The organism is Burkholderia sp. 567, assembly GCF_040545115.1.
Taxonomy (GTDB): Bacteria; Pseudomonadota; Gammaproteobacteria; order Burkholderiales; family Burkholderiaceae; genus Burkholderia; species Burkholderia ambifaria.
Genome location: NZ_JBEPLG010000003.1, coordinates 518,736 through 574,856, shown reverse-complemented (window position 1 = coordinate 574,856; position 56,121 = coordinate 518,736). Strand labels below are relative to the sequence as shown.

Here is a 56,121-nt window from a genome sequence, read left to right as displayed (position 1 = left end):
TGTTCAGTTGTCCTGGCCGCCCGTTGATCGTGACGCTGCGCACGCGGTCCAGCCGGTCGATGCGGCGGGTTTGCGCGAATTCGCTCATCAGTTCGTCGAGCTCGGCGCGCGTCGCGGGCCGGTAGTCCCACATGACGAGGCCGGCGCTGTTTTCCGCATCCTGGACCGACAGGAAGAGCGAGATCTGATCGTAGCCTTCGTCGTAACCGTCCTTGATCGGCCAGTTCAGCGGTTCGCGGCCGAAGTGGATCGCATCGCAATGCGGCGGGACGCTGTAGAGCCCGTTGGGCACCGGCTGGTATTCCCGTTTGGACACGAGCGGGAGTTCGCCCCAGTCGCCGACCCGGACCGAACCGGCGCCGAGTTCGCGGACACACAGTTTGACGAATTCCGTGTCGCGCAGCGCCGCATTCGTGCGGCCTGCATAGGAGAAGTAGTCGATCAGACCGGGGATCAACTGCTCTTTCACCAGCCGCTGGGTCGGCCCGATCGCGAGCCCCGACTTGCCGGCGCCGGCGAAGCTCTGATGCTGCGTGACCGGCGGGAAGGCCGGATCGTCCCACCATCGGTCGAGCGCGCTCGGATCGACCAGATCGACAAGGACGGCGGCGGCCTTGCGATCGCGAATCAGCAATGCGGCATCGGCGAGCGTGAGATCCGCGCGCTCGACCTGCTTGTCGAAATCGTAGATTTCGGCGCGATAGTGCTTGTTCAAAGCGAATTCCTCCGGAGAGAAGGCGATTCAGGACAGTGATCTCGGGACTACCGTGCGGCCACGCTCATGGATTCGAGCAGTTTTTCGCTGAAGACGCGAAGACACGGATATTCGAACAGCAGGCGCACCGGCACGTCGTGGCCGAGCTGCCGCTCGAGCTGGGTGCTCACCAGCGCGGCGGAAATCGACGAGCCGCCGATCGTGAAGAAGTCGTCGTCGGGCGTCACGGCGTCGCGGCCGAGGACGCTCGCCACGACGGACGCGACGACGTGGTCGACGCGCCGGACATGAGGAATCTCGATAGGCTGGATCATGGGTTGGCACCGGTCGAATGACGAACGGCGCGCCGCGCCGTTCGCCGGTTTCATGGCCGCGGGTGCGGTCGGTCAGGCGTAGGACGGTTGCTGCGCGAAGCTGACGCCGCGTGCGTTGCGCTCGACTCGGCGGTTATGCCCGAATCGATCCTCGCCGGAGACGAGCACGACGCCGAACTTGTCGAGCGAGATCTTGCTGCCGTATTCGTCGACGGTGTCGGTGTCCGGATAGACCTTGACCGCGGCCGGCACGTAGCGGCTCGCGTAGCCGAGCCGGGTCTGGTCGACCGTCGAATTCGGAAACGACGAGTGCATCAGCGTCGACCAGAAGATCACGAATTGACCGGGCTTCATCACGATCGATACCGCCTTGCTCTCGTCCGGCTTCCAGTCCGGATCCTTCTGCAGGCTGCGATAGTCGTAGCCGAAGAAGCCGCGCTTGATGCCGTCCTTCTCGAGGGCATTGATGTTGGACGGATCGAATTGCATCTTCCGCGACTCGTCGTAGAACATCTCTTCATGCGTGCCCGGCACGAAGCGCAGACAGCCGTTTTGCTCGGTCGCGTCGGTCAGCGCCGTCCATACCGTGATCGCGCCGCCGAAACGCTGGTCGCCCGGCCACACGATCTGCGGCTGGCCCGACGCATGCGCGAACGTGTCGGCCTGATGCCAGTCGGTCCCTTCGTCGCCCGGATACTTCGGGAACATCTCCGAACGCCAGCAGATGACGTCGGGCCCGAGAATCGAGTTCAGCCGCTGGACGATTTCCTGCCGGCCGATATGCTCGCTCAGCAGATTGACGTCGAGGTGGCGATCGTAATTGGCGATCGGGCTCGTCGGCGGCAGGTCGTACACCGCGTATTCACGATCGAACAGCTGCGCGCGGATCGTCCTATAGCGCTCGCGCGCTTCCTCGGGCGAATACAGCGTGAACGGGCCGATGTAGCCTTGCGCGCGAAACGTGGCGATTTCCTCGGGCGTCAGTCGAAAGTTCTGCATGGAGGTGCTCCTGGTCGAATCGATTAAATGCATCCGCTTCGAACGGACGAAGCGGTGTTCGGGAAATGACGCACGCGCTTACGCGAGTTCGGCGGCCGCTGCTTCGTAGATGCCGGCCCAGCCGTCGATCGTGGGCGCAGCCATCAGCTTGCTGGTCGGCACCCGCACCTGCAGCCGGTTTTCGACCTGAATCTGCAGTTCGACGATCGTCAGCGAGCTGGCGCCCCGGTCGAAGAAATCCTCGTCGCCGCGCAAGTCGGCGAAGCCGAGCGTGTCCCGGCAGGTCGAGGCGATCATGTCGGGGATGGCAACCGTTTTTTCAGTCATTACGTTCTCCGGATTTTCAGATGGGACTTGCGAGTCGAACCCGATCGACCTTGCCGTTCGCGTTGACCGGTAGTTCGGCGCACACGGCGATGGCGTCGGGAATCATGAAACCAGGCACCAGCTTGCGCAGTTCGGCGCGAATGAACGCGGGCATGTTGTCGCGCTGTTCGTTGGTCTGGACCGTGGCGACCAGCAACTTTTCGCCGTTCGGGTCTTCGCGAACCTGCACGACGCATTCCTCCACGCACGGCAAGCGCGCGACGAGTTGCTGCACCTCGTCGAGGCTGACGCGGTAGCCGCGGATCTTCGTGAGCCGGTCGCGCCGACCGACGAATTCGAGCGCGCCGTCCGCACGGCGCCGGACGATGTCGCCGGTGCGGTAGAGCCGGCCAGGCCCGGACGGATCCGGCACGAAGGCCGCACGGGTCGCGTCGGGGTTGTTCAGATAGCCGAGCGCGACGCCGTCGCCGCCGGCGTAGAGCTCACCTTCCTGCCCGTCCGGAACGGACGCGAGATCGCCGTCGCCGCGCACGACATGCACCGACGTGCCGGTCACGGGCGTGCCGATCGGTACGACGCCGTCGGGCCGGTTGTCGCGCGTCATCACGTGGCAGCACGTAAACGTGGTGTTTTCGGTCGGGCCGTATCCGTTGACGACGGTGATGTCGGGGAACGCATCGAGCGCGGCATTGACCGCGTCCGGGTGCAGCGCGTCACCGCCCGCCAGCAGTACACGCACGCCGGTCAGCATGGCCGGATAGCGGCGCACGACGAGATGAAACAGCGCGGCGGTCAGCCACATCACGCTCACGCGCTGTTCGCGAATCAGCTGCGAAACCGCATTGGGGTCGAAGACGGCGCCGTCGTACACCACGAGGCGAGCGCCGTTCAGCAACGCGCCCCAGATCTCGAACGTCGACGCATCGAAGGTGATCGGGGACAGCAGCAGGAACGCATCGTCCGGTTGGATCGCGATGTAGTTCGGCCGATCGACGAGCCGCACGACGCCGCGATGCGGCACCACGACGCCTTTCGGCTTGCCGGTGCTTCCCGACGTAAACATCACGTAGGCCGGTGCGTCGGCTCCGTGCGACGCGGTGGGCGGCGGAGCGTCGGCCGATCCGTCGTTCGCGAGATCGGCGACGTGGATGACCGACAGACCCGATTCGCGCAGCGTGTCGTCGCCGGCGGCCGCGATCGCGTGCTGCGCCGCACTGTCACGTGCATACGCGTGCTTGACCGCAGCGGGGTAGTTCGGATCGAGCGGGACGAAGATCGCGCCGAGCTTGACGATCGCCAGCATCGCGATCACGGCGTTCGAGCAGCGCGGCAGCATCAGCAGCACGGGCGCGCCCTGCGTGACGCCGTGCCGCGCAAGCACCGCGGCAAGCCGGTTCGCGCAGCGGTCGAGTTCGCGGTAGGTGAGCGGCGGCACGTGCGCCGTTCCCTCCAGTGCGATGCGCTCCGGCGTGCGGCGCACCTGCTCGGCGAAGCGGCCGTCGATGGTCGAATGGTTCATTGAACAGGTTCCGATCGGTTGGCTTGCGTTCCGAAGAATTGCAGCAGCGTGTCGGTCATGGCCGGCTGCGCGCGACACAGCTCGTAATGGTCGCCGTCGAATTCGTGCACGCCGGTCGCGTCAGGCAGGTGCGCCACGATGATGTGTGCGCTTTCCGGCAGCACCTGTCGATCGCTTCGCGTCGCGATCACGAGCGTCGGCTGCGTGACGGTGGCGGCTTCGTCGAGGAAGTCGGTGCGCCGGTACGCGACGTAGTTCAGTCCGTAGCGGTGCAGGTGCGCCGCGCTCGAGAACGGCACCGAGATGAACGAATGAAATTCGGATTGGGGTGCGCTGCGGCCGGACGAGATCTTGTCGAACAGCATGCCGGCCATTTCCTTGCTCGTCGCCGCGACCGGCAGGAGCACGTCCACTTCGCGCTGGAAGCTGCTCGGCGGACAGACCGACGGCTTCAGCATGAATTCGCCGCACACCAGCGCGAGCCGGCGGACGCTGTCGGGGTAGCGGGCGGCGGCCAGCAGGCCGACGCCGGCGCCGGAGCAATAGCCGATCACATCGATCGGGCCGTCGTGACCGACGCGGTCGTTCGCATGCGCGGCAACCGTCACGAGATCGCGCACGTGGTATTCGACGTCGAATGCGTCGTCGGTCGCATCATCCTGCAGGTCGAGCACGAACCGCGATTCCCACGTGATCACATTGAAGTGCGGCTTGAGCGCGTTGCACAGTCGTTCGACCATCGCATGACGCACGCCGAACGGCAAAACGAGCATCAGGTTGCGGCGGCCGGTCGAGCGTTCCGTATGAAACACTCGCAGGGGCCGACCGTCGAAGGCCGGAATGGTCTCTCGCTGCATGGGGCGAATATCGTAGGGAAGGAAGGGCGTCGCCGCGTCGCGCGGGACGGCATGCGTTGGGACCGCAGCCGGCCCGATTTCAGCTCGGCGTCGGCGTGCGCGGACAGTCGATACCCAGCGACGCGCACGTGATTTCATCGATCTCGATCCAGCACGCGAACACCGGCTTTCCGTCGATGATCTGCGGCGGCGCGGCACGGTGCGCGTGAACGTTCAGGCGCATCAGCAGCCGTTCGACGCCGAGCGGCGACACCGTGATGAGCCGTCGAACGCCGTTCGAGCGCGCGAATTCCACGACGTCCGCCAGCAATCTCCGCGTGTTTGCATGCGCGCGCTTGAGGCCGCCGGAATCGGCGCCGAGGATGTAGGACGAAAAGCGCGAGAGTTCCCAGATATCCGGCGCATTCGGCACGGGTGCCGCGCCCATCAGCCCGGGAAAAACCTCGCTCAGCAGGTACGGCCGGGTCGTCGGCAGCAGTCGGGCGCACGAGCAGATCGCGCCGCTTTCCTCGCGACCGAAGATATGGATAGTGTCCGGTCGATCGAATTGATCGAACTCCTGCTGATTGACTACCGGAAGCTGCCAGCCCAGCTTCTCGATGAAGATTGCGTGTCGATACGACGCGAGTGCCGCGAGGTTCGATGCGGACAGTTGCGACGCGTTTCCGATAGTGGTTTGGTGCATGTGCGAACTCCAATGGACGTACGCATTAAATGCGAAATGGAGGACGCGTCGAAACTGCAACTTTTTACAGGACCGGCAGGGCGAGATGCGCGCGGACACTAACGGTCCACGGCAGCGTATTGATCCAGTCCGCGAGCAGCGATCGGGTGTGGTCGGGCCCGACGTCGTAGCCTCGTGCGCATACGATCATCACGTTGGAGGTCACGCTGTTCGGAAACATTCGGCAAGTGCGATCGCGATCCGTCAACCAGGCCCAGCCGAAGGTCATCGGCGGGCGCCAATTGGTATCGATCCATTCGCAATGGCCGGCGTGGCACGCGGGAAGGCCGAGATCCCATGCGTCGCTCAGTACGCGTTCGTCGCACGCTGCATAGAGCAGCGCGAGCGTGATCGATGCGAGCTGCGTCGCGGACACGCGGACGTATCCGTCGTGCGAACACGTGTCGAAGTAAGCCGGCATCGCATGTCCGTCCGGTTTCAGATCCAAGAGCAACCTCCTTGTTTGGCGTGTGTCCCGGCCGCTGCGCGCATCGCGCGCGAATGACGACCGTTACCTTCAAACATGGGCGGACGACTGGCCGCGCGGCGTCGCCACGGCAGGCCGGAAGCGGAACAACATCGATGCGGAACGGATCGGATCGCGCGGCGGGAAGTAGCCGTTGGCGCGACGATGTGCGGTGTGATGCCGGAGGTGATCCGGCTGAATCGCGGTGATCCGGACGGGATTGGTTCGGATACCAAAAAGGCCATGAGGCCGCGCCATCCGCCGTGATGCAACTCTGCGGACTCGATGCCATGAATGGCTGGATTTGGAGGACATTCTGCGACTAACCGTGGCGACGCGCAATTCCTTTGATCCTGCAAAAAACTACAGCTGACGGTCGGTGCCGGATATCTGCATCATCGCGACAGACGGATTGGCCGGCCGCTTCACGGCATGGCCCGACGCGGGCACGCAACGCCCGGTCGACCGCGGCGAAGCGACAAATGGAGCGTGGCGTGATCGACGTAGCGGATATTGAGGTACGAAATTTTGACAGCACCGACATCGACGGCTTCATCGCGTACTGGTACGACAGCGGCGACAGCCATCTGATCGAAATGGGCGTCGATCCGGCGCGGCTGCCCGGCCGCCGTCAGATGCGCGACATGCTCGCGCTCAACATCGAGCGGGACGCGCGCGCCGACATTCCGCGCAACGCGATCCTGAGCGTCGCGCTGAAAGGACAGACCGTAGGCGTGCACGAACTCACGCATCTCGAACCGCGCGTCGGCGGGGTGCCGGGACAGTACGTCAGCGGCGTCATGCACGCGCATATCTGGAGCCCGGAACATCGGCGACTCGGCATCGGCATCGTGTCGTACGTGAAGGCGATGGCGGCATTCTTCGCGCGCTTCTCGCTCGATTCGATCCGGTTCGAGTCGCCGGCCGACAACGTGGGCGCCAATCGGGTCAAGGCGCGGCTCGGCATCGACGCGCAAGGAGAGGGCGTGTTCGATCTGCCGATCCTGCGCACGCCGCTGCGTACGGTCAGGTATTGCGTGACGCGGGATCAGCTGCCGGCCATTACCGCACGCATGGAAGCGCTGTGGGAAGCGAGGCGGCATACCGGCTCGCCTGCTTGACGTACGCGTCCGGCGCGTGGCCGGCGCGTGCTCGACCGATGAACCCGACCTCCCGACCCTCACACTCATGACCCCGACCGCTGCGTTGAAAGTCTTCATGCCGGTCCGCGCGCCGCGTATCCGGCTCGTGTGCTGCTCGTACGCCGGCGGCAACGCGTCCGCGTACGCCCATTGGCATGCCGGGTTGCCGGACGACGTCGAAGTGTGCGCGGTCGAACTGCCCGGGCGCGGCGCGCGCTTTCGCGAACCACCGTTGCGCACGATGGGCGCGCTCGCCGACCACGTCATGGCAAGCCTGCTTTCCCTTGCCGACGCGCGCATCGTGCTGTTCGGACACAGCATGGGCGGCGCGCTGGCGCTCGAGCTGGCGAGCCGGCTCGTCGACCTCGGCATGCCCCCGTCGGCCCTTGCCGTGTCCGGATGCGCGGCGCCGCATCTGCCGTCGCGACGCCGGCGCCGGCTGCACGATTTGCCCCGCGACGAGCTGGTGCAGGAACTGAATCTGCTGGAAGGACTGCCTGCGGGGATGCTGGATGCGGATGCCTTCATCGATCTGTTCCTGCCGACGATCCGTGCGGACCTCGAGTGCCGGGAAACCTGGCGTGCGGCGATTCGCGCGGTGCCGGTGCCGGTCCATGTGCTCGCCGGTGCCGACGACGCGCTGGTCGCACTCGATGATCTGGGCGAATGGCAACGGTATTCGTCGTTGCCGATCCGAATGCGCGTGTTCGGCGGCGAGCACTTTTTCATCGACTCGCATCGCGCGGAGGTGCTTGCGCATCTGCGTGAAATCCTCGGCGAGCCGCCGACGCCGGCCGGCGGTGGTGCGGTGAAGCGGGCATCGACATCAACCGCCGAACGGATCGCCTAGAAGACAACCGAGGAGACGACACGTGGAGACCCTGCAAGCGGCATCCCCGGTAATCGGAAAAAATGCAGTGAGGACACCGGAGGATTTCCGAAACATGCCCGACGAATACCGGACGCTCGCCACGCATCTGATGATGGTGCATACGGAGGGGGAGCTGACCGGCGCGGACGACTACACGCAGGTGTTCTACAACCTTGCGCCGAATGCCTACGAGAAATTCGTTTGCTGCGAGCGTGCGGCCGAGGAGGTGCGGCACTACGAACTGAGCGCCGAGGTGCTGGCAGGCCTGAACGTCGATACGAGCGCGATGCTGACGCAGCATTTCCAGGCGCGTCCGTATTACGCGAACGAATTGGTGCGCGGCGTACGAAACTGGATGGAACGGGGCATCTTCTCGTTCCTGGGCGAGGCGGTCGTGCTCGAGCATCTGCTCGAGTTTCAGGAGTCGAGCTACGCGCCGTTCAGCGAGATTTTCGTGAAGCAGATCATCAAGGACGAACACGTCCATGTCGCGCACGGGTTCCGCATCATTCGCGACGCATGCGCATCCGACGCGGGACGGCAGCAGGCCCAACAGGCGCTCGACCGTCTGTGGCCGCATATGCTCGGGCTGTTCGGGCGGGACGAATCGAAGCGGTCCGCGTTGTACGTCAAGTGGGGGCTGCGAAAGACGACGAACGGCGAGCTGCGACGCCATTTCGTCCGCAAGATCCTGCCGAAACTCGCCGCGCTCGGGCTTGTGGTGCCGGAGATGGCATCCCGCGACGGGGCGCTGTCATGATCGACGCTCGCGACATCAAGGCGCGGCGCAAGGAGTTGATCGCCGACCGGCTGCCGGCGCTGCTCGAACAGGATCCGGCACTGGCCGCGCGCTTCAACGAGGTCCGGCGATTTTCGTCGCTGGTCCGCGCATCGGAGTATCACCTGACCAATGCATGCAATATCCGGTGCAAGGGCTGTTGGTTCTTCGAGTTCGGTCATGACCAGCAGTCGCACGAAGTGAAGTCGATCGGGCAGTGGCGAGCATTCGTCGCCGCCGAACGCAAGCGGCGCGTGAACTGCGCGCTGTTGATCGGCGGCGAGCCGACGCTATTTCGCGACCGGATCGAGGCTTTCGTCGACGAAATGCGCTACGTGTCGATCTCGACGAACGGCTTGAAGCCGCTGCCGAACATCGCACCGTTCGAGCGCGTGACGGTGTTCATCTCGTTGTTCGGCGGCGGCCCGCTCGACGACGCGCTTCGCGCGATTCGGCCGGGCGGCAGCCGCTTCGAAGGCTTGTTCGAAACCGCGCTCGACAACTATCGGGACGATCCGCGCGCCACGTTCGTATTCGCGGTGACGGAAGACGGCATCGGCCATATCGAGCCGACGGTGCGGCGCATTCGCGACAACGGCAACGTCGTCACGTTCAACTTTTACAGCAAGTACGACACGGGCCACCCGTTGCGGATGGAAAACGGTCGACGTGTGCTGGCCGAAATGTTGCGCGTCGCACGCGCCTATCCGGACACCGTGCTGAACCATCCCGCGCATATCGAGGCAATCGTCACCGGCCGCGCATGGTGCGGCGAGTTCGGCTACGACGTGTGCCCGAGCGTGAGTCAGGACCATCCGGGCAATGTGGAACGATTGACGAACGGCCACGCTGCGCTGCCGATGTTCAACACGTGGAAGCCGGATCTGCAGACCGTCGAATTGTGCTGCACGTCGGGGCATTGCGGCGATTGCCGCGACAGCCAGGCCGTCTACAGCTGGCTGATGGTGAGCCTCGACAAGTCGCTCGATAGCATCGAGTCGCTGCGGACCTGGGTCGGCGTGGCCGAGTGTTACTGGAAGCAGTTCATCTGGTCGCCGTTTCGCGAGGCGCCGCGGGCCGATGTTCCGGACGATACCGTGCCGCTAGCCGTAATGCCGGCCCGGCAGCCCGAGGCAGTGCAATGACGGCGTCCCATGCCGGCTGGGCCGCCGAGGCGCTCGACATTCCCGGGCCGGCCGACGCGCGCGCGCAATGGCAGGCGTGCCTCGGGGCGATGCCGATCATTGACCATCTGGGCGCATCGCTCGACCTGTCGGACCCGCGGATCGTTCGACTGGCGCTGGTGGCGCGTACGCAAGCGCACGAGGGCGGACTCGGCACGGACGCGCTCAACGGCGCGATCATCGCAGGCCTGCTCGATTGCGCGATGTCGGTGACCGGCGTGCTGCACATGCGGGGCCGTACGTGCGGCACCGTCCAGATGTCGATCCAGTTCATGAAGCCGGTCCGGACGGCCTACCCGGTCGTCGAATGCGTGGCGATGCGACGCTCGGCCAGCGTCGTGTTCGTCGAGGCGCGGCTGACCGAAGGGCGGGGCCGCTGCAGCGTGCTGGCCACCGGCGTGGTCGGAGCGGCTACGCTGGCGCAGCGCGCGTCCGGCCGCGACGGCCGCAGTAATTGGTCGGAACGGGCAGCGCTGGCTGCGCTGCTCGAGAAGGATCAGACCGCTGCGTGACGGGGACGCATTGTGATGCGGGCCGCGCGCGACGCGCAAACATGGAGCGCCGTTCACTTGCCCCAGGCCGCGCCGGATGTCGCGGCGTCGATCGAGCGCGCCGCTGTCAGGCCCGGCCGATCACGACGCGCCGCGATTCTTTTTCCCGGCCGGCGTGCTGCCCGCCGCCGGAAACGCGCCGAAGCCGCGCGGGCGTTTCGGTTCGATCGCCGTGTTGCCGATCACGTGCCGGAAATCGATCTCGTGCGCGGCGAGCGCGCCGATGAGGGTCGCGATGACCGCGAGGTGGGAGGGGACGGTGCCCTTGCTCGAATAGTTCGTGATGGAGCTTTCGTTCATCCGGATCAGACGGGCGAATTCCCGCGCCGTCAACTGCGCTTTCTTCAACTCCTGTTGAAATTCCGTATACGCCATTGCACACATGTCGCTTCATCTCCGCAAAACGCGAATCGACCCGGGCGGCGCCGGCGCCGACGGGTGGCGTGCCCGTCGTGCCGGCGTCGCCGCGGGTTACATCTTCACCTGGTCGAGGAAGGTCTTCTTGCCGCTCTTGTAGCCATAGATCGAGATGATCCCGTGCGTCAGGTCGCCCTTCGCGTCGAACGTCGTCGTGCCGATCACGCCTTCGTACTTCGTCGACGGCATCGCGGCGAGCACCTTCGCCGGGTCGGTCGAGTTCGCGCGCTTCATCGCGTCGACCGCGATGTAGACCGCGTCGTACGCGAACGGCGCATCGAACTTGATGCCCTGGTTGAAGCGCTTCTGGTACTTCGCGAGGAATGCCGCGCCGCCCGGCATCTTCTCGAGCGCGGCGCCCGCCTGCGAGCACAGCACGTTGTCGGCGGCCGGGCCGGCCAGCTCGGCCAGCGAGTCGGTGCACACGCCGTCGCCGGACAGGATCTTCGCGCGCAGGCCGAGCTGCCTTGCCTGCTTCGCGAGCGGGCCGCCGGTGGCGTCCATGCCGCCGTACATGATCGCGTCCGGGTTCTCGCCCTTGACCTTCGTGAGAATCGCGCGGAAGTCGACGGCCTTGTCGTTGGTCGCGTCGTGCGACAGCACCTTCAGGCCGAGCGCCTTCGCCTTCTTCTCGAATTCGTTCGCGAGGCCCTGGCCGTACGCGGTCGAATCGTCGATCACCGCGACGCTCTTCACACCCTTCGACTGCGCGTAGCTCGCGAGCGCCGGACCTTGCTGCGCGTCGGTCGCGACCACGCGGTAGGTCGTTTTGAAGCCCTGCTGCGTATAGGTCGGATTCGTGGCCGACGGCGAGATCTGCACGATGCCCGCGTCGCTGTAGATCTTCGACGCCGGGATCGACGTGCCCGAGTTCAGGTGGCCGATGACGGCGACGACCTTGTCGTCGACGAGCTTCTGCGCGACCTGCGTGGCCTGGCGCGGGTCGGCCGCGTCATCCTGCGCGTCGAGCTGCAGCGTGATCTTCTTGCCGCCGATCGTCAGGCCCTTCGCATTGATTTCCTCGACCGCGAGGCGCGCACCGTTCTCGTTGTCCTTGCCCAGGTGCGAAATGCCGCCCGTCGTCGGTTCGACGCTGCCGATCTTCACGACCTGATCGGCCATCGCGCCCGACGCGGCCGCGAATGCGGCGGCTGCCAGCGCGACGGTGATCAGGGGTTTGCAGCGCATGCCGACAGTGCTTCGTTCCATCTGCCATCTCCGTTGATTGATATTTCTAGCGCCGTCCGGCCGCTTGCGCGCCCTTGTGAGGCGATCGACGTGCCGGACGAATTTCTATGACCCGTGAGGGGGCCGGCTTGCATGCCGCCGGCTCTCGACGTCGACGGAAAACGCCGGCGCCGAGCGGTTCCCGAGCGAGCGGGATGCTTTCGTCAGACGACACGCAATTGGTATGAATATATCCGAACGCGTATGCGCCCGCTGCGCCGAATTGCGTAGCCTTGCGCAAATGTGAGGCGATCGCGCCATTGTTGCGCCGGCCCGTCGTGCAGGTTGGTGGCCGTTTCGCGCCGCTGTCGATTGCTCCGATTATTCGACCGGGCCGATGCCGATGGCCATGGACAGTGCGATGCAATCAATCGCGAACTGTTCGGTCGGTTTGTCTGCACACTTTCATCGCCTTCTTTTTGATGCAACTAACGGTCGAGCCCGGCCGCGTCGGCGAATTGGTGCGGGTCGATATGAGCGGCGTGTGCGTTCGGCTTTGCAGACAACCGGGTTCGACATGGTCGGATCGTTCTTCGGATCGGTCTTTGCCGTGCGAAGAATCCGCGAGCCTACGTCCGTCCGCGCAACGCGACGAATATCACGCCCGCAATCGCCAGCAGCCCGCCGCACACCGTCTCGATGCCGGGCCGCTCGCCCGTCAGCGCGATCGACAACGCCGTCGCGACCGCCGGCGTCAGATAGAGAAAATTGGCGGCGCGCGCCGCGCCGAAGTAACCGAGCGCGACAGTCCAGGTTGCGTAACCCAGCGCGGCGGGAAAGACGCCGAGCACCAGCACCGCCAGCATCGTGTCGTGCGACGCGTCGCCGAGCGACACGACCGCGCCGGGCAACCATGGCGTGAGCAGCAGCGCGCCGGCCAGCAGCGTATACGCGGCGCAGGGCAGCGCGCCGTACACGGGAATCAGCCGCCGCTGCAGCACGAAATAACTGGCCGAACACAGCGCCGCGCCGACGATCAGCGTGCTCCCCGAGCCGAGCACGAGCCCGCCGGGTTGTCCGTGCGCGATCACCGCGATGCCGGCCAGGCTAATCAGCGAACCGAGCCATCCCCAGCGATTGAAGCGTTCGTGCAGAAACACCGCGGCCAGCAGCGCCGTGAAGATCGGCAGCGTGTTCACGATGAAGCTCGCCGCGCCGGCCGACACGGTTTGCTCGCCGGTATTGAGCAGCGCGTTGTAGAGCGCGATGCCGAGAAACCCGCAGACGAGAAAGCGCAACGCGTCGCGTGTCGACGGCTTCGCAGGCCGCCGCCACGCCAGCCATGCGATCACCAGCACGGCCGCGGTCGCGAAGCGCGCGGCCGCGAGTTGCAGCGGCGCCAGCCCGTGCAGGCCGATCCGGATGAACGGGAAAGCGGAGGCCCACGAGACGATCGTGAACGCCACCGCGCCGGCCGCGACGAGCGGCTGTCGCGCGCTGCGCGACGAGGAGGAAAGGGTGTTCATGCGACAATGGTGCGGTGTAGCGAGATGTTAAGCTAGCGCACAGATCAACATCCGAATATGAATATGGCTCACAGCTCGGTGCGGCGCCGGGCCGACGGCTCGGCGCGCACGTCTCGGCGTGTGGCGGACGCGCTGCCGGCCGTCACGCCGGCACCCGGCTCGCGGCCGCCGCTGGCGAGCCTGGAGACAGTCTGCATGGTGGCGCGCCACGGTTCGTTTCTGGCGGCCGCCGACGTGTCCGGCGTCACGCACGGCGCGATCAGCCGGCGCGTGGCCGCCGTCGAGAACTGGCTGGGCATGGCGTTGTTCGAACGCCATGCGCGCGGCGTGCGCCTCACGCCGGACGGCCAGCGCTTCGTCGGCCGGATCGAACAGGCGTTCACGATCATCGACGGCGCGGCCGACCAGTGGCGCTCGCCGCGTACGCCGCGCCTCGTCAAGCTGAGTGTGGTGCCGGCATTCGCGCAGCTCTGGCTGTTCGAGCGGCAGCATGCACTCGAGAGCGAAGCGCCCGCGTTACGCATCGAGCTCGGCATCGACGTGCGCAACGTGGATATCGCCGCCGGCGAGGCGGATCTGTCGATCCGCTACGGGCGCGGCAACTGGCGTCAGCTCGAAACCCGCGAGTTCATGCCGGAGACGCTCCATCCGGTCGCGCATCCGCGGCTCGCCGCGCAACTGGCCGCGCTGCGCCGTCGAAGCGGCGACGCCGCGCTGCTCGAGATGCCGCTGCTGCACGATTCCGACGTGACCGGCTGGCGTACCTGGTTCGACGCGCTCGGCATTGCGTTCAAGCCGCGCGCGCAGGATCGCCGCTTCGAGGATTACAACCTGGTGCTCGCGGCGGCCGAAGCGGGGCTCGGCGTGGCGCTCGCGCGGATGCCGCTCGCGGATGCGTATCTCGAGCGCAGCGCGCTCGTCCGCGTGAGCCGGCACGAGGTCGAGTCGCCGCTCAAGTATCACTTCGTGCATGCGAAAGGCGAGAATCGTCCGGAGGTGCTCGCGCTGATGGAGCGGATGCGGGCGGCGCTGGGGCAGGCGGTACAGCCGCCGGCACGTGCGTCGAAGGGCGCCTGACGTCGCGGCGGCTCGACCCGGGATGCCGGATGATTGACAATGCGATCGCGGAAAAACGCGAAATCCGATAATGAATGAGAATCGACAGTTTCTGCAGACGTACGGATGCAGAGGGAGAGAGTGAGTAATGAATAGACCAGACAAGTCGTCGAAAGCGCGTGCGGCGCTCGACCAGCTGTTTTCGGGCATGGCGCCCGCGGACGCGCAGCAGCGCGCGTCGCGTCCGGGCAACCCGTTCGAAGCGGCAGGCGACCCCGCTGGCCCCGACGGCCGGGTCGAAGTCACGTTGTCGACGCGGATCCAGCTGCGCGGCTATCCGGGCGCGGATGCGTTCATGAAGCGCATGGCCGAAGCGTGGGGCCTCACGTGGGGTGCGTACGACGCGGTCCGCGCGACGGCGACGCTGCCGGCCGGCTGGCGTTCGCGCCGGCTTCCGGACGTCACGCAGATCGTCGACGAGCGCGACGTGCTGCGCGCGGAAAGCAGCCTGCAGGGCGGCGAGATGTCGTATCTGAAAGTGCATCCGCGCTACTACATCGATGCGCGCAAGGGGTTCGGCTGGGGCAAGTCGTCGAAGGCGTCTGACGATCCGGATGGTGACGGCCCGGACTGGAACTGCTACGTGATGGATCGGGAAAAGTCCGTCGAAGTGCACGAGCTGACGACGTCGTCGTCGAAGGCCGACATGGACAACGCGCGTGCGACGTTGCTGAAATGGCTCGACGAGCACTATCCGAAGCATCGCGATCCGTTCGCGTACTGGACGGACTGCGAACGTCCGTTGTAGGCCCTGCCTTGCGGCGGGTGGCCATCGCGGAGGGCGCTTGAAGCGGAACGGTCCGGTGCCGATTCTCTGGGCCGCGTTCGGCGCGGCGGTCGGCTCGACCGTCATCGAGCTGATGCTCTGGCCGATCGCCGGCGAGGATGCGATGCACAACCTGCTCCGCGATGCGCGCCTGACGGCCGCCATCGTGATGGGGCGAGCCGTGCTCGGCGCGTCCTCGGGGTTCGATCCGCTGATCATGGGCGTCGCGACGCTGGTGCACGCCGCGCTGTCGCTTGCGTATGCGGCCGTGCTGGCGAAGCTGGTCCGCAACCTGTCGCTCGGCGCCGCGCTGCTCGCGGGCGGCGTGTTCGGACTCGTTCTCTACGGCGTCAACCTGCACGCGTTCACCGCGATCTTTCCGTGGTTCGTTCCCGTGCGCGGCGCGATCACGCTAATCGCCCATCTTGCCTTCGGCGTGACCGCCGCGGGCGTCTACTGCATCGTGCGGCGCTCGCCGCGCGCCTGATCTGCGGCGGTTGCCGCGTCGCGCTTTCGCATCACGACCCCTGGAATAATCCGCCGTGCCCGGTCGTTCAATCGTCGGGTGACTCTATACGAAGCCGGCGCCGTGCGTGACGCCAAGGGTCGAATGGTCGGGGCACATCGCAACGTTCATCCGCCGCGCTCGGCATGATGCGACGTGCGCCGTCAGAACTTGTGGCGGATGCCGACGATCGCGAGTTCCTGCGTATCGGTGCCGGAGTTCACGCCATACGAGCCGACCGATGCCGCGGCCTTCACGATCGCGCCGCTCGCATTCAGCGTATTGCCGCTCGCCTTCTGGTAGCCGAACAGCGCATACAGGTCGGTGCGCTTCGACAGTGCGTAGTCCGCGCCGAGGTTCACCTGGTTGTAGTGCGCGGAGGCCGGGCCCGTCAGCGACGTGTAGTTGTAGCCGACACCCGCGCGCAGCGCCGGCGAGAACTGCCAGTTGAAGAACGCCGAGCCGTTGTTGAACTTCGCGTTCTGCGTGAAGGCCGACAGCGTGTCCGCGCCGTACTGCGTGTTCGAATACGCGAGGCCGAAGGTCGCCGGCCCGGCCACGTACTGGCCGGCCACGCGCACGATCTGGATCGACTTCGCGCTCGAGAAGCCCTGGTTGATCACGGTGTTGAACAGCGTGTCCGAACTGCTCGACCACGTGCGCACGCCGCTCGCGACCGTCGAGCCGCCGTTCGCGAAGAAGTAGCCGGCGCCGAGCGACAGCGGGCCGTTCGCATAGCTCAGGCCGAAGCTGTAGGTGCGGCCGCTGCCGGTCGCGCCCGCGACGCCGCCGAAGCCGTACAGCGCGGCGAACTGGAAGCCGGAGATCAACGGGCTCGTGTATTTCACCGAGTTGCTGACGCGCAGGCTGTTGTCGTAGTTGTCGAGATCGCCCGGCGTCGAGAACACGCCGCCGAAGTAGTTGTCCTCGGTGAGGCCCTGCACGAGATCGACGACCGGATCGTACTGGCGGCCGAGCGTCACGGTGCCGTAGGTGTTGCTCGCGAGGCCGACGACGGCCTTGCGGCCGAATTCGCGCCCGCCCTGGCCGAGCGCGCCGGTGCCGAGGTTGAAGCCGTTCTCGAGCTGGAACAGCGCGGACAGCCCGCCGCCGAGATCCTCGATGCCACGCAGCCCCCAGCGGCTGCCGGACAGGTTGCCGCTGCTGAACCTGACGAGGTTCGACGCATTGCTGCCGTTCGCGTTCCGCACGTTGTGCACGTAGGCGATGCCCGCATCGGCGATGCCGTACAGCGTGACGCTGCTTTGCGCGTGCGCGCCGGCGGCATGGAGCGAGGCCGGCAGGGCGAGCAGCGCGAATGTCCGGATTCGTTTCATGATTGGATTCCCCCGTTGGTCGATAGGTCTGACGAGTCGGTGAACGATACGGACGGCGCATCGTCAAGGGAACCAATAAATTGTCGGATCGTTATGAGGCGGGGCGGCGTATCGCGGTATCGTTGCGTGCGCAACGAGTGTGGGGAGAAGCGGCTTCGTGCATCCGCGCTCGCCGCCTATGCGGTCCAGCATCATGCGTTCGCAGTGAACGGCGATGCGGCGTGAAATATCTGCGTTGACTATCATGCTCGGATCACGCGCCGCGATGGCGGGTCCAACTGAGCGGAGCCGGTCACGGCTGCGCGTTGGATGCGGGCGTCGCGTTACGATCGCGCGTATCGTCCACGCCGGCGTCGTTCACAGCCGGCTCATCGGCCGCGCGGCTACACCGTAGCGCAGTAGCGCGGCCACGTTCGGGAGAAGCGGTTCATGCTGCAGGCGTTCGCGGTCTTGCTGACCTTCCAGTGTCTCGGGGAAGGCGTGTCCTATTTGTTCGGCCTGCCGGTGCCGGGCCCCGTGATCGGCATGCTGCTGCTGTTCGGCTTCGTGATGCTGCGCCCGCAGGCGGCCGACGCGATCGAACCGACCGCGCTCGAACTGCTGCGCCATCTGTCGCTGCTGTTCGTGCCGGCCGGCGTCGGCATCATGGTGTCGGCCGACCGCGTGCGCGGCGATGCGCTCGCGGTCGTCGTCGCGCTGGCGGTCAGCACGTCGCTCGCGATCGCCGTGACGGCGCTCGTCACGCGCGCATTGCTGCGCCGCCAGCGGCGCGGGCACGGCGCGGCGGAGGGCACGCCATGACGGCCTTCCCGAAACTCGGCGCGATCTGGGTTTACCTCGCCGCGACCCCGCTGCTCGGCCTGACGATCACGCTGATCGCCTACCTGATTGCCCAGGCCGTCTATGCACGCGCACGCTTCAACCCGCTCGCGAACCCGGTGCTGATCGCGGTCGCGCTGATCGTCGTGCTGCTGACGATCACGCACACGCCGTATCCGACGTATTTCGAGGGCGCGCAGTTCGTCCACTTCCTGCTCGGCCCGGCGACCGTCGCGCTGGCGCTGCCGCTGTACCGCCAGTGGTCGAAGCTGCGGCGCGCCGCGGTGCCGCTGCTCGTCGGGCTGCTGGCGGGCTCGCTGACCGCGATCGTGTCGGCGGTCGGCATCGCCGCATTGTTCGGCGCGTCGCACCAGACGATCGCGTCGCTCGCGCCGAAATCCGCGACCACGCCGATCGCGATGGCCGTCGCTCAGGCGATCGGCGGGATTCCGTCGCTGACCGCGGTGCTGGTGATCTCGACGGGGATTTTCGGCGCCGTGTGCGCACGCGGGATCCTGAACGCGCTGCGTATCGAGGAGCCGGCCGTGCGCGGTTTCGCGCTCGGCGTCGCGTCGCACGGGATCGGCACCGCGCGCGCGTTCCAGGTCAGCGAGGAGGCCGGCGCGTTCGCGGGGCTCGGGATGGGGCTGAACGGCGTGCTGACCGCGTTCGTCGTGCCGATCCTGCTGCCGGTGTTGTCGCGCTGGATCTGAGCGGTGGCGCGCGCCGGCCGCGCGCGAGACTATCGGTTTCCCTGATGGCCGCGTGCGCCGCGCCGGCCGGCCGGGCCCCTGCCGCGCACGTATCGCTGCCGTTATCAGGAGAATTCAGGAACCGGCACGGACATTCGTGCGACGATCGGCTAACGTTGCATCGGCGCCGTCGTCGCACGCCGACACCCGTCGCGTGCGTGCCGGCGTTCGACCCACATCCAACAATCGACAAGGAGAACCGGCGATGACGAAGTTTCGCGTGGTTTCGGTGGCAGTGGCAGTAACGGCGTCGTTCGGTCTGCTGTTGACCGCGGCGCCGGCGGCATACGCGCAGGATCCGGCGTCCGTGCCGACGCAGAAGCAGCTCGACAAGGCGCAGAAGAAGGCCGCCCGCAAGGCAGCCCGCGCGCGCCATGCGAAGGACCTGAATGCGATCGGCACGGGCAGCGGCTACCGGCTGACCAACGACCAGAGCAACTACCCGCAGAACGCGGTGGAAAAGGCGCCCGCGACGAAGGCGGCGCCGGCTCCCGCTCCGGCTCCTGCAGCGCCCGCATCGGGCCAGTAACGGCCCGCGTTCGCGGCCGGTGTTCGCGCAATGACGAACGGCGCCGGTTCGAGCGGCGCCGTTCGTTCGTGTGCGTGCCGCGCGGGCGACACACGCCGCGGTCCGGGCGTGCCGGGGCCGGCGGCACCCGCGTTACGACGCGAGCTTCACGGCCAGTTCCGCGACGTGCTTGCCCTGGTAGCGCGCGATGTCGAGCTCGTTCGCGCTCGGCTGACGGCTGCCGTCCGCGCCCGCGAGCGTGGTCGCGCCGTACGGCGTGCCGCCCGTGATCTCGCTCATGTTGACGAGCCCGCTGCATGCGTAGGGCACGCCCACGATCACCATCCCCTGGTGCAGCAGCGTCGTGTGGAACGACGTGATGGTCGTTTCCTGGCCGCCGTGCTGCGTGCCGGTCGACGCGAACACGCTGCCGATCTTGCCGACGAGCGCGCCCTTCATCCACAGGCCGCCGGTCTGGTCGAGGAACGTGCGCATCTGGCCGGCCATGTTGCCGAAGCGGGTCGGCGTGCCGAAGATGATCGCGTCGTAGTTCGGGAGCTCGTCCACGGTGGCGACGGGCGCGGCCTGGTCGACCTTCACGCCGATGGCCTTCGCCTGGTCGACGGGGATGGTTTCCGGCACGCGCTTGAGCGTGACCTCGACGCCGGGCACCGATTTCGCGCCTTCCGCGACGTGCTGCGCCATCGTTTCGACGTGCCCGTAGGACGAGTAGTAAAGAACGAGTACCTTGGCCATGATGCGAATCTCCGATTGATAAGGTAAGGCCCCGCGGTCAGCGGGGCCTGGTTTTCCGAACGGGCGTCACGCCCACTCGGCCGTCACTTCGACCGGGCGCAGGTCGAATACCAGCACCTCGGCATCCTTGCCGTCGGCGAACGTGAGCGCCTGTTCGTCGCGGATACGTGCGCCGTCACCTTCGCCGAGCGTCACGCCGTTGACCGTCACGCTGCCACGTGCGACATGCACGTAGGCGAAGCGGCCCGGTGCCAGTTCGAGCGTGGCGCGCTCGTCGCCGTCGAACAGGCCCGCGTAGATCCGCGTGTCCTGGCGGATCTTCAGCGAACCGCCGTTACCGTCGGGCGACACGATCGGCGTGAGCCTGCCGCGCTTGTCGGCCTCCGCGACATTCGTCTGCTGATAGCGCGGCTCGGCACCCTTCTCGGACGGTCCGACCCAGATCTGCAGGAAGTGGACGGGCGTCTCGTGCGAGTGGTTGAACTCGCTGTGACGCACGCCGGTACCCGCGCTCATCAACTGGACGTCGCCCGGCACGATCACCGACCCGGTGCCCATCGAATCCTTGTGCTCCAGCGCACCGTCGAGCACGTACGACAGGATTTCCATGTCGCGGTGCGGGTGCGTGCCGAAGCCGCGGCCCGGTGCGACGCGGTCGTCGTTGATCACCAGCAGGTCGGAGAAGCCGACTTGCTTCGGATCGTAGTAGTTCGCGAACGAAAACGTGTGACGGGAGCTGAGCCAGCCATGTTCGGCGTGGCCACGTTGGTTTGCTGCACGAGTCTCGATCATGATTTTGTCCTGGAAGTCGCCGGACCTCGAAAGTGGGCCCGGCCGTTCGTTGAGATGAATCTTAGGTCAATCGATTTGACAAATAAATGGTTGTAGAGATAATGACTGTCACTTTCAGGTGGACAATATGGAACTCAACGACCTCAGGATCTTCGTGTCGACCGTCGATGCGGGCAGCTTCACGGCGGCGGCCGATCAACTGATGCTGTCCAAGCAATTCGTGAGCCGGCGCACGATGGCGCTGGAGGCGTCGCTCGGCGTGCGCCTCCTGCATCGCAATACGCGCAATCTCGCGGTCACGGAATCGGGGCAGGAGTTCTATGCGCGCGCGCAGCGGATCCTCGCCGAGGTCGCCGACGCCGAGCAGGCGATGTCGGTGCGCAGCACCGAACTGCATGGCTCGTTGAAGATCAGCGCGCCGCTGTCGTTCGGGATCACGCACGTGTCGCCGCTGATCGCCGAATTCCTGGCCGCGCATCCGGCCGTGCGGCTGAACCTCGACCTGACCGACCGGCGCGTCGATCTCATCGGCGAGGGCTTCGACCTCGTGCTGCGGATCGGCGCGCTCGAGGATTCGACGCTGATCGCCCGCCCGCTCGGTGCGTGGAAGATGATCGCGTGCGCGAGCCCCGCTTACCTGAAGCGGCAGGGCACGCCCGACACGCCGGCCGATCTCGCCGCGCACACGTGCCTGCTGTACGGCCGCGAGCGGCGCGTCGGCTGGGAATTCCGGATCGACGGCGCGGCGCGCACGTTCGACGTGCAGGGGCCGCTCGTCGCGAACAACGGCGAAGTCGTGCGCGACGCGGCGATCGCGGGGCTCGGCATCGCGCTGCTGCCGCATTTCATCGTCGGCGCGGCGCTCGACAGCGGCGCGCTCGTGCCGGTGCTCGACGCGTACGCGCCGTCGCCGATCACGCTGAACGCGGTGTTTCCGCAGCATCGGGAAGGGTTCGTCACGCTGCGCACGTTCATCGGGTTTCTGGCGGAGCGGCTGGGCGTGCGGAGGTAGAGGGCGGGGGGCGCGATTGATCGGCGGCGCGCATTCGCGTTAGGCTTCGACGGGGCCGACGGTCCGCAGGGCATGCCGGGCCGGGCGTTTTTACCTCGAATCGCAGCGAGCACGTAGCTTCTACTCGCTGCGATCCACGACGAGTCCAATGACAATGAAAAACCGATCGAATGCTCGCGCCGGCGAGCGAGGGCAAACCGTGATGCACGGCCGGCATGCGCGGCGCGCGAACCTGCGATCCGCGATGATATTGGCAGTACTGACGATCCCGCCGATGGCCGCGCACGCGGCCGGCTTCGACTGCACGAAAGCCGCTTCGCCGACCGAGAAGGCGATCTGCGCGGATCCTGCGCTGTCGTCGCTCGACGGCCAGCTGGCCGCGGCGTGGAAGAAGGCGCTTGCGAAAGGCGGCGATACGGCCGCGCTGAAGGCCGCGCAGTTGCAATGGCTGAAGCAACGCGACCGCTGCGGCGCCGGCGTGTTGTGCGTCGGCGATCGCTATCGCGAGCGGCTTGCGAGCCTGAACGGTGCGCCGCTTGCAGCCGACCGGTGGCAGCAGACGTGGTATCGCGACAGCGACACCCCGTCGTTCGGCGGCGTGCTGACGTTCACCGGCACGGCGCCGCGCCTGCACTTCGAACTGAGCGGCAACAACGGTGCGAATACCGGCGGGCTCAGCGGCGATATCGAACTGCACGGCGACCGCGGCACGTTTCGCCAGGATCAATGCCGGCTCGATTTCAGCCGCAAGGGTGGACGCATGCAGGTCGCACAGCAGGGCAGCGATGTCGATTGCGGCGCCGGTTCGGGCGTCACGTATTCGGGCGATTACGTGACGGCATCGAAGGCGCAGGCGCGTCCGCCGGCGGATCTCGTGACCCTGAAGGTGCTGACCGACGCGCGGCAGAACGCGGTCGCGCACAAGCTGCTCGGCGCCGACTATCAGACGCTCGTCGACATGATCAACGTCAGCGCGGACGAGAAGGATCTCGACGGCCTGAACGCCAGCGTGACGTCGTACTGGGTGCGTGGCATCGCGACGACGAACGCCGGGATCGTGATGCAACGGGGTACCGACCTGTGGATCGGGCTGCTCGTGTTCGATGCGCATGACAAGGTGCGGATGCGCTACTACTCGAACGTGCCGGCGTGGAAAAAGACGGTGCCGAAGACCATTCGCGCGTGGCACGACAAGCTCGACAAGACGCTGCCGATCGACGTGATGTGATTCGGCTGGACGGCGGCCCGATACACGTGTTGGCTGACTGTTGGTAAATCGAGCTTTTTATGGCTTTTCTTGCCCGTTCAGTTTTTTTGAGTGGCAATTGAATTTGTCCCGCGAAACATGTCATCGGCACCGGCAGAGGCATCCTGATCGGACGGCGGCGGATGGTGGCGGCAATATGACGGTGCGTCCGAAATCGTCATACTATTGCGCTCGAAATCCTTCTCCGGAGCTTTCTGCAATGTCCTCGCCCATCGACGTTCACTTCTTCCGCGTCCTTGCGGACAGCTACCAGCGACTGCTCGACAAGTCGCTCGTTCCCGCCGGGATGAGCACGTCCGAAGCCGCGACATGGCTGTACGAGGAAGCGCCTTTCGGGATACTCGCGCACGATGTAGCGGCAGATCCCGTGTTCGTCTATGGCAACAAGCGCGCGCAGGCCATTTTTGGATATGACTGGGAGGAGCTGACCGCACTACCTTCACGGTTCTCCGCGGAGCCGATGGAGCGGAGTGAACGCCAGTCGTTTCTCGAGCACGTCGCGCGAGACGGTTTCGTGTCGGGATATCGCGGGATACGCATCACCAAGTCCGGCACACGCTTCTGGATCGATCATGCGACGGTGTGGCAACTCACAGATTCCGCTGGGAATCACTGCGGTCAGGCAGCGATGATTCCGGAAGTGCGCGCCATTGGGTAGTTTCCGCGACGCTGAGGCGAGTGCCGAACCTTCGCCAGTGTGACGCCTGGATCCACGTGGGACACGGCCTTGCGCATTAACGTAACTAAGCAAGCTGAAGACACGGTTTTCGTCATATGAATTCGCGCCGAATCATCTATATTGAGCGTTCGGCAATCGAGGGCCGAGTCTTCTCCGCGCTCGCATTGGAAAAGAGCCCACGTCCGCGGCGGAGCGTGTTGCGGATCACTGATCATTACGAGGAGTGGCAAGCATGGGATCGTCTCTGCAGGGCATTGCGTTCAGGTCGGTGTACAACAAAAAGTGGATATCGCTGGTTACTAGCTTCTACGGTCGAGATTGTTACGTGGCGTGCAAGGACACACCGGATGCGTTCTGCATGTTCACCATGAATCCGACGATGGGGGTATTTAGCGATGTGAAGGGCAACTGGATCATGCAAAGCCCGGACGATCCGACGAAATTGATCCCATATTCAGCCGTTGAGCCGCCGGATGACAATACCCTCAATCACGCGCGCTTCTTGTTTACCAAGACCGCGCTTGGCCAGGGCACCCAGGTATCGATTGTTACGCTGGATAAGGCCAGGACGTGGGTGGTCGACGACAACGGCACCGACCAAGGCGTGCTGAGCCTGGCCACCGCTTATACGTTGGATTACGTCGGTGACGAAGTCGCCGGCAAACTGACGTTCGAGTACTGGGACAGCGTGCTTTCGCCGTGGCCGCCCGCCTGAGGGCGATCGGGCCGCCAGACTGCCGCTCGCCCACACTGCCGGAGTGACGCAGTCGCGGCGCGCGGAGCCGGCCGGCTAGCGGCCAGCACCGTAGTGCTAGCGTCGCGAAGCCGTGCTGCGAAATAGCCCGTACCACCTACGGTCACGTATCTCACAACCCGGCTTCCGCCGGGTTTTTCATGGTCGACGCCGGCTGGCACTCAGGGGGCCCGGAAATGCTGCATGTGATAACGCCTCTTGGCAGATCCATCGATGCCGTGGGACCCGTGGGCGATACCAAAATTTGGTATATGGTGATGCCACCATGAGGAGGTGCACGATGGCACGGAACACTTCAATCTCGCTGGGAGACCACCTCACGCAGTTTGTCGACATGCAGGTCGCGTCCGGTCGCTATGGCTCGGCCAGCGACGTGGTGCGGGCGGGGCTGCGCCTGCTCGAAACGCAGGAAACCGAGTTGCGGGCCCTCCAGGAGGCCTTGAAGGCCGGCGAGGCCTCGGGCGAGCCGACTGCCTTTGACAGCCAGGCGTTCTTGGAGCGGATGCGGAAAAAGCATGCCGATTGAGGCGCGTCTGGTGTGGCTGACGCCGCTGGCGAGGCCAATCTCGAGGACATCTGGGCCCACACCTTCGAACGCTGGTCGCTCGAGCAGGCTGAGCACTATGTGGGCGAGCTGGCCCTCGGCGTTCGAGCGTCTCGCGCGGCGCGAGTGGAGAGGCCGACCGAGTCGTGCGGGCAACGGCTATTGGCGCTACATGGTCGGTTCCCACGTGGTGTTCTATCGGGAAACGGCCGACAGCCTGGACGTGATTCGTGTATTGCATCAACGCATGGATGTGGACCGGCACCTGTAGAGGACGCCAACCTGCCACGGGCCGTGTCTTTTCAGCAAAACTCCCGTGCAGTCGTCGGCAGCGCCCCGAGGAGTTCGGTCCGATCGACGAGCTTGCCAGCAATCAGATGCCGCACTTTACCTTCGGCCTGCCATACGCCATAGACGGCGAGCGGCGCAGCGCCGAGCGCTTCCTTCCGAAACTTCTCCAGCAGACCGGGCCAGAATCACGTTGACCCTGCCCGTCTTGTCCTCGAGCGTCATCAACAGCACGCCGTTCGCCGTGCCCGGCCGCTGCCATACCGCGACCAGTCCGCAAACGCGCGAGCTGGCCGCTCCGCAACGGCTGCAGCTGCTCGGCCGACTGTAGGCGATCAAGAGCCAGCCGATCGCGCAGCGCGCCAGCGGATGCCGGTCGAGGGTAAAGCCCATCGCGCGACAGTCGGTGACAATCTCCTTGCCCTCCGATGCTTGCCGGCAGCGCCGGCACCGCGTCGTCGCGCTCGGTGCCGCGCAGCAGATTTGCCATGCCCCCGCGGTGGGCGTTTGGAAACAAAATATGATCTTGACTTGTTCGTAACTATTTGATTTTGTTGGGTTGGATAGGGTGTTGGACGACTTGCGACGTAATTGAATTTGTTCCGACAAGCATTCGGTTGAACGAAAAATTGCAAACAAAATCTGTTCCACGGGCCGTGGGGCCTTGCCGGATCCTAGTCTCGAACCAACGCTCTTCGCTATCGATGGCAGGTCGTGGATATTCTGCAGGTTGAAGATTCGAGGGTTAGGTTGGTAGCATCGGAATCTCTGCAGGAGTGCCAAAGCCGCAGCTATCTTGTGCGAGAACCGAGAATCTGTGGGACGGGATGCCTATATAGACACTCCGAGGATTTAAGTGATCGGTTCAGAACCGGAAGCCCAAGTTTGGGGACCGGTACTTTTGATGGGCAGCTCTACGTTGGGGCACTTGTTGCCGTCTCAGGCATGTCCATTGGAAGTGACTGCGGACGTGTTAGCACTGATGTCCGCCCACCCGAAAAGCGTCGTGTGCGGATCGCGTCGATTGTCCCGCTGGCCTATCTACGAATCGATCAAACTGCGTTGGGTAGGAGGGACTAGCACTTGCTTTTCTTGGGCAACCGTGTCAGGAGTTCTAGTGCCGCAAATGAAATGCCGCGTAAGCTCCGTCTGCGATCGAAACGTGACCAGCGACTCTGTTGCAGACGCGGCATGTATGGTTATCTTGGCGACGGCATTCAATCTCGGCCTAGCATGTATGATGTAGAGCAAGTGATGGGCAAAAGGTGACGATAAGTGACCCCGTATACATCAACGTGTTGTCTCGCGAGTACGGACGTACAATCTTAAGCGATGTACTGTCAGGAAAAGTTGTCCGTAAGCGACGTGCGTGTGCGAATACTGATTAGGGCACTTTCGAATTTTTGCCAGGTTCCATTTCGGTTCCTCTTGTAATAGAAATTTGAGGCGCCATTTATTGTTCCCGACAAGAAATCGACTTCATCCCAGCTACATCCAGTACCGAGCTTTTCAAGAATAGCATCTATGAATTTCCGAAATATCTGATCACGATAACGTGTGCTTGAGCTGGTACAAAACATCTCGACGGCGACTCGCCACTCTTCATCCGAGAGTGCCCAACCCATTTCACCTTTGGGAATATTTGTGCGTTTGAGTCGCGCTGTAGATTTGGGGGCATAGAGTTTCGGCGAATATTGAAAGATCAGTGGCTGTCGTCCGGCCCAGTCGAAAGGCTTCTCAAGTGCTTCAATCTCATGGAGCGAGATACTAACCGCGAACAATGTCGAGCCATATAGATTCCCGTGTATGTAAGTTATCGCTCGAATGTTCGGTAGGGTCAATGCGATCAACCCTTTGGTTGCAAGGGTATATACTGAATCCCACGCTACGCGAGCGCTCGGAAAGCAATATATCCATTGAAGAATCATCTTTTCAAAATCGAATTTTGAAGCCGGATTTAAAGATTTTGGTTGCGAAAATGTCTCGATGGTCACGCCATTGTCGCCAAATATCGGCGCGCAAATTGTTTCGAGCCCGGACGGACGAAACAGGAATCTAAATGATGACGAGGCTTGGCCAAAGATTTCTTTTATAACAACCAGGGCCGGAATCATTACTGTTATTCCGTTGATTTCGAAAGAGTAGATATGGTGATTTTCATTGTAATGTGATGGATTTTCTAGGGTTGATAGGTATGGAGTGCTATCGGCGCGCTTCCATTCTCTTAAATGTGTATTGACATTTATGCGGCATCGTTTATTGACAGGATGGGTGAGTTTCCAGGAGTCAGTCATATCTATGTTTGTGCGTAAGCCCGCTTCATCGATTATTTCGCCAAGAAGTTGATGGTTAATGCAGTGAACTTGGTTGAGCCACATTGATCTAATTCTCCCGTTGAAGGACTGATGTTGGTGGGTCGATGCAATAGTTGGAGATATAAAAAAGGCAATATCTTATTTTCACGGGGCCATCGCTTTTATCGTATCTTATGTGGGAGGTAAGACTGGTTGGGCGTAGGATTGTAGAAGCAGTCTCAAATATTAAAGTGGTTGGCTGTTCGATCAAGTCAATTGAGGTGGGTTTGAGATTTGGGAGATGTGGTGTGAACAGAACAATGAGGTGAGGCGACGATGCTGTGTTGCTCTTGAGGGGGCGCCGCAAATTAGTTCTTTACTATTTGCGTATATCGGGTTGAGGTTCTATTTCGCATTAGTGCTAATTGGCGCGACTATTTAAAAATATTCGTAGGAGGATGTGTTTTAATTGAGTTTGCGGTGCTGAGGTGTCGCCGCCAAGTAATATTAGTGGCCAAGCGGCGTCGGTTTCCCACCTGATGGGTGCGCCTATTTCATCTAGAAGCTGATTGCCGAAGAAGAATTTCATATCTCGAATAAAGCGCTGTCGATCGATAATGTGTCGACAAATATCGTAACCAAGTGCGTTGACAGTGTAATAATATTTGGAGCGATCTGAAAGGCATTCGTCGAAGCTCTTTTTTAGAGTGCGATCGGATTGTATCGAAATTTCTAAAAGTATTGACTGGCTCGCATGAAGTATTGCTATTTCGCTGACACGTATTTCTTGAGGTAAGAGATTCGACTGTGCGATTGTGTTGGATAAGAGTCGGATGGGGCAAACTTGAAGTGCTACGTGATGAATTGGGCAAATCGTAACGGCTGGGAGTGCATGAGAGACGTGCCAATAGCTTTCGCCAAATCTTCGCAATTCATCGATCTTGCAGCGTTCGCAGTAACGTCGAAGCTGCGATAGACTCGAACTTGGTGGGTAGAGACTCCGAAGCAGATTGATATGATTGGCGGGCGCCATCGTGCTGTAATGATTCTCCCATTTGTCCGTCTGTTGAAGGTCGAATGAAATGCGTGCATAGGGATAGATAGTGTGCCTCATCAGCAAGTCATAAGGCAGTGCCCCAATATACTCGGCGATGCCGGTAAGTATCGACGGAAGCAGGAATGAATACCTGCTTTCACCTTTATGGCAGCCCAAAATCAGATAGGTCAATTCGCGTAGGGTTAGGCCGAGATGGTGCGAGGCCCTAATCAATAGACTGCCAGTCAGCTCGTCGGGATAGAGGGTAGGGAAGTACATCATCAGTCGAGTTCGAGGATCCGATCCAATTCGCAGACGGCTCCCATAGCCTGGAGGTGACTGAATACTGTGCCACCATGCGTTGCCGCGTTTTGAAGCGCGTTTCGATAATCGTCAGGTGCAAGATTCGATTGCTCGTTGGTGCTGGCTGTGCGGCTTCTGCGGCGGGAGTTGACTGGTTGTGCGAGTTTGAGTGCAGCCTCCACTCCAGCGATGACGCCGGTCACTTTTCCTTCCAGTTCGACCGCCTTGGCAAGTGATAGTGCTCGATTTTCCTCGATTCCCGCCTCCATCAGGACGGTGACGATTCGGGGCACAAAGGAGGCGTCCCCAGGACGTGTCTCAGCGCCACGTTGGCGGACCCCCGCGTACGCCCTGAGCGTATCTTCCCGCAGAGATTCGTAAGTCGGGGCGCGGAGGTCGTGGTATTGATCAAGGGCTCGATCGTCGCCTCGACGCATTGCATCAAGCATCGGTTCGATCAGATTCAGTTCGCTGTCCATGATCGACGCGAATGTCTGCATACTGAATGTCTCGGTTCCATCGATCATGGCATGCCATTGAGCGCACACGAACAGCTTGATAGCAATGTCGGCGATACCCTGACTATAGTCGTAGAATAGTTCCGACCACTGGTCATTGAATGGGACGACGACGCGATTCCATTGAAACCGCCAGAGGCAAGTGGCGAATATTTCCCATTCCCCAGGGTCTTTGAGGCTACCACTGCGCACAAGTGGTCCCCACGCCGGAAAGCCGTGGCCAACGCTACGGCGGCCCTGCCGAAAATCGAGACCGAGAACTTGGATGGCTTGGCTAGTGCCAACGAAAACGATCGGTACACCTAGCTCGTTCGATGCTGAAACGAGAAGCGACATCAACGTGTTCTGGTTTGTTCCTGCATTCTTAAGGTTCTGAATTTCGTCGACTACAAGAACTCCGACAAAATTCATGTGCATAATGCGTGCACAATGATTGAGAAGGGTTTCGACGGACTGGCTTGTCCGGCGAAGATAAATTTCATAATATCGGCCGGATGGTACGAGTCGGTCGATTTTTCGCAGAATGGACATTGCCAGTCCTTTGGGGGAAATGCCATCATGAGGCGCTTGGATATGGACATAAGGAATTTGTGTAATGTTGTATTCGGGGTGATAAATTGACTCTGGGTATCGTGAAAATATTCGCTGAATCGTGGTGGTCTTTCCAGTGCCGGAAATGCCAATAATTGCCGACGATAACTGGGACTCCATGGGGAGTAACGTCGTCCTGGTAAACGCTTCCCCACGTTGTTGAGCTTCGTATAGTTTCTGGAACACTTTCGTGTGACCGACGGATCGAGGTACTCGCCCTACGTATCCGTTGCGAATCAACGCGTCAAACGCACGTGCAGTCTGGATATCGCGTTCGAATGGCATCTTGAAAGCGCTGAGACTTTCCACCATGAAAATTCGGTCGTAAGTTGGCCAATCACGTTGGAGTGGATCGAAATCCGGTAAATCAGTTAGTTGTTCTGATAGAATTTCGTCGTCACATGGAAGTGAAAGAGCACTGATTAGCGGATTGCCCTTGAATCGCGGGATATGCTGTTCCACGTATCGTGCTTCGACGGTGAGCGCGTTACTGTTTTGGGATTCCATCGATTTTCTCCTGAGCTCGCGCCAAGAGCATTTCTCGCAGTGATATATGTTGCTGAGGAGCTACCTCAGTTGCGGTGGCGTTGGTTGTACTGGGTTGATCGTTCTTCAAGGATTCTGTTGCGGAAGTCACGCGAGTTGCAATATTGACAACGTTCGAGGGAAGCTGATCAGCCGAAGGTGCAAGGTGGAGCATCGACGCCTCAGTACCCCGACGCGAAGTCTTTTCGGCATTTCTGGCCGCTGCGGCGTCTGCCTTTCGCCCAGATCGAGACATGCCATTTGATACAGCGCGAGTCGCTTCAACGGCGGGCTTGACGACTGAGTCTAGATGCTCAGCGAGTGCAAGTTCGGCTTGATCGGATGCGAACTTAAACGAAAAATTCAATCGATCCTTTGCGCTGAGAATGAACTTTACCTCGTCGAATGAATACCCTTGAAACATCTTGCTTGCACTGGCCAGCCGGCAGACAAATGACTGTTGCAAGTCGCTTGGGTTGTACACAATGATGTGATCGATCAGGCGTGGGTCGAACGAACACTGAACACGCATGGGTCCCTTGCGTTTGCGATTTAATGTGGAGACGAACCATTCGAGACGCCTTGCTTCATCGCAAACGTAGACACAATTTTGGAAGTGGATACCATTTTGATGAACGACAGCCTCGCCCCTGGGGAGCAGCTGCAGATGCAGGTAATCGAAGTCATAGCGTGACAATGTACCCATGTGCTTGATGACGTCGTCGTTCCAGATTTCGACAGGGATGGACGGGACGCCTCTGGTGACCATATCGGGCGTTGAGTTGTACCCTTTCATGACGCATCGATTGTGTTTGATGATGGCTGCAATAATCGCTGATGTAAACTCATCGAGCGTCAATGAAGCATCTTGAAAATATCGTTTGGCCCGTCGTTTTTTCGCGTTCAAGGGAGGCTCGTAGCCAGGGACACTTTCCTTGATGGAGGCATGCGTCAACATGAAGCCGCATTCAACAGTGCCTTTTCGGTGAGGAAGAAGACTTTGCGTGTTGGCGACGGTCGCGTGCATCCCGTCACATATCCGGTTGCTGTTGCGTGAGGCCATTTCACCAAGATCAGCCAGAAATTGTTGTGGAAATGCTTTGTCCGCAGGCCAATCCTCAGGATCGTAGTGGACACCGTATCGCGTGCAGAGCGCATTCTTGTCGGCTGAAATGGACAGGATGGCCATCATTGCGCCTGGCCACGACGCATTTTCGAGACCAACGTAGAAGCCAACGCATAACCGGCTTTTGCGATCATAGATGAGGTAAAGGGTGGGTTTGCCAATGATGAATCTGCGATCGCTCATTGCAACCAGAAATACGTCGGCAATCGTGGCGTCGATCTCGTACATGTGGCCTACACCAACACATTCTTCAAGGTGAGTTCCGAGAAGTGGTCCATGCTCTCGTTCATACTCCTTGTCTCCGAGCTTCTTCCTGATGATGGCTTCCTGCGTAAGCATTGCGTGCGCAATTCGCCGGAATTGGTGAATCGATGGACATTCGCCGTCCGGAAGCAGGAAGCGGTCGCCATTACCGTCGACAAACGTGTAGTGGTCTCGACGCATCCTCAAATAAGCGCCCGCGAGCGTCGTAACCTCCCCTTTCAAGTAGTGCTTCTTGACCGCATTGCGTACATAATCGATGTCTTTGGCAGTAACTTGATACACGACGTACTTGTTGTTCTTCGGTTTGCGCCCCCGTTTTGACGTACAGCCGGATTGGTTTCGGCCGATTTTTCCAAACTCAGGCACGAGCGCGAGAATGCTTTGACCTCCTACCCAGTAAGTTCGCAAGTACTTGCAGAGTGTTGTCTTTGAGTTCCCGAGTTCCTTGGCGCGGGTTTCGATGAGTGGTCCGCGTTCCTGCGGGTAGAAAATTTCCGGCTTGGAAAGCAGGGGGGCGATTGCGTCGAGGGATTCCTTGGCACGCTGTTTGGCCGCGTCTGAGTATTGCGAGAACGCTGGTTGCATGACCGTTCGCGCTGCTTTGCCTGATTTGTGTACCGGGCTGGTTGCTTCACCGAACTGCCGATAGCTTGGCCAAGCGAGGTCATCATCAAGCGCGATAACCCAACCTTCTCCAGGGGTGGAGCCTACGCTGATCACCCGATACTGCCGGCCATTCTTGTCGACGTAGATATCATTCGGAAGTAACAATTCTTTCTCCTTCTACGGATGAAAGTTGACTCGAAATTTCGAATGAAGAGCACTCCGTCAATCGCGCAACTCCGTGGTAACTGGATCCGGTAGCATCTATTCCGGCTGATGCGCGGGTATTCATGAATGTTCTCGTTCAGAAATGGTTACGATGCGCCAGCCTCACGTGTCTTACCGTGTGGTGTTGGACGCAAGAAGCTGAGCAGTGGCGCAGATGGCAGGTCGGGGTTGTTGATATCGCAGCGCAACGTCTTATCCCAGATCAATAATTTCGCTACGCGCAAACCAACTCCAGACTCGAGCCCATGGCGAACGTCGAACCCGGTGCAGTATTGACTGAGTGATATGTTGTGCCGAGCTGTACTGGATAGTTCGTGAGCCATTAGCTGCGCCTTCTCACGGAGATATTCAGGATACGGCTCGATCTCACCATCCATGAGAAAACCGCTCCGAATCCATTCGATATTGCGAATCTTGGCGATTGGCAATTTCGAATCGAAGATGAGATGGTGTGACACGCTTCTCCCCGTGCAGTACGCGCGAGCAATTTGTAGTTTCTCGATTGAACGCCTATCCTCTGCGATCCGAACTGTATTTACGTCGAAGGCTCGCAGAATACCCGTGCGGCGGCTCAACGTTAAGAAATTGAGGGTCATCACGGTGGGAACGTGTGTGCCGGAATAATGTGGATGGGTGATGCCTAGTGCCGCCGCGATCTGGAGCGTAACATCACGCTCCATTGGAAATTGCTCGTACAACTCATCGACGCTTTCGGAATATTCAAGAAGCAGGAATGTGTGCCACTCGATGTCAGACATAAGATGAATCGTGCGTCCGAATTTTGGACTATATGCGCGACGGATGCGCCCCCGTGACGGATAGTCCGCAGTCTTGATCCAGGATTTGTAGGCCGCTCCAGTTCCCTCGCCATAACCGGCTCGTTGTCGTTGTGCGATGAGGTCATCGGTCCACTTCTTGATTCCTCGGCTCATGCGCGACCCCTTTTGATCGGATGATGCCCACTGTGGCTGGTGGAGGATCTCGAGCGCACAACGGGTACGGTGTAGCACTATGCAGTTAACCGAACATCGATCGGATGGACCATATGATGTACTAAAAAAGTTTAGTTTGTATTCGGGTCCGTGGTTACTTCGGGTAAACACGTGTGGCTGATTGTTTGTGTGGTGAAGAAATAGTTCTCTGGAGGGATCAAATTCTTTTGAGGGATGACAAGTTGATTACGATTCGATGCAATAAAAAGGGAGTGATCTAACATGCGCATGTGAAATAACATGGACATGTTAGATTTTGACGGAATTAGAGATTAACAATTCGTTGCTTTGAGGGCGGAACTTGAGGAGGATGGATCGTGTTCGCGAACGAAAATCATGTGAACACGCTCCCTCAGACTATGCTTGCTGAATATGCGGCGAGCGCTAGAGGCGAGGTGGTGGACTCATCTGGTGAGTGAGAGCCGGATGGCACTGTTGAATCGTGTGCTCTGGATGAGCACCCGGCCACGATGAGCAATTTGCCTTGTTGGATGAGGGGGATTTCGGTAACACGGACATTAGTATCGCGCTGCCCAACATCGGCGACTCGGGCGAATCAACGCGGCGATTTCGTCTGCTCATGCAACTGTCACCTATGCGAACGTGCGTCGGCTTGCCGCGGTTCGCGCGTTTAAAAAAGCAGCAATCGTCACCATTCGTCGCACCGACTGCGTGGTGGTCTTGAGGTCGCTGATGTCAGTTTCGCAAGTGATTGCCGAAGGGACGACCGGCGGGACGATCCGATGCCGCGGGAGGGGGCGTGTCGGTGCGATGGTGTGCTCGTTTAGTCACACCAGTGGACGCTGCCGTTTTTCAGCCAGAAATGCGAGTGACACCCTCGTTGTCGAGCGCGATGCGTATGGCGACGGTCAACACCGCTGGCACGCCGGGTTGCTCGACCTGGCCAAGCGGTACGGCTTCCTGCCCAGGCTGTGCCGACTGTACCGTGCGCAGACCAAGGGCAAGGTCGAGCGATTCCACCGCTATCTGCGCGGCAATTTCTATGTGCCGCTGGCGAGCCAGCTCAAGCAATCCAGCTTGATGCTCGACGCCGTGACTGCGAACGTCGAGGTCAGTAAATGGCTGCGCGATGTGGCCAATCAGCGGGTGCATCCGGTTACAGGGCTGGCACCCGCGATTCTCCTGGAACAACGAGAACGGGCTTGCTTGCGCAATATGCCTGGCTACGCGGTGCTCCGATTGCCGGCTCGCGCCGTCGCTCGGCCACGTGTTGACCCTGCAATGTCGATCCGGCACCCGTTGTCCGTCTACCAGCAATTGCTGACCGTGGTGCGCGCATGAACCTGCAGCAGGAACGCATCGACGGGCACTGTCAGAGCCTGAAGCTCGAGGGGCTCATGCAACGCTACGTCGCTCTGGCGAGCGATGCCGCGGCCAAGCAATGGAGCTTCCTCGACTTCCTCGAGAACGCGCTCGCTCACGAACGAGAGATGAGGCAAGTTCGTTCGCGGCAAACACTGGTGCGCATGGCCGGGTTCCCCGCTATCCAGACGCTCGATGACTACGACTACAGCTTCGCCGTCGGGGCGCCGCGCAAGACGATCGACGAGCTTGCCACCCTGCGCTTCATTGAGCGGGGTGAGAACGTCGTGTTGCTAGGTCCGTCAGGCGTGGGCAAGACCCACCTCGCGATCGCCATCGGGTATGCCGCGACACAGGCGGGCATCAAGACGAAGTTCATCACGGCGGCGGATCTGATGCTGCAGCTCGAGGCTGCACGCAGACAGGAGCGATACGACGCCGTACTTCGGCACAACATTCTCGGCCCGAGGTTGCTCATCGTCGACGAGATCGGCTATCTACCGCTCTCGGGGGATCAGGCTAGCCACTTCTTCCAGATCGTCGCCAAGCGCTACGAGCGCGGGTCGATGATCCTGACCAGCAACCTTCTGTCGACACACAAAAAAGGTCGCACTTGGAAGAAGGAAGTGGAAATGTGCAAAAAAGACCACACCCCGCATTTCATTATGCGATAAATTGACGTAACTGATTGATATCAATACATTTTATGTCCTGCCGCGTTAGGAGGGCTTGAGAGTCGACAGGGACGTGCAAAAGTTGGCTGTCGAGAAAATTGATTAGGATTTCTACGTTAATGAACGCACTAAGTCGATGTGGCAAAGGAAAGCGATACCCTTTCATAGGGCTTTCTAATTGGGACAGAATCCACTCAATGCGAGCAGGTTGAATGACCTGGCGTTGGCGCTTCCCCCGCGGGTGACAGAAGGCGAAGGGCGAAGGGCGGAGGACAACGGTATCTGGTGCTGCTCTATGCTTTTCCAACACCGACGCAGCACGCCCACATAACGTTGCGTGTGGGGCATCTACAGGTGACCAGGAAGCTACGGCATGCCACGCCAATGCTAGGAAGAAGTGACACATGAACCGGATCTGGCCATGAACCTCGCCCCGGAATTTCAGAACCCAATACACCTGCGAGGGGTATCCACTGTCCGCTGGCTGGTATCAAACCCCAGACACCCAATGCGGTGCCTGCCCCCGACGAGCCCGACGACACCGCCGAAGCGAGGCATGCCTACCGGCTTGGCAGGGCAGAGATTCGCGCAGATGTGGCGGCGCCATTGCTAGTGCGGTGAAATCGCTAACCACATAAAGATCATCGTGGCCTGGCGTCAAGGGAGCTTGTCGCGATCGGTCGCTTTTTCGCGATGAAATATTGGCTTGATCGAATGCCTCTTCGGGGTCGCATTCGCCTTGGCAAATTGTCTAACCGCAGCCTCAAGCCTGGGAAACTACGTAGAAATCACACCCGCGGCGGAAAGCATTCAGAAGGGGACATTTTTTTATACTGCCTGACATTCCGATGCCAGCCGTCCGCGGCAGCTTCCCGATGCTCAGGAGCCTTTGATGCCACTCGACACAAGACAGTCTGTCCGCGCGCTGTTCTGTGCACTCGCGTTGTGCGCAGTGCCGGCCGGGTACGCGCAACCCATCCGGCTCATGATCGGCGGCGCGTCCAAGCTGATCTATCTGCCCGTGATCCTTGCGGATCAGCTCGGCTACTTCCGTAGGGAAGGGCTCGAAGTGCGCGTGATGTCGTCGCCCGCGGGCATCGATGTGTCCACCGAACTTGTGGCCGGCGCGATCGAAGGAGCGGTCGGCTACTACGATCACGTCATCGTGCTGCAGAGCCGCGGCATGGATGTGCAGTCGGTGGTTGTGCTCGGGCAATCGGCTGGCGTCGTCGAACTGGCGCGCGCAGCGAGCAACATGCAAACCATGGCTGGGGCGAGGGGCCGCAAGCTTGGCGTGACCGGCTTTGGTTCGTCGACGTATGTGTTGACGCGCTATCTCGCGAAGCATGCCGGCCTCGCCCCGGACGCTTATACGCTGGTGCCGCTCGCGACCGAAGCTGCATTCGAGCAGGGGATCACATCGGGCCGTATCGATGCGGGCATGACGGAGGAGCCGACTGCGACGCGTTTGTTGTCTCGCGGCGCGGCGCAGCCGCTCGTCGACCTGCGCAGCACAGCGGATACGCGCACGCAGCTCCGGGGCCCCTATGTCGGCGCGTGCGTCTATATGCGCCGCGAATGGATCGACGCCCATCCCGACGAGACTGCGCGTCTGGTGCGCGCCTTGCGGGCAGCCCTGCGCCTGATAAGAACGCACAACCCTGCCGAAATCGAAGCAGTCGTGCCTGCATCGCTCAAGGACGGAAACGCCGTGATTTACCGGAAAGCGCTGGGCGTCATGAAGCCCGCCTTCTCGCCCACCGGGCACATGCCTGCCGGTGCTCCGTCGACCGTGCTCGCGATCGTCGCCGACGTCGATGCCGATGTATCGCCGCAGCATGTCGATCTGACGCGCACATGGACCGACCGTTTCGTCGACGCCGCGCAATAACGCGCGCATCGCGCTCAAACTTCATCAAAAAAGGAGACATGCTCATGAGAGCCATCCAGATCCATGAATACGGCGGCCCCGAAGTGCTACGTCGAGTGGATATCGACGTGCCGAAGCCGGGAGTGGGCGAAGTACTGGTGCGTGTGGTCGCGGCCGGCATCAACTTCATGGACGTTCATACGCGACAGGGGAAGTACCGCGATTCGCGCACCTATCCCGTGCGGCTTCCGTGCACCCTCGGCATGGAGGGCGCGGGAGAGGTAGTGGGGGTGGGCACGGGTGTGGCGTCCGTGCGCACGGGTCATCGGGTCGCGTGGTGCATCGCCTGGGGCGCGTACGCCGAGTATGCAATCGTACCTGCCGCGCGGCTTGCACGCATCCCGGACGACGTTGCGTACGATCTCGCTGCAGCAGCAATCTTTCAGGGCTCCACCGCGCATTATCTGCTCGACGACGTCGCGAAGCTCGAACCCGGTATGAACTGCCTCGTCCATGCGGCCTCGGGCGGTATCGGCCAATTGCTGGTGCAATTGGCGAAGCGGCGCGGCGTCGAAGTGTTTGCAACGACAAGCACGGCGGACAAGGCCGCGATCGCGCGCGCGCGGGGCGCGGATCACGTACTGCTCTACGAGAACGGCGGCTTCGCGGATCGCATCCGCGAACTGACCGATGGTCGGGGAGTGGACGTGGTGTTTGATGCCGTCGGTAAGACCACTTTGCGCGATAGCTTCCGCGCGACCAGGGTGCGTGGACTGGTCGTCAACTACGGCTCGGTGACAGGCCCGATGCGCGACCTCGATCCGTACGAACTCGGCGAAGCCGGCTCGCTGTTCCTGACGCGCCCGCGTCTTGCCGATCATCTCGCCGATGCGATCACCGTGCAGCGCCGCGCCGACGACGTGTTCGCCGCCATCGGGCAGGGTGCATTACGCGTCGAAATCAACGGACGCTACACCCTGGACAACGTCGAGGAAGCGCATGCCGCCCTCGAGGAACGCCGCCAGTCGGGCAAGGCGGTGATGGACATCAGGTAGTACCCAACCAAGATCCACAGGACACAGACTCTTGCCCGGCGATGCGCATGCGTCACCGGTGGCGCGACTCGTCCCTCAGCCTGAGAGGAACTCATGAAGCACGATGCCTCAAGCCATTCCGAATCGCCGTTTCGCGCGGTATTCCGCGTGGTCAGCGGTAATTTTCTGGAGATGTACGACTTCACCGTCTACGCCTACTATGCAAGCGCCATCGCACGTACGTTTTTCCCGGCAGAGAACGAATTCGTCTCACTGCTGCTTGCGCTGTCGGTATTCGGCGCGGGCTTCGTGATGCGGCCGGTAGGGCGCTCGTGCTCGGCGCTTACGTGGATCGCCATGGGCGCCGAAAAGGGCTCATTCTGTCGCTGATGCTAATGGCCGTCGGCACTGCCTGCGTGGCGTTCGTACCGGGCTATGCATCGATCGGACTGGCCGCGCCGATGATCGTGCTGTTCGGACGGCTGCTGCAGGGCTTTTCCGCCGGTGTCGAACTGGGCGGCGTGTCGGTCTATCTCGCTGAGATCGCACCGCCCGGCAAGCGCGGCTTCTTCTGCGCCTGGCAGTCGGGCAGTCAGCAGGTGGCGGTGATCTTCGCCGCCTCGCTCGGCGTCCTGCTCAACCAGACGCTGCCCCCCGCCAGTGTCGGCACGTGGGGATGGCGCATTCCGTTCCTGATCGGCTGCCTGATCGTGCCGTTCCTGTTCCTGATTCGCCGCACGCTGCGCGAGACAGATGAATTCGCGATGCGCACGCATCATCCGGGTATCGGTGAGATCATGCGGTCGATGGTGCAGAATGCCGGCTTGATTATCGCCGGAATGGGACTCGTCGTCATGACCACCGCATCGTTCTATCTGATCACAACGTATACGCCCACTTTCGGCAAAACCGTGCTGCATCTATCGTCGATCGACTCGCTCATCGTCACCGTATGTGTAGGCGTGTCGAATCTGGTCTGGCTGCCGATATCGGGTGCCGTGTCGGATCGCATCGGACGTCGGCCCATTCTGCTGCTCTTCACCGCGCTGACGATCCTGACGTCGTATCCGGCCATGCAGTGGCTTGTCACCGCGCCGTCGTTCGAACGTCTGTTGGCGGTAGATCTATGGCTCTCGGTGCTCTATGCGTGGTACAACGGTGCGATGGTCGTCGCGCTGACCGAGTTGATGCCCGCGCATGTGCGCACGACCGGGTTTTCAATGGCCTATAGTCTTGCAACGCTGGTGGGCGGCTTCACCCCGGCCATCTCGACGTCGCTGATCCATCTGACGGGCGACAAGGCTGCACCCGGCGCGTGGATGGGCGCAGCCGCGCTTTGCGGCGCAGTGGCGACCCTGGTCCTCTACCGTTCGCATGCGGCGCGCTACGGCTACAAGTGGCAAAGTGTCCCGAAACAATGAAGCTCCTGCTGATCGAAGATAACCGCCAACTCGCCCATTGGCTCGCGAAAACGCTGACCGACGAGGGCTTCCTCGTCGATCACGTGCCCGACGGCGAAGCGGCCGTGGGGTCCCTGTCCGGCATGCGCTACGACGTCGTGCTGCTCGACCTCAATCTGCCCGGCATGTCGGGCAAGGCCGTGCTGCGACGCATGCGCGGTGACGCCGACGATACGCCCGTGCTGGTCCTCACCGCCACGGGCGATATCGGTGAAAAGGTCATTTGTCTGAGCGATGGCGCGGACGACTACGTCGTCAAGCCGTTCGACGATCGCGAGCTGGTCGCGCGCATCAAGGCGCTTGCACGACGCCACGCGCCGGTGCGCTCCAACCGGATTCGCTGCGGCACCTTGCTGTACGACATTGACCGGCGGCAGTTCTTTGTCGACGACGTCGTCGTGACGCTCACGCCGCGCGAACACGCCGTGCTGGAGGCACTGATCCTGCAAACCGGCCGCACGGTGTCGAAGTCGCTGCTCGCCCAAGCCGTTGACGATCGCGATGCGCCGCCTAGCGGCGACGCAATCGAAATCTATATCTCGCGGCTCCGGAAGAAGCTCGAGAAGAGCACGGCTGCAATCATCACGCTGCGCGGGCTCGGTTATCTGCTCGAACATGAAGAGCAGCAGACGTAGCCTGCGTGCGCGGCTGCTCCTCTGGCTCATCGTGCCGATGACCGCGTTCGGCCTGTTAGCCGCATGGATCACACATGCAAATGCGCGCCGTACGGCGGATCTGCTTCAGGATGCGGCGTTGCTTGCGGCGGCACGCGTAATGGCGGGCGACGTGCGCTGGAACGGCCATGATCCCGTCGTATCAGTGTCCCCCAGCACGATTCAGATTGTTGGCACGCCGGAAGGCGATCAGGTGTTTTATCGCGTGGAGATCGCGGGGGGGCCGATGATCGCGGGCACATCCGAGTTTCCGCGCACGCATCTGAGCTGTTCGCCGCAGTGGTATGACGAGCGCGTCGCTGCGTTCCCGATCCGCGCCGTCTCGCTCTCGCGCCCGATGTTCGACGAGGGTCGCACGATTGAAATAGTCGTGTCGGTGGGGCGTACGCTCATCGCACGCGATGCGTTGGTCACTTCGCTGTGGAAGCCGCAGTTGATGTATCTCGTCGGCAGCATCGCAGTCGCGATGATGCTGATATGCGCGGGTCTCGCGTTCGAATTGCGGCCGCTCGAAAAGCTGGCCCGCGGTCTGATGGCTGATCCGCTGCGAAGCCGGGCGCGCGTCGATTCGACGGATCTGCACACCGAACTGCAGCCGATGGTGGCGGCCTTCAACGCATCGCTTGAAATGATCGAGCATCAGACGGCGACGCAGCGACGTTTCATCGCCGATGCCGCACACCAGATCCGCACGCCGCTGACGCTTCTGGGTTCGCAGCTGCAATACGCGCGTCGACAGAAAACGCTCGACGAGGTGCGCGAGACACTGGCGGCGATGCATCACAGCAACCGCGCAATGGTCGCGCTGATCAATCAGTTGCTGATGCTCGCTCAGGCCGAAGCCGCCGATTACACCGCGTTCGGAGGGGGGGCCGTCGACTTGACGGAAGTCATCACGGTGGCGGTGGAAAAGCTCGCGCTCGCGGCGAGGCGGCGCGATATCGAGCTGGCCGTCTCGTTCGCCGATGCACTTGTCGTGACGGGCAGCGAGCCGCTCTTGTCGGCCGTGATATCAAATCTCGTCGACAACGCGATTCGATATTCGCCCAATGGCACGCGCGTCACCGTCGAAACACATCGCGCGGATGCCGCGATTCATATCGATGTCGTCGACGAAGGTCCAGGTATTCCGGACGCATTGCGCGAGCGTGTGTTCGAGCCGTTTTTCCGCTTGTCGGAGGAAGAGGGAAGCGGACTCGGCCTGGCGATCGCAAGGGAGATCGTCCGGGCGCACGGCGGAACGATCTCGATCTCGGATGCATCGCCGGGACGGGGAACGCGGATTCGCGTAACGCTATGGACTTGAGCGGCACGGTTCGTCGGCAGGGGCATCGCGCGACCCCGGAACCCGAATCATGGGCGGCCGGTCGAGCGATATTGACGGGAGCGGGGCGCTTTCTCGGCGCTTCGGTACGAAGCGAATCCGGTGGGGAAAAAATTGCGCGAACCAACGACTACGCACGCACGCCAAGCCGTTTGCCCGCCTCCTCGGCGGCCGAGCGAGCCTGGCCGTCCATCCATTTACGGAGATCGCGCAACGCCGCTGTTCGGTCCGCTCCGGCTTCTGTCGGCGTGCCGTTTCGAAATGGCGGCTGAGGCGAGTATTCGATCGTCAATTGAACCCGCCTCGCAAGCTCCTCGCCCTTCATCGCGGACACCAGCGTCAAACCGAAATCGACGCCGGCGGTCACGCCGCCGCCAGTCATCCGGTTGCGGTCGGTGACGACGCGCCGATCCACATGACGCGCACCCAATTAGCGGCAGCAGGTCTGCGACCGCCCAGTGCGCGGTCGCGTTATAGCCATGGAGCAAGCCCGCCGCGGCGAGAACGATGCCACCGGTGCACACACTCGTGACCCATTTGGCGCGTGCCCCACGCTCGGCGAGGTAGGCGAGAACGTCCGGATCCCTCATGCACGCGATAGTGCCCATGATGCCGCCAGGCACGAACAGCACGTCCGGGTTTGGCGTACTGTCGGCGAAAGTCTGCGTGGCGGCAAACGGGATACCAACGTCGGTAGCCAATGGCTGTCGGTCTTTCCACACGAGTTGCGTGTTGAAGCGGGCGATGCGAAAAATCGTCAGCGGTCCAATCAGATCTTGCGCGACCATTTGCGGATAGACGAGCATCGTCACTGTCGGTGCATCGGGCGGCAACGTATTCATCATCCTAAGGTGATCGGTCGCCGCGCGCTGCCCGCTGTCGTCGGCCGACATCGCGGAAATGCTGGCACCCGCTGCCAGCAACGCGCCCGCGGCGAGAAAACCCCGTCTGTCCCGATGTGTCATCCGTTCGTCTCCAAAATCAAAGAGGTACCGTCGTCGTTGCGATGGCTGGACGTTCCGCTACGGATGGACACGATATCCTGGCGCCAATCCGTGTCGGCTCCGAAACTGCCACGGCAAGAATATGCCAGTGGCAACATGATGCGGACTGGCAACGCGGCATGTATCACGGCACGATGCGTCGAAAGCCTGGTTGTTGCTCCGAGCATGACGCAGGATCCTGCCGAGGCAGCGGATAGGCGCGCCGATGGATGAACCGTCAAGCCCGCCGTGGTTATTTCTAGGGGCCGGCGGTCCGGTGAAACCACGACGGATAGCCTGATCCGCCGGGATTACTGCCCAATCCTCCGAGGCCGCAGTTCGCACTGCCGCGCTTCCGCGCGCGTGCGATGGATGGCTTCCACACCACGTCGATCAAACATGTGAAATGTGTCCAATCCTTTGGAGACAATGCCGACGCCGAATGTTCATTGCCGCGATCCGCAGACAGCGCGCCTACACAGCTGGTAGCAACGGGCGGCGACCTAGCGCGATAGCAGACGAAACTGCGCCGCAGACTTCGCCTTGGCCGACCCATGCATTTCACAGCCGGGCCAAGAAGCATTGGTGAAATCAGCAAAAGCCTTCGCGTCAGCGTCTCCTGGCCGTGCCCGAGACGCGAGGCAGGTGTGGGCGACGACCTCGTCGCCAGACGTCAGTTGCTGATCCAGTCAATCAGGGCGGCACTAACGATATCAGGTTGTTCGAGGGTGGACGCATGGCCACATTCCGGCACGACTGCGAGTATCGCCCCAGGAATCGCTGCTGCGATTTCCTTGGAGCGGTCCGGCGGGGTCAGAGGATCGTTGTCCCCAACGAGAACGAGTGTCGGGACTGATATGGTTGAAAGGCCGGGACGTGAATCGATGCGCCCGATGATTGCCTCGGTTTGCCGCGCGAAACCGTCAACGCCAATCGTCAGACCCATGCGTACATTTATTTCGCGTAGCGCCAAATCGCCTTGGCGTGTCGGGTGAAGGATCGCGCTCAACGCCTGAGAGAGTAACTCGGCGAAATCGCCGGCCCGCGCCTGCATCACTAAAGTTCGACGCTGCGCGACCTGATCGGGTGTGTCCGGACGGGCGGAAGTATCGAGCAGGGCCAGCTTGAGTACGCGCTCGGGCGCCCGCCGCATAATCTCAAAGCAGATGTAGCCACCCATTGAGATACCAGCAAGGGCGAAACGCGGCGGCGCGTTCGCAAGGATAGCGGTAGCCATCGCCGTGATCGTGTCGCCCTCCAGCGTCGATGCGACTGTGACGGGCCCGTAGGGCCACAGGGACGCAACCTGAGGCGCGAAGACTTCCGCCGAACACAGCAATCCAGGAACAAGAACAACAGGAGGCATGGGAATTTTCCAATCAGGAGAGACTCGAGCCAGCACCGCTGACACTGTGGTGCGCGGCATCGCTGAACGGTTAGTCTCGGAGCACATATTCGGCGAGAATCGACGGAGTGCCGGCAAGAAAAAAATTTCGTAGAACGGTTGGATTTAGTCTCCCGCGCGGAGTTCGGGATGCACCTGAAAATTTCATGGGAACTCCGTGCAAGAGGTTGGGGCTGCTTTCATCCCGGTTTGAGCATTCGATCGGATCGCCATCGCACACGGCGCCCGAGATAGCACCGAGTCATGTAGTTCGAACGCAGGGCAGCCCGAGACCCTCAGCTCAGCTTTCGGCCCTGTTGCCGGCCGAGCTTGTAACGAGATGCAGCAGCAGTGCCGCAACCACGGTCGCTCCGGCAGCTGGCGATACCCATCGTATCGAGACGTGCAGAACGACGGCTCCCACGCCCGAACCGATTGCGCTTCCCAGATAGACCCCTGACGCGAGAAGCGCGATCGTCGAGGAAATGTGATCCGGTGCAACCTGCGCCAACTGGTGCTGAAGCGGGACCTGCAGCGACCAGGCCGCGACGCCCCACACAATGATGACAATTGCTGCACCGAAGATGTTAACTGCGGCAAACGGAAGCAGAAGGAGCGCGATGCTCAGCACGCAAAGAGCGGCGGTCAGGATTCTGTTCGGGTCGATCTGCCGATCGAGCATTAGCCCGGCCATTGCATTACCAGCCAAGCCCGCGATTCCCCAAAGGAAGAAAAAGAACGGCAACACGCGCGGCGAGACCGGGGAGACGGTGAGAAATACGGGAGCGAAATAGGTATAAAGGCCGAGGCTAGCCGTCGCCGCGCAGAGCATGACGCCGATGCGACCGAGTACCACGCGATGCGACAGCGTGGCGAACCGCTCGCGCAAGCCAGGCACTGCCGCCTGAATCTTCGGCAGGCTCCAGGCCGCGCTTGCCGCCGCGATGGCCGAGAGGCCGATCACGACGGTCAGAACCATACGCCAGCCGGCGTGCGCGGCGATGAGCAGACCGAACGGTACACCGGCCACGGTTGCGGCTGTCAGTCCACCGAGCACGATTGCCAAGGCTCGTCCGCGTACGGAAAGCGGAACGAGGCCGGAGGCGGTCGCAGCGGCCGTCGGCGCGTAGGTGCCCGCCGCCAGACCTGCGATGCTCCGACTGAGGATAAGCATCCAGAAATTCGGGGCCACGATGCTTCCGACATTCGCGAGCGCGAATACCGAGAGGCTGGCAACCAGAACCACGCGACGGTCAAGCGCCGCGGTTGCGACGGCCAGGGCCGGCGACAGCAACGCGTAGGACAGCGTGAAAGCCGTCACGATCTGCCCCATCGCGCCGATCGAGCGATGGAAATCGAGCGCCATCTCGGGCAGTAAGCCCGCCAGGACATAGGCGTCGAGACCAAGCGCGAACATTCCCAATGCCAGGAGAAACACCTTGCGCATGGAGGGAGTCATCCCTCACATTTGCGAGATGCCGCCGTCGACGACCAGCTCGGCGCCCAGCATGTATCGAGATGCATCACTGGCCAGAAAAAGTGCGGCTTCGGCGATTTCGTTCGCTTCGCCCATCCGGCCAAGCGGCACCTGTGAGGCCATCTGTTCCTTGAAGGTCGCCAGCTGTTCTGGCGTGCGGTGACGGCTAATCAGCGGCGTGTCGATGCTGCCGGGACTTAGCGCGTTGACGCGGATTGTGCGATCAAGGAGTTCACGGGACCAACTGCGTGCCAGCGAACGAACGGCTGCCTTGGATGCCGCGAGGAGCGAGATTCCGGGCCGGCCGACGTGAATGATGAAAGAAGTCGCCAGGATCACCGATGCACCTTGGCGCAGGATCGGAGAGACTGCCTGCATCGAGAAGAACACGCCCTTCACGTTGATATCCATGATCTCGTCGTAGCGGGCTTCATCTGTCGTGGCGAGTGGTGTGCCATAGGCAACGCCGGCATTGGCAAAAAAGATGTCGAGTCCTCCAAAGGTGTCGCCGATACGACGGGTGGCGGCCTGCATGTCTGCGACTGAATTCGCATCGGCGGCAAGAACGATAGCGTCGTTGCCGAGGATCCTTTGAACTTCATCGAATTTGCTCGTATCGCGACCCGTGACGGCGACGCGCGCGCCCTCATGTACGAAAAGCTGCGCAGTGGCAAGGCCAATTCCGCTGGTTCCCCCAGTGATTAGCGCGGTCTTTCCATCGAGTCTCATAGCATCCCCAAAATGTTCGATATCCTGATTGATGAAGGAATTCGCAATGGTTTGTGAATCGTGAGCTAGTCGAGACGCTGTTGCGCGACGCGGCCGATCCGCTGTTTCGCGTCCGCGAGCGTGTTCGCCATGCGGGCGAGAACCGCTTCACGGATACGCGGTGGTGCGGATTCGGGCAGGCCGGCGTTGAAGGGCGGCTCAGGCGCGTACTCCAGTAGTAGCTGGATCGACTGTGCCGCGTCCGCCCCTCGCAACTCCGCGATCAACGTGAGCGCGAAATCGATGCCTGCCGTGACGCCGCCGCCAGTGATCACGTTGCCGTCGCGCACCACGCGTCTGTCGTCGGGAATTGCCCCAAACGCCGTCAGCATGTCGCGCCAGGCCCAGTGGCAGGCTGCCCGGCGTCCGGCAAGCAGTCCGGCTGCCGCAAGGATGAGTGATCCGGTGCAGACGGACGACAGATGTTTCGCGCGACCGCCAAGTCGGCGGATTGCAGACAGAAAACGCGGATTTTCGATCGCCGGCACGCAACCCGCGCCGCCTGGTACACAAAGGATGTCGCAATGCTCGATTGCTTCGAGATCGGCCAGTTCGCCGAATGTCAGCCCGTGTGATTTGACAGGCGCGCCGTCGAGAGACGCGACAATGATGCTGGCGTCCGGAAGGATGCTCAACATCTGGTGCGGGCCGGTGAAATCGAGGTGCGTCACGCCCTCGAAAAGCGGGATTACTACGGTAATCATCGTGCGTCCTGTCGAATCTCGATTCGTTGGGATGGCTTTAATGATGGCGACGGTCGGAGACGGCGTAAAGGACGTAGATCCCTCAAAATACGCCATCATGTATATAGTCGGTTTTTTATCCCGATCACCAGGTGCTTGGCCTTGCGAACCATTCGGCGCATTCGAATCCGTGGCGCGCGTCCCTGGGGCGTGCCTTTCAAAAAGTCGGGCAGATTGGTATCCGCCACGTAGTCATCGGATCGTTGATGTGATCCTTGCCTGCGCTGCTATCGCGCTGTAGGCCCTGTCAGCAGCTATACGTCAGCGTGAGAAAGCGGTGCACGGTGCACGGCCTGAAGGATATTGCTCACTTTGATCAAAGCCTCTTCGAGTGCCGGCAGCAGTGCCGCCCCCATGCACAGGCGTAGTCCGCTCGAAGCCGCGTCGGGATCGACCGTGACGTGGGATGGCGCCGTGACGGTGACGCCTGCGCCGGCACACATTGCGTGAGCCCGTTGCGCGTCGTTGCATGTCAGCGGCAGCCAGAGATGAATCGCGTCGGGATCGGCGACGCGCGTGGTTTTTCCCAGGACCGTGCTCGCCAGCGCGGTACGGCGCCGAATTTCCGCGCGCATAGAACCGGCCATGAGATCGGCGGTGCCGTCGGCAAGCCATTGGGCCATGATCGCGCACGATATCGGCGCGGCCATCATGCCTAGCGCGCGCAGCGCGTTCACAGATTCGGCGACCAGGCTGTCTGGCGCGATCAACGCGCCGATCCGGAGTCCTGGACTCAGCGTCTTTGACAGGCTGGTAATGTAAAACGTCCGTTCCGGCGCGAAAGACGCAATGGACGGCAACATGGAAGCCGGCGCCATCGCGTAGGTCTGGTCTTCGATGATCATGGCGTCGTAGCTGCGACAGAGTTTCGCGATTTCGCGCCTGCGCCTGGTGGACATCGTGCGCGTGGTCGGATTGTGCAAAGTGGGTGTCAGATAGACGACGGCGCGCTGATTCAACGCCGAAAGCCTGCGCAACCCGGCTTCGAGCGACTCGACGCTCGCGCCTTCGTCATCGAGGGCGAGGCCGTTCAACCGGTAGCCTTGCTGGTGCGCGAGCGTGATCGCGCCGGGGTAGGTGAAGGCCTCGGTGACCACGACCGTGCCGGGTCTGCATAGCACGGCCATTGCAGCGGCATCCGCACACTCGGATTGCGGATGAAGCAGCACAATGCAAACGGTCAGGCGATTGCGGCCTACCTCGAACGGCATCCGGCGGTGAAGGCGGTCCACTATCCGGGCCTGGAGTCGCATCCGCAGTACGAACTGGCGAAACGCCAGATGAGCGGCTTCGGCGGCGTCGTGACGTTCGAGCTTAGGAACGGGTATGACGCGGCGCATCGCTTCATCGAGCGACTGAAAATACCGACGCATTCAGGCGGACTGGGCGGCGTCAACTCCACGGTCCTGCAGCCTGCGTCGTTCTTCGGCAACCGGCTTTCCGAGGAACGGCTCGCGCAGATGGGATTGAGCTTCGGCATGGTGCGGATCTGTTCGGGAATCGAAGAGACGGCGGACCTGCTTGCCGATATCGAACAGGCGCTAGGGGGAGAGTGGCATGGACATGACGACCGGAGTTCGCGGACGAACGGATAATGAAGGTCACGTGAATTTTCCGGAACGGCGTGTGCTCGAATGGCACGCCCGCGGGGGCGTCGTGTCGATGCTGCTCGGCGACCGAGGCGTGCGCTTTTCAATGCGAGCAATGCCGCAAACCAAGGTGGTATGTTTCAATCGTGCATGAGAAAAAACGGGTGAGTGGGTACGGGCTGTTTCCCGTTTCCCGTTTCCCGTTGCTCGTTGCCCGCCAATGTCGTTCAATCAGAACATCGTTCGAAACGCCGATCAACCCTTCGGGCGACATTCTCGACATCAAGGCAATCGCGGATCTGGCGCACCGGCACGATATCCTCGTTGCCGTCGACTCAACGCTTGCGTCACCAGCGCCTCAGCGGCCGTTGGAACCGGGTGCGGATATCGTTCTTCACTCGCTGACCCAATATATCAATGGCCATGGCGACATGCTCGGTGGCGCGCGGGGTGCTCCACGACACCGTATCAATCAAAGCATAGCGGTCAGAAACTCGCTTGACATCCATAGCTGTTCACCGCGGCTGCCAAGTCCGGCGAAGCGCGCAAGCGGGCTATGTCGCGCGCAGGCGGTTCTCCAAAGTGGCGGCGATATTCGCGGCTGAACTGCGACGGGCTCTCGTAACCCACGCGGAGGGCGGCGGTCGTGACGTCGATGTCCTGGACCAGCATCAGGCTGCGCGCGTCCTGCAGCCTGAGCTGCTTCTGGAATTGCAGCGGCGTCATCGCCGTCACAGCGCGAAAATGCTCGTGCAGGCTCGACGGACTCATGCCCGCTTCCGCGGCAAGCCGCTCAATGCTGAACCGTTCCCGAAAATTCTGCCCGATCCACGCGATGGCGCGGCCGACTTGGGCCACCCGACCCTGGCTGAAGGTGATGTTGCGCATCCTGGCGCCATCCGGGCCGGCGAGCAGGCGATAGAGAATTTCCTGCTCCGCAAGCGGGGCGAGCACGGGCAGCGCGGCTGGATCGTCGAGCAGGCGCAGCAGGCGTAGTGCCGCGTCGAGCAGCGCGGCGCCGGCGTCGGACACCGTCTTGCCTATAAGTGGGGACGGCGCTCCCGGCGGTGGCGGCACGCGCAACGCTAGTTCCCCCAGCATGACCGGATCGAAATCAAGGTACAGGCACAGATAGGGTTTGTCAGGCGTCGCCTCGACCACGTGGCCTATCACCGGCAGGTCGTACGTGACGACCCCATAGCGCCCCGGTGCGTATCTGAAGACACGGTCGCCCAGCGTGACCTCCTTGCGCCCCTGCGCGACAAGGCACAGTTGCGGCCGGTAAACATTCGGCATCGGCATCGTCACTGTGGATGATCGAACAAGCACCACGCGCTCGATGGGGGTGGGGTGGAAACCATCCTCCGAGACGTTCCGGGCAATTATCGCTGCGATTTCCGACAGTGTTTCCATGGGACGGACTATCGCACGAGCGCGAAAGCGCGGCAATGCGAACCGCAGATTCTGGAGGATCGGGCAGCAATCTTGGCGTATCGGGCTAACGGTTCGGTGGCGCCGCGCATCACAGTGTCAGCGAACCTGGATCACAGCAAATCCGGCCACGGAACAAACAATTAGCGAGCAAACATGACAACAGACAATCTGAAGACCCCCACGGTCGCATTGGGGACATGGGCCTGGGGAGGCCGGCAGCGGCTATTTCGGCAGCCAGCTAACCCAGGCCGGCCTGGAAGAGGTCGCCGACAAGGCGCATGCGGCCGGGTTCAGCCTCTGGGACACTGCCATTGTGTACGGCATGGGCCGTTCGGAGAACGTACTCGGGGAGGTACTGAAGCGCTTCGAGCGCAGCGACTACCAGCTCTCCACGAAGTTCACCCCCCAGGCCGCGGGGTCCGGCGACGATCCGGTGGCAGCCATGCTGGAGCAGAGCCTGGGCCGCCTCGGCACTGACTACATCGACCTCTACTGGATTCACAATCCAGCGGATGTGGCGCGGTGGACTCCGCGTCTGATCCCGTTGCTGAAGAGCGGGAAGGTCAAACATGTCGGTGTCTCGAATCACAACCTGGGCGAAATCGAGCTCGCCAACCAGATCCTCGGAGACGCCGGGTTTCGGGTCGAAGCCATCCAGAACCACTACAGCCTCCTCCACCGCAGCTCTGAGCACGCTGGCATCCTGGACTACTGCCGCGACCACGGCATCTCATTCTTCGCTTATATGGTGCTTGAACAGGGTGCCCTGAGCGGTAAGTACAGTCCGGAGAACCCCCTGCCGGAAGGTAGCAACCGGGCAGAGACTTACAATGGCCTGCTGCCCCACCTGAAGGCGCTGACGGACAAGCTCGCCTCGATCGGTCAGAAGCTGGGAGCGGCAGCGCCAGATATCGCAACGGCGTGGGCCATCGCGAAGGGAACGACGCCGATCATTGGGGTGACCAAGCCCCATCACGTTGATAGTCTGGTCCGAGCCAGCAGCATCACGCTCACCACGAACGAAATCGCGGAGCTGGAAGCGCTCGCCGACGCCGCTAACGTGAATACCCGCGGCTGGTGGGAACAAGAGATGTAGGTGAAGCTCCGTGCAGCCGGCAAGCTGATCTGCCTGCCGGAAGCTTCAAATTTACGCGTCATGCTCCACGCATCGCAGATCGTTATTTTTTAATCAACGGCTCGGCGCCGCGCCAAATCGTGCTGCGGATGATTTCGTCCACCATCTCGAGGACGATTCTGTAGCCTTCGCGTACCGTCGGCGAGTGCGAGCGCGCTGTATTTTCACAGAGCGCCCACGTCATATAGGCCCCGCGGATCGGGCTCCACGAGATGAGATCTTCCCAGTACGTGTTGCCACTGACTGCGCAGCACGGCGTTACCGTGTCTGTGACTCCCTGTCGAGCGAGTTCCATCGAAAGGTGCATCGCGTCTAGCTCGAACAATAATTGAGTTCGAGATGCCGTCGGGCCATCGCATTCTCGATGGATGATCGGATGGCGTTCTGTTTGCCAGCCAGTGCGAGGTTGCGATCCTGGAGCCGCGATAGCGGCACAGGCTGTCGTGCTGAAATCCGGCGTCCTTGGTTGCCGCGAGAACGAGCGGTTCGCGAACGAGTGGCGTATGGAGGTAACTCTGAGGCGGCGAACCTTCGAACGGCACGATGGCAAGATTGAGCATTCCGGAATGCACGACCTCACGCAACTCGTGGCTCACTCTTTCGTGAACACGAAGACGTACCCCAAGGGAATTCGGCGACCAACCGCGCAATGAAGCTTGAAGCGAAGTGGACCGCTCCGGGAATGTAGGAGACTTCGGATCTTGTCTGTAACGGGAGATTTGAAGTATGGAAAACGAAAGAAAGGTAAGGACACCTACTGGGACGAGGCTTTCGGATGAAGTGCATGAACGGGCGGTTCGGATGGTGTTTGAGCACCAGCAGGAGTACGGCACGCAGGGAGCGGCGATCCGCTCGATCACCGCGAAGATGGGGATGTCGCGCGAGACGCTGCGCAAGTGGGTCAATCAGGCCAAGCGTGACCGCGGCCAGTGCCCAGGCGCAACGAGTGATGAGCTGGCACGCCTGAAGGAACTGGAGCGCGAGAATCGCGAGCTGCGCACGGCCAACGAGATTCTGCGCAAGGCGTCGGCGTATTTTGCCCAGGCGGAGCTCGACCGCCGATCGAAGCCATGACCGCGCTCATCGACGCGCATCGCGCCGTCTACGGTGTCGAGCCGATCTGCCGGCTATTGCCGATCGCGCCGTCGACGTACTACTGTCACGCCCGGTGGCGCAGCGATCCACAGCAATGGTCGGCACGTGCGCGCCGCGATGCCAAACTGAAGGCCCTCATCCGATTGGTGTGGGACGAGAACTTTGGCGTGTACGGTGTGCGCAAAGGTTGGCGCCAATTGCTGTGCGACGGCGTGAGGTCGCGCGCTGCACGGTTGCCCGCCTGATGAAGGCAATGAGTCTTGAAGGCGTACGGCGCGGGCGTCGGATCAAGACGACACAGCGCGACGATGCGGTACCGTGCCAGCTGGACTGGGTCAAACGTCAGTTTACGGCCAATCGACCGGACGCGTTGTGGGTGGCGGATTTCACCTATTGCTGGACGTGGTCGGGCTTCGTTTACGTGGCGTTCGTGACCGATGTGTTCGCACGCCGCAACGTTGGCTGGCGAGCGTCGCCTCGATGCGCACCGACTTCGTGCTGGACGGCTGAATCAGGCGTTACACGAGGGGCAGCCGCCGCCCGGATTGATCCATCACTCCGATCACGGGTCGCAATATCTCAGAATTCGGTACACCGAACGGTTGGTCGATGTGGGTGTACGATCGTCGGCCGGTAGTGTCGGCGACTCGTACGGCAATGCGCTGGCCGAGACGATCAACGGCTTGTACAAAGCCGAAGTCGTACATCGGCGGGCTTGGCGAACGCTGCAGGACATCGAACTCGCGACGCTCGAATGGGTGCACTGGTATAACCACCATCGGTTGCTTGTCCCGCTCGGGTATGTGTCACCGGCGGAAGCTTACAATCGGAATCAGGCGCTATCCGCTCGTGCGGCGTAGCGCCCAACTCGGCGGTCTCCTACATTCCCGGAGCGGTTGAACCTGATCCGACTTGGGCAGTTGGAAGAGAGTCCTTGTGTCCTCGGATACGTGGGGCCGCTCGACAGCTCATGTCCCTTCTAGCGGCTATTTCTCGCTGTCGATCGTGCGTAACCATGCCTCTGGATAACGCGCGCCCACGACCGCACTTGCGGGCACGGCCTGCTCCAGCGCTGCGACTTCGGCGTCATCGAGGGATACGTCGAGGCTCGCAATCACATCGGCGAGTTGCGCGCGTGTGCGGGTACCCAGCGTCGGGACGACCGTCACGCCCAGGGCCGTACTTCGGGCGCGGACCCAGGCAATGGCCAACTGCGCCGGCGTCACGTTCTTTCCGGCTGCCACACAGGCGAGAGCATCAACGAGCGGGAAGTTCTCTTTCGCAAACTCGAAGCGCGGGAGATGTGCACGGGCGTCGCCGTCATCCTTCGGTCTGGAACCTGTCAGTAGGCCGCGCGAAAGCACGCCATAGGCCGTAACGGCGATGCCCAGCTCCCCGAGCGTGGGGACGATCTTCGATTCGATGCTTCGGCTGATGAGGCTGTACTCCAGTTGCACGTCGCAAACGGGATGTACTTTGGCAGCGCGACGAACCGTGTCGGCGCCGACTTCTGAAAGCGCGACGTAGCGGATGTACCCCGTCTTCACCATATCGCTCATCGCCCCGATCGTGTCTTCGATGGGTACGTTCGGGTCCAGTCCCGTCCGGTAGATGTCGATGTAGTCGACGCCCAACCGTGACAGGCTGTGAGCCAACGCGTTCTTCACCGCCTGCGGACGCGCATCGCGGCCAAGCATCGCGCCGTCCGGGCCGCGCTGCAGTCCGAACTTGACGCTGAGCAACGCTTTGTCGCGTCGTCCCTGCAGTGCCTTGCCGATAAGGAGTTCATTACGTCCCATGCCGTAGAAGTCGCCCGTATCGAGCACATTCACACCGCGCTCAAGAGCCTCGTGAATCGTGGCGATGTTCTCGGATTCATCGCTCTTGCCGTACCAGCTGGTCGTGCCCATGCCCATGCAGCCCAGTGCGATAGGGAACACGGTAGGGCCGGTTGCGCCAAGCTTCACTTCAGTTTTCGTCGTCATAGGTTCCACTCCAGGCTTCCGTCCCATGGGGTCTATGTCGACAAGATATCGATCAGGATGCAGGCGGCCAAATCCGATCACGCCGATCACTCATCCAATCGCGCCACGAACGTCGCGCCACTGTTTCGGCGTCTTGCCCTCCCAGCCCCGAAAAGCACGCGTGAAGGAGTTCAGCTCCTCGAACCCGAGCAGGAAGGCGATCTCGGCGATCTCGATGCCCGTCGTGCAGAGAAGGCGCCGTGCCGTGTCATGGCGAATTTCGTCGAGCACCTGCTGGTAGCTCGTTCCGAGCGCCCTGAGGCGACGCTGGAGTGTGCGCGCGCTGATCGCAATCTCGTGAGCGACCTTATCGGCGCTGGGTCGTTCGCCTGTCATCCGTTTAGCGACGGCCTCGCGAACTTCGTCGAGGAATCCATTGGCACGCTTCTTCGCGACTTGCTCGTCGAGGTTCGGGAGCAACGCGCGAAGCAAGGCGGCGTTATGCGTGACGAAAGGCGTTCCCAGAATACGGTCGTCGAAGACCAGTGCGTCACGTTGGGCGCTAAACTTCAGCGGGCAGCCGAAGAACTGTATCAGCATGGGTTCATCCGAGCGCGCGCGTGTAAGCTCGACGCGCTTCGGGGCAAGCACCTGGCCGGAGCCGCGCTGGAGCAGCACGAGTAGCGTTGCGGACATAACATCGACGAGGCGCGCTGGCGGCGGCGTCGAAGCATTCAACCAGACCGTCGAGACGGCGACTTCCTTCGGAGAAAATTCGAGGTTCAAGTCCTGCGGTCCGCAGAGACGCTTGTAGCGCGCGAGCTTTTCGAACGCGATTCGCACGTTGGGCGAATGCAGCGCCGCGAGTAACGACAGGTCGTACTCGTGCACTGTCGTCTCTTTGGCGAGTCGAAGCCCGATGTCCGGCGGCGAAGAGCCGCCGAGTGCCTCCCAGAACGCGAAGTACCGGGCGGTGTCTGCGCCACCCGACGCGGGCACACGTGCGATAGCCAGAGCTTGGGCGACGTGTGCCCCGAGGCGCAGGAGACGTGACCGAATGGCGGGCCGCACATGAATGAGGTCGGGATTCATCCTCCAACTATACAGAAGAAATCACGCGGCTTGCCAATCCGATCGCGCCATTCGAGGTCTGGTTGCTGCCCCGATTTCAAATTAGCAAGTGCCCGCTTCCGTGCAATCAATCTAGCGACGAGCAAACCGACCACCGTCATCTGAAGCGCGGGCGCGGACGGGAGCA

At 61.9% G+C, this 56,121-nt stretch carries 53 protein-coding genes, 5 pseudogenes and 1 other annotated feature (1 of these 59 cut by a window edge); of the genes and pseudogenes, 28 read left to right on the top strand and 30 right to left on the bottom strand.

Annotated features, from left to right (window positions below; all coding sequences use genetic code 11):
* From ABIC50_RS13070 to ABIC50_RS13035, 8 genes are all read right to left on the bottom strand, one after another.
* On the bottom strand, window positions 1–715 hold the 5' portion of the coding sequence (locus ABIC50_RS13070) for a hypothetical protein (RefSeq protein WP_012372173.1). 107 nt of this gene lie to the left of the window's left edge; the window shows 715 of its 822 coding nt (coding positions 1–715); its start codon is at window positions 713–715; the stop codon falls past the left edge of the window.
* A 47-nt stretch (window positions 716–762) separates the two neighbouring features.
* Complete coding sequence (locus ABIC50_RS13065; protein WP_006749752.1) at window positions 763–1,029, bottom strand: phosphopantetheine-binding protein; 267 nt, start codon at window positions 1,027–1,029, stop codon at window positions 763–765.
* Between the two features lie 72 nt (window positions 1,030–1,101).
* The gene (locus ABIC50_RS13060; RefSeq protein WP_006749751.1) at window positions 1,102–2,028 is read right to left on the bottom strand and encodes a chlorinating enzyme; all 927 of its coding nucleotides are present in this window, start codon (window positions 2,026–2,028) and stop codon (window positions 1,102–1,104) included.
* Window positions 2,029–2,106: 78 nt separating this feature from the next.
* Window positions 2,107–2,355 (bottom strand): acyl carrier protein, encoded by a 249-nt coding sequence (locus ABIC50_RS13055; RefSeq protein ID WP_165754248.1) that lies wholly within the window; start codon window positions 2,353–2,355, stop codon window positions 2,107–2,109.
* Between the two features lie 16 nt (window positions 2,356–2,371).
* Complete coding sequence (locus ABIC50_RS13050; protein WP_354164304.1) at window positions 2,372–3,874, bottom strand: amino acid adenylation domain-containing protein; 1,503 nt, start codon at window positions 3,872–3,874, stop codon at window positions 2,372–2,374.
* On the bottom strand, window positions 3,871–4,731 hold the full coding sequence (locus ABIC50_RS13045; RefSeq protein WP_354164301.1) for an alpha/beta fold hydrolase: 861 nt from the start codon (window positions 4,729–4,731) through the stop codon (window positions 3,871–3,873). Before ABIC50_RS13045 ends, ABIC50_RS13050 begins: the two co-directional genes overlap by 4 nt.
* Window positions 4,732–4,810: 79 nt before the next feature.
* Complete coding sequence (locus tag ABIC50_RS13040) at window positions 4,811–5,416, bottom strand: acyl-homoserine-lactone synthase (protein WP_354164298.1); 606 nt, start codon at window positions 5,414–5,416, stop codon at window positions 4,811–4,813.
* 64 nt (window positions 5,417–5,480) lie between these two features.
* On the bottom strand, window positions 5,481–5,903 hold the full coding sequence (locus tag ABIC50_RS13035; protein ID WP_041491786.1) for a DUF4902 domain-containing protein: 423 nt from the start codon (window positions 5,901–5,903) through the stop codon (window positions 5,481–5,483).
* Window positions 5,904–6,415: 512 nt separating this feature from the next.
* On the opposite strand from ABIC50_RS13035, the gene ABIC50_RS13030 reads away from it, so the two are divergent.
* The 5 genes from ABIC50_RS13030 to ABIC50_RS13010 all read left to right on the top strand — a co-directional run bounded on the left by ABIC50_RS13030 (window position 6,416) and on the right by ABIC50_RS13010 (window position 10,408).
* Entirely contained in the window at window positions 6,416–7,042 is a 627-nt protein-coding gene (locus ABIC50_RS13030) for a hypothetical protein (RefSeq protein ID WP_354164295.1), read from the top strand.
* Window positions 7,043–7,058: 16 nt separating this feature from the next.
* Window positions 7,059–7,913, top strand: a complete 855-nt coding sequence (locus ABIC50_RS13025; RefSeq protein WP_354164292.1) for a thioesterase II family protein — start codon at window positions 7,059–7,061, stop codon at window positions 7,911–7,913.
* Window positions 7,914–8,007: 94 nt separating this feature from the next.
* Window positions 8,008–8,694, top strand: coding sequence for a Phenylacetic acid catabolic protein (locus tag ABIC50_RS13020; RefSeq protein ID WP_354164289.1), 687 nt, complete (start codon window positions 8,008–8,010; stop codon window positions 8,692–8,694).
* The gene (locus ABIC50_RS13015) at window positions 8,691–9,857 is read left to right on the top strand and encodes a radical SAM family protein (RefSeq protein ID WP_354164286.1); all 1,167 of its coding nucleotides are present in this window, start codon (window positions 8,691–8,693) and stop codon (window positions 9,855–9,857) included. The genes ABIC50_RS13020 and ABIC50_RS13015 overlap by 4 nt, the downstream gene beginning before the upstream one ends.
* Entirely contained in the window at window positions 9,854–10,408 is a 555-nt protein-coding gene (locus ABIC50_RS13010; protein ID WP_354164283.1) for a PaaI family thioesterase, read from the top strand. The genes ABIC50_RS13015 and ABIC50_RS13010 overlap by 4 nt, the downstream gene beginning before the upstream one ends.
* A gap of 120 nt (window positions 10,409–10,528) precedes the next feature.
* Here the strand turns inward: ABIC50_RS13010 and ABIC50_RS13005 are convergent, their stop codons facing one another.
* From ABIC50_RS13005 to ABIC50_RS12995, 3 genes are all read right to left on the bottom strand, one after another.
* Window positions 10,529–10,831, bottom strand: a complete 303-nt coding sequence (locus ABIC50_RS13005; RefSeq protein ID WP_354164280.1) for an XRE family transcriptional regulator — start codon at window positions 10,829–10,831, stop codon at window positions 10,529–10,531.
* Window positions 10,832–10,918: 87 nt separating this feature from the next.
* Entirely contained in the window at window positions 10,919–12,073 is a 1,155-nt protein-coding gene (locus ABIC50_RS13000) for a branched-chain amino acid ABC transporter substrate-binding protein (protein WP_006756574.1), read from the bottom strand.
* Window positions 12,074–12,660: 587 nt separating this feature from the next.
* Complete coding sequence (locus tag ABIC50_RS12995) at window positions 12,661–13,557, bottom strand: DMT family transporter (RefSeq protein WP_354164277.1); 897 nt, start codon at window positions 13,555–13,557, stop codon at window positions 12,661–12,663.
* 57 nt (window positions 13,558–13,614) lie between these two features.
* Here ABIC50_RS12995 and ABIC50_RS12990 point away from each other — a divergent pair, with 57 nt between their 5' ends.
* The 3 genes from ABIC50_RS12990 to ABIC50_RS12980 all read left to right on the top strand — a co-directional run bounded on the left by ABIC50_RS12990 (window position 13,615) and on the right by ABIC50_RS12980 (window position 15,926).
* Window positions 13,615–14,634, top strand: coding sequence for a LysR substrate-binding domain-containing protein (locus ABIC50_RS12990; protein WP_354164274.1), 1,020 nt, complete (start codon window positions 13,615–13,617; stop codon window positions 14,632–14,634).
* 127 nt (window positions 14,635–14,761) lie between these two features.
* Window positions 14,762–15,421, top strand: coding sequence for a hypothetical protein (locus tag ABIC50_RS12985; protein ID WP_006749736.1), 660 nt, complete (start codon window positions 14,762–14,764; stop codon window positions 15,419–15,421).
* A 37-nt stretch (window positions 15,422–15,458) separates the two neighbouring features.
* Entirely contained in the window at window positions 15,459–15,926 is a 468-nt protein-coding gene (locus tag ABIC50_RS12980; protein ID WP_354164271.1) for a sodium:proline symporter, read from the top strand.
* Window positions 15,927–16,108: 182 nt separating this feature from the next.
* Here ABIC50_RS12980 and ABIC50_RS12975 read toward each other — a convergent pair whose 3' ends face one another.
* Window positions 16,109–17,281, bottom strand: coding sequence for a porin (locus ABIC50_RS12975; protein WP_175676760.1), 1,173 nt, complete (start codon window positions 17,279–17,281; stop codon window positions 16,109–16,111).
* 429 nt (window positions 17,282–17,710) lie between these two features.
* Between ABIC50_RS12975 and ABIC50_RS12970 the strand changes: the two genes are divergently transcribed.
* The 3 genes from ABIC50_RS12970 (at window position 17,711) to ABIC50_RS12960 (ending at window position 19,381) form a co-directional block, all read left to right on the top strand.
* Window positions 17,711–18,082: a CidA/LrgA family protein gene (locus ABIC50_RS12970; RefSeq protein WP_011660952.1), complete on the top strand. Its 372-nt coding sequence runs from the start codon at window positions 17,711–17,713 to the stop codon at window positions 18,080–18,082.
* Window positions 18,079–18,813, top strand: coding sequence for an LrgB family protein (locus ABIC50_RS12965; protein ID WP_012372191.1), 735 nt, complete (start codon window positions 18,079–18,081; stop codon window positions 18,811–18,813). The genes ABIC50_RS12970 and ABIC50_RS12965 overlap by 4 nt, the downstream gene beginning before the upstream one ends.
* Before the next feature lie 244 nt (window positions 18,814–19,057).
* Window positions 19,058–19,381, top strand: a complete 324-nt coding sequence (locus ABIC50_RS12960) for a hypothetical protein (protein ID WP_354164268.1) — start codon at window positions 19,058–19,060, stop codon at window positions 19,379–19,381.
* 132 nt (window positions 19,382–19,513) lie between these two features.
* Here ABIC50_RS12960 and wrbA read toward each other — a convergent pair whose 3' ends face one another.
* Together wrbA and ABIC50_RS12950 are read right to left on the bottom strand one after the other, a co-directional pair.
* Entirely contained in the window at window positions 19,514–20,116 is a 603-nt protein-coding gene (gene wrbA, locus ABIC50_RS12955; RefSeq protein ID WP_354164265.1) for an NAD(P)H:quinone oxidoreductase, read from the bottom strand.
* Window positions 20,117–20,182: 66 nt separating this feature from the next.
* Window positions 20,183–20,908 (bottom strand): pirin family protein, encoded by a 726-nt coding sequence (locus ABIC50_RS12950; protein WP_006750591.1) that lies wholly within the window; start codon window positions 20,906–20,908, stop codon window positions 20,183–20,185.
* Between the two features lie 127 nt (window positions 20,909–21,035).
* On the opposite strand from ABIC50_RS12950, the gene ABIC50_RS12945 reads away from it, so the two are divergent.
* From ABIC50_RS12945 to ABIC50_RS12920, 6 genes are all read left to right on the top strand, one after another.
* A complete protein-coding gene (locus ABIC50_RS12945; RefSeq protein ID WP_126224182.1) occupies window positions 21,036–21,920 on the top strand; it encodes a LysR family transcriptional regulator in 885 nt (294 codons plus the stop codon).
* A gap of 202 nt (window positions 21,921–22,122) precedes the next feature.
* Complete coding sequence (locus ABIC50_RS12940) at window positions 22,123–23,148, top strand: lysozyme inhibitor LprI family protein (protein ID WP_354164501.1); 1,026 nt, start codon at window positions 22,123–22,125, stop codon at window positions 23,146–23,148.
* A gap of 238 nt (window positions 23,149–23,386) precedes the next feature.
* Entirely contained in the window at window positions 23,387–23,845 is a 459-nt protein-coding gene (locus tag ABIC50_RS12935) for an MEKHLA domain-containing protein (RefSeq protein ID WP_354164262.1), read from the top strand.
* Between the two features lie 253 nt (window positions 23,846–24,098).
* Complete coding sequence (locus tag ABIC50_RS12930) at window positions 24,099–24,581, top strand: hypothetical protein (protein WP_354164259.1); 483 nt, start codon at window positions 24,099–24,101, stop codon at window positions 24,579–24,581.
* A gap of 319 nt (window positions 24,582–24,900) precedes the next feature.
* Window positions 24,901–25,146 (top strand): type II toxin-antitoxin system ParD family antitoxin, encoded by a 246-nt coding sequence (locus tag ABIC50_RS12925; RefSeq protein ID WP_165754271.1) that lies wholly within the window; start codon window positions 24,901–24,903, stop codon window positions 25,144–25,146.
* On the top strand, window positions 25,136–25,435 hold the full coding sequence (locus tag ABIC50_RS12920) for a type II toxin-antitoxin system RelE/ParE family toxin (RefSeq protein WP_354164256.1): 300 nt from the start codon (window positions 25,136–25,138) through the stop codon (window positions 25,433–25,435). Before ABIC50_RS12925 ends, ABIC50_RS12920 begins: the two co-directional genes overlap by 11 nt.
* A gap of 31 nt (window positions 25,436–25,466) precedes the next feature.
* On the opposite strand, the pseudogene ABIC50_RS12915 reads toward ABIC50_RS12920, so the two are convergent.
* From ABIC50_RS12915 to ABIC50_RS12890, 6 genes and pseudogenes are all read right to left on the bottom strand, one after another.
* Window positions 25,467–25,936 (bottom strand): annotated as a pseudogene (locus ABIC50_RS12915) (error-prone DNA polymerase); the annotation flags it as partial.
* Between the two features lie 856 nt (window positions 25,937–26,792).
* Complete coding sequence (locus ABIC50_RS12910; protein WP_354164253.1) at window positions 26,793–27,830, bottom strand: hypothetical protein; 1,038 nt, start codon at window positions 27,828–27,830, stop codon at window positions 26,793–26,795.
* 337 nt (window positions 27,831–28,167) lie between these two features.
* Entirely contained in the window at window positions 28,168–29,064 is an 897-nt protein-coding gene (locus tag ABIC50_RS12905; protein WP_354164250.1) for a TniQ family protein, read from the bottom strand.
* Window positions 29,064–30,701 (bottom strand): AAA family ATPase, encoded by a 1,638-nt coding sequence (locus ABIC50_RS12900; protein ID WP_354164247.1) that lies wholly within the window; start codon window positions 30,699–30,701, stop codon window positions 29,064–29,066. Before ABIC50_RS12900 ends, ABIC50_RS12905 begins: the two co-directional genes overlap by 1 nt.
* A complete protein-coding gene (locus ABIC50_RS12895) occupies window positions 30,682–32,880 on the bottom strand; it encodes a TnsB C-terminal domain-containing protein (protein WP_354164244.1) in 2,199 nt (732 codons plus the stop codon). Before ABIC50_RS12895 ends, ABIC50_RS12900 begins: the two co-directional genes overlap by 20 nt.
* Window positions 32,881–33,026: 146 nt before the next feature.
* A complete protein-coding gene (locus ABIC50_RS12890; protein ID WP_354164241.1) occupies window positions 33,027–33,872 on the bottom strand; it encodes a TnsA endonuclease C-terminal domain-containing protein in 846 nt (281 codons plus the stop codon).
* Between the two features lie 894 nt (window positions 33,873–34,766).
* Here ABIC50_RS12890 and ABIC50_RS12885 point away from each other — a divergent pair.
* The 7 genes and pseudogenes from ABIC50_RS12885 to ABIC50_RS12855 all read left to right on the top strand — a co-directional run.
* Window positions 34,767–35,234, top strand: a pseudogene (locus ABIC50_RS12885) (IS21 family transposase); the annotation flags it as partial.
* Window positions 35,231–35,842 (top strand): annotated as a pseudogene (gene istB / locus ABIC50_RS12880) (IS21-like element ISBcen13 family helper ATPase IstB); the annotation flags it as partial. The pseudogenes ABIC50_RS12885 and istB, both read left to right, overlap by 4 nt.
* Window positions 35,843–36,821: 979 nt before the next feature.
* A complete protein-coding gene (locus tag ABIC50_RS12875; RefSeq protein WP_354164239.1) occupies window positions 36,822–37,820 on the top strand; it encodes an ABC transporter substrate-binding protein in 999 nt (332 codons plus the stop codon).
* A gap of 44 nt (window positions 37,821–37,864) precedes the next feature.
* Window positions 37,865–38,854 carry a quinone oxidoreductase family protein gene (locus ABIC50_RS12870; RefSeq protein ID WP_354164236.1) on the top strand — a complete coding sequence of 330 codons (990 nt, stop codon included), beginning with the start codon at window positions 37,865–37,867 and terminating at the stop codon, window positions 38,852–38,854.
* Between the two features lie 93 nt (window positions 38,855–38,947).
* Window positions 38,948–40,254, top strand: a pseudogene (locus ABIC50_RS12865) (MFS transporter).
* Entirely contained in the window at window positions 40,251–40,928 is a 678-nt protein-coding gene (locus tag ABIC50_RS12860) for a response regulator (RefSeq protein ID WP_354164233.1), read from the top strand. Before ABIC50_RS12865 ends, ABIC50_RS12860 begins: the two are co-directional and overlap by 4 nt.
* Window positions 40,909–42,273 carry a sensor histidine kinase gene (locus ABIC50_RS12855; protein ID WP_354164230.1) on the top strand — a complete coding sequence of 455 codons (1,365 nt, stop codon included), beginning with the start codon at window positions 40,909–40,911 and terminating at the stop codon, window positions 42,271–42,273. Before ABIC50_RS12860 ends, ABIC50_RS12855 begins: the two co-directional genes overlap by 20 nt.
* A gap of 215 nt (window positions 42,274–42,488) precedes the next feature.
* Here ABIC50_RS12855 and ABIC50_RS12850 read toward each other — a convergent pair whose 3' ends face one another.
* From ABIC50_RS12850 to ABIC50_RS12825, 6 genes are all read right to left on the bottom strand, one after another.
* A complete protein-coding gene (locus ABIC50_RS12850; protein ID WP_354164228.1) occupies window positions 42,489–43,256 on the bottom strand; it encodes a DJ-1/PfpI family protein in 768 nt (255 codons plus the stop codon).
* Window positions 43,257–43,947: 691 nt separating this feature from the next.
* A complete protein-coding gene (locus ABIC50_RS12845; RefSeq protein ID WP_354164225.1) occupies window positions 43,948–44,640 on the bottom strand; it encodes an alpha/beta fold hydrolase in 693 nt (230 codons plus the stop codon).
* 319 nt (window positions 44,641–44,959) lie between these two features.
* Window positions 44,960–46,105 carry an MFS transporter gene (locus tag ABIC50_RS12840; RefSeq protein ID WP_354164222.1) on the bottom strand — a complete coding sequence of 382 codons (1,146 nt, stop codon included), beginning with the start codon at window positions 46,103–46,105 and terminating at the stop codon, window positions 44,960–44,962.
* Window positions 46,106–46,120: 15 nt separating this feature from the next.
* A complete protein-coding gene (locus tag ABIC50_RS12835; RefSeq protein WP_354164220.1) occupies window positions 46,121–46,864 on the bottom strand; it encodes an SDR family oxidoreductase in 744 nt (247 codons plus the stop codon).
* Between the two features lie 65 nt (window positions 46,865–46,929).
* Window positions 46,930–47,607 carry a DJ-1/PfpI family protein gene (locus ABIC50_RS12830; protein WP_354164217.1) on the bottom strand — a complete coding sequence of 226 codons (678 nt, stop codon included), beginning with the start codon at window positions 47,605–47,607 and terminating at the stop codon, window positions 46,930–46,932.
* 293 nt (window positions 47,608–47,900) lie between these two features.
* Window positions 47,901–48,857, bottom strand: a complete 957-nt coding sequence (locus ABIC50_RS12825) for an aminotransferase class I/II-fold pyridoxal phosphate-dependent enzyme (protein ID WP_354164214.1) — start codon at window positions 48,855–48,857, stop codon at window positions 47,901–47,903.
* On the opposite strand from ABIC50_RS12825, the gene ABIC50_RS12820 reads away from it, so the two are divergent.
* Window positions 48,783–49,241: a PLP-dependent transferase gene (locus ABIC50_RS12820; protein WP_354164499.1), complete on the top strand. Its 459-nt coding sequence runs from the start codon at window positions 48,783–48,785 to the stop codon at window positions 49,239–49,241. The two genes, ABIC50_RS12825 and ABIC50_RS12820, sit on opposite strands and share 75 nt — an antisense overlap.
* Before the next feature lie 29 nt (window positions 49,242–49,270).
* Complete coding sequence (locus ABIC50_RS12815; protein WP_354164211.1) at window positions 49,271–49,840, top strand: PLP-dependent transferase; 570 nt, start codon at window positions 49,271–49,273, stop codon at window positions 49,838–49,840.
* Here the strand turns inward: ABIC50_RS12815 and ABIC50_RS12810 are convergent.
* Window positions 49,722–50,648 carry an AraC family transcriptional regulator gene (locus ABIC50_RS12810; protein WP_354164208.1) on the bottom strand — a complete coding sequence of 309 codons (927 nt, stop codon included), beginning with the start codon at window positions 50,646–50,648 and terminating at the stop codon, window positions 49,722–49,724. The two genes, ABIC50_RS12815 and ABIC50_RS12810, sit on opposite strands and share 119 nt — an antisense overlap.
* 274 nt (window positions 50,649–50,922) lie before the next feature.
* On the opposite strand from ABIC50_RS12810, the gene ABIC50_RS12805 reads away from it, so the two are divergent.
* Window positions 50,923–51,765, top strand: a complete 843-nt coding sequence (locus tag ABIC50_RS12805) for an aldo/keto reductase (RefSeq protein WP_354164496.1) — start codon at window positions 50,923–50,925, stop codon at window positions 51,763–51,765.
* Between the two features lie 82 nt (window positions 51,766–51,847).
* Here the strand turns inward: ABIC50_RS12805 and ABIC50_RS12800 are convergent, their stop codons facing one another.
* Complete coding sequence (locus tag ABIC50_RS12800) at window positions 51,848–52,099, bottom strand: hypothetical protein (RefSeq protein ID WP_354164205.1); 252 nt, start codon at window positions 52,097–52,099, stop codon at window positions 51,848–51,850.
* Between the two features lie 431 nt (window positions 52,100–52,530).
* Here ABIC50_RS12800 and ABIC50_RS12795 point away from each other — a divergent pair.
* Window positions 52,531–53,759: pseudogene (locus ABIC50_RS12795) on the top strand (IS3 family transposase).
* Window positions 52,833–52,949 (top strand) — a sequence feature (AL1L pseudoknot). (Overlaps the previous pseudogene by 117 nt.)
* Window positions 53,760–53,885: 126 nt before the next feature.
* Here the strand turns inward: ABIC50_RS12795 and ABIC50_RS12790 are convergent.
* On the bottom strand, window positions 53,886–54,884 hold the full coding sequence (locus ABIC50_RS12790) for an aldo/keto reductase (protein WP_354164203.1): 999 nt from the start codon (window positions 54,882–54,884) through the stop codon (window positions 53,886–53,888).
* 90 nt (window positions 54,885–54,974) lie between these two features.
* Window positions 54,975–55,955: an AraC family transcriptional regulator ligand-binding domain-containing protein gene (locus ABIC50_RS12785; RefSeq protein ID WP_354164200.1), complete on the bottom strand. Its 981-nt coding sequence runs from the start codon at window positions 55,953–55,955 to the stop codon at window positions 54,975–54,977.
* Window positions 55,956–56,121: the final 166 nt, after the last annotated feature.

Excerpts from the sequence above, each read along its gene's own strand:
- ABIC50_RS13065 (WP_006749752.1), bottom strand. The coding sequence starts at position 1,029 with ATGATCCAGCCTATCGAGATTCCTCATGTCCGGCGCGTCGACCACGTC.
- ABIC50_RS13060 (WP_006749751.1), bottom strand. The coding sequence starts at position 2,028 with ATGCAGAACTTTCGACTGACGCCCGAGGAAATCGCCACGTTTCGCGCG.
- ABIC50_RS13055 (WP_165754248.1), bottom strand. The coding sequence starts at position 2,355 with ATGACTGAAAAAACGGTTGCCATCCCCGACATGATCGCCTCGACCTGC.
- ABIC50_RS13050 (WP_354164304.1), bottom strand. The coding sequence starts at position 3,874 with ATGAACCATTCGACCATCGACGGCCGCTTCGCCGAGCAGGTGCGCCGC.
- ABIC50_RS13045 (WP_354164301.1), bottom strand. The coding sequence starts at position 4,731 with ATGCAGCGAGAGACCATTCCGGCCTTCGACGGTCGGCCCCTGCGAGTG.
- ABIC50_RS13040 (WP_354164298.1), bottom strand. The coding sequence starts at position 5,416 with ATGCACCAAACCACTATCGGAAACGCGTCGCAACTGTCCGCATCGAAC.
- ABIC50_RS13020 (WP_354164289.1), top strand. The coding sequence starts at position 8,008 with ATGCCCGACGAATACCGGACGCTCGCCACGCATCTGATGATGGTGCAT.
- ABIC50_RS13015 (WP_354164286.1), top strand. The coding sequence starts at position 8,691 with ATGATCGACGCTCGCGACATCAAGGCGCGGCGCAAGGAGTTGATCGCC.
- ABIC50_RS13010 (WP_354164283.1), top strand. The coding sequence starts at position 9,854 with ATGACGGCGTCCCATGCCGGCTGGGCCGCCGAGGCGCTCGACATTCCC.
- ABIC50_RS13005 (WP_354164280.1), bottom strand. The coding sequence starts at position 10,831 with ATGTGTGCAATGGCGTATACGGAATTTCAACAGGAGTTGAAGAAAGCG.
- ABIC50_RS13000 (WP_006756574.1), bottom strand. The coding sequence starts at position 12,073 with ATGGAACGAAGCACTGTCGGCATGCGCTGCAAACCCCTGATCACCGTC.
- ABIC50_RS12995 (WP_354164277.1), bottom strand. The coding sequence starts at position 13,557 with ATGAACACCCTTTCCTCCTCGTCGCGCAGCGCGCGACAGCCGCTCGTC.
- ABIC50_RS12990 (WP_354164274.1), top strand. The coding sequence starts at position 13,615 with ATGAATATGGCTCACAGCTCGGTGCGGCGCCGGGCCGACGGCTCGGCG.
- ABIC50_RS12985 (WP_006749736.1), top strand. The coding sequence starts at position 14,762 with ATGAATAGACCAGACAAGTCGTCGAAAGCGCGTGCGGCGCTCGACCAG.
- ABIC50_RS12975 (WP_175676760.1), bottom strand. The coding sequence starts at position 17,281 with ATGAAACGAATCCGGACATTCGCGCTGCTCGCCCTGCCGGCCTCGCTC.
- ABIC50_RS12970 (WP_011660952.1), top strand. The coding sequence starts at position 17,711 with ATGCTGCAGGCGTTCGCGGTCTTGCTGACCTTCCAGTGTCTCGGGGAA.
- ABIC50_RS12965 (WP_012372191.1), top strand. The coding sequence starts at position 18,079 with ATGACGGCCTTCCCGAAACTCGGCGCGATCTGGGTTTACCTCGCCGCG.
- ABIC50_RS12960 (WP_354164268.1), top strand. The coding sequence starts at position 19,058 with ATGACGAAGTTTCGCGTGGTTTCGGTGGCAGTGGCAGTAACGGCGTCG.
- wrbA (WP_354164265.1), bottom strand. The coding sequence starts at position 20,116 with ATGGCCAAGGTACTCGTTCTTTACTACTCGTCCTACGGGCACGTCGAA.
- ABIC50_RS12950 (WP_006750591.1), bottom strand. The coding sequence starts at position 20,908 with ATGATCGAGACTCGTGCAGCAAACCAACGTGGCCACGCCGAACATGGC.
- ABIC50_RS12945 (WP_126224182.1), top strand. The coding sequence starts at position 21,036 with ATGGAACTCAACGACCTCAGGATCTTCGTGTCGACCGTCGATGCGGGC.
- ABIC50_RS12940 (WP_354164501.1), top strand. The coding sequence starts at position 22,123 with ATGCACGGCCGGCATGCGCGGCGCGCGAACCTGCGATCCGCGATGATA.
- ABIC50_RS12935 (WP_354164262.1), top strand. The coding sequence starts at position 23,387 with ATGTCCTCGCCCATCGACGTTCACTTCTTCCGCGTCCTTGCGGACAGC.
- ABIC50_RS12930 (WP_354164259.1), top strand. The coding sequence starts at position 24,099 with ATGGGATCGTCTCTGCAGGGCATTGCGTTCAGGTCGGTGTACAACAAA.
- ABIC50_RS12925 (WP_165754271.1), top strand. The coding sequence starts at position 24,901 with ATGGCACGGAACACTTCAATCTCGCTGGGAGACCACCTCACGCAGTTT.
- ABIC50_RS12920 (WP_354164256.1), top strand. The coding sequence starts at position 25,136 with ATGCCGATTGAGGCGCGTCTGGTGTGGCTGACGCCGCTGGCGAGGCCA.
- ABIC50_RS12910 (WP_354164253.1), bottom strand. The coding sequence starts at position 27,830 with ATGTGGCTCAACCAAGTTCACTGCATTAACCATCAACTTCTTGGCGAA.
- ABIC50_RS12905 (WP_354164250.1), bottom strand. The coding sequence starts at position 29,064 with ATGATGTACTTCCCTACCCTCTATCCCGACGAGCTGACTGGCAGTCTA.
- ABIC50_RS12900 (WP_354164247.1), bottom strand. The coding sequence starts at position 30,701 with ATGGAATCCCAAAACAGTAACGCGCTCACCGTCGAAGCACGATACGTG.
- ABIC50_RS12890 (WP_354164241.1), bottom strand. The coding sequence starts at position 33,872 with ATGAGCCGAGGAATCAAGAAGTGGACCGATGACCTCATCGCACAACGA.
- ABIC50_RS12875 (WP_354164239.1), top strand. The coding sequence starts at position 36,822 with ATGCCACTCGACACAAGACAGTCTGTCCGCGCGCTGTTCTGTGCACTC.
- ABIC50_RS12870 (WP_354164236.1), top strand. The coding sequence starts at position 37,865 with ATGAGAGCCATCCAGATCCATGAATACGGCGGCCCCGAAGTGCTACGT.
- ABIC50_RS12860 (WP_354164233.1), top strand. The coding sequence starts at position 40,251 with ATGAAGCTCCTGCTGATCGAAGATAACCGCCAACTCGCCCATTGGCTC.
- ABIC50_RS12855 (WP_354164230.1), top strand. The coding sequence starts at position 40,909 with ATGAAGAGCAGCAGACGTAGCCTGCGTGCGCGGCTGCTCCTCTGGCTC.
- ABIC50_RS12850 (WP_354164228.1), bottom strand. The coding sequence starts at position 43,256 with ATGACACATCGGGACAGACGGGGTTTTCTCGCCGCGGGCGCGTTGCTG.
- ABIC50_RS12845 (WP_354164225.1), bottom strand. The coding sequence starts at position 44,640 with ATGCCTCCTGTTGTTCTTGTTCCTGGATTGCTGTGTTCGGCGGAAGTC.
- ABIC50_RS12840 (WP_354164222.1), bottom strand. The coding sequence starts at position 46,105 with ATGCGCAAGGTGTTTCTCCTGGCATTGGGAATGTTCGCGCTTGGTCTC.
- ABIC50_RS12835 (WP_354164220.1), bottom strand. The coding sequence starts at position 46,864 with ATGAGACTCGATGGAAAGACCGCGCTAATCACTGGGGGAACCAGCGGA.
- ABIC50_RS12830 (WP_354164217.1), bottom strand. The coding sequence starts at position 47,607 with ATGATTACCGTAGTAATCCCGCTTTTCGAGGGCGTGACGCACCTCGAT.
- ABIC50_RS12825 (WP_354164214.1), bottom strand. The coding sequence starts at position 48,857 with ATGCCGTTCGAGGTAGGCCGCAATCGCCTGACCGTTTGCATTGTGCTG.
- ABIC50_RS12810 (WP_354164208.1), bottom strand. The coding sequence starts at position 50,648 with ATGGAAACACTGTCGGAAATCGCAGCGATAATTGCCCGGAACGTCTCG.
- ABIC50_RS12800 (WP_354164205.1), bottom strand. The coding sequence starts at position 52,099 with ATGGAACTCGCTCGACAGGGAGTCACAGACACGGTAACGCCGTGCTGC.
- ABIC50_RS12790 (WP_354164203.1), bottom strand. The coding sequence starts at position 54,884 with ATGACGACGAAAACTGAAGTGAAGCTTGGCGCAACCGGCCCTACCGTG.
- ABIC50_RS12785 (WP_354164200.1), bottom strand. The coding sequence starts at position 55,955 with ATGAATCCCGACCTCATTCATGTGCGGCCCGCCATTCGGTCACGTCTC.